This window comes from Streptomyces sp. NPDC046909, assembly GCF_040644695.1.
GTDB lineage: Bacteria > Actinomycetota > Actinomycetes > Streptomycetales > Streptomycetaceae > Streptomyces.
This window is the reverse complement of the sequence record NZ_JBEYXC010000007.1, coordinates 285362-340531: the sequence shown is the minus strand read 5'-3', so window position 1 is coordinate 340531 and position 55170 is coordinate 285362. Positions and strand designations below refer to the sequence as shown.

The window sequence follows — 55170 nt, the reverse complement described above, 5'->3', positions numbered from 1 at the left end:
GTCAGACGGCCGTCGCTGCTGGTGCGGGTCGCGGTGAAGGTGGCCTTGTACTTGGCCCAGCCGCCCTTCGCGGTCACCTGGCGGGCGGTGGCGAGGGTGCCGTCGGCGTCCTGGAGCGAGACGGTGAGGGTGGTGCCGCTGTCGGCGCGGGCCCACACGGAGAAGTCGTACTTCTTGCCCTCGTCGACGTGGATACCGGTGTTGTATCCGGCGTTCGTCACGGACGAACCGGCGGCCAGGGAGAGGTAGTTGCGGTTGCGCGCGTTGAGCCGGCCGTCGTCGTTCACGACCTGTCCGGTGCCGTCGACCGTCCAGGAGGTCAGCGGGGTGTACGACTTGTTGTCGTCGGTGGAGTACTCGAATGACCGGTTCTGCACCAGCTCGGCGTACAGGCCTCCGTCGGCGGCCCGGTTGATGTCCTCGAAGAAGACGCCGTACATCGTGTCGTCGATCTTCGCGCCCTTGGCGGTGGGGTCGACGGTGATCGCGTAGTCGGTGGCGTCCTCGGCGTGCGCGGGTGCGGTGACGAGGCCGGCTGCCACCACGAAGGCGGTGGCGGCGAGGCCGAATCTCCAGCGGGTGCGTGACATGGATACTCCGCGGCTCGGTTGGGGAGTCGCCCGACATCCCTATGTTCGAAATATCAGACGCTGATCAGCACTTCGAACGGCAAGATAGGGAGGGGGGTTCCGGAGCGTCAACGGGTCGCGCGGGACCGAAAGTGTCGGAAGCGTCGGGCGGGAGGAACGCATGGGCGAGTTCTGGCCGGTACCGGACGTACTGACCTATCTGGCCGGGAGTTGGCGAGCGGAACGGTCGGTACGGGACCTCGCGAACGGAGAGTCCGGGAAGTTCACCGGCACGACGGCGTTCGCCCCACTGGAGGACGGCGGCCTCCTCCACCAGGAATCCGGCACCTTCACCTGGCAGGGCGTCCCCCGCCCCGCCGAACGCACCCTCCGCTTCCTCCCGGGAGGCTCACCGGGCACGGCGGACGTACGCTTCGCCGACGGCCGCCCCTTCCACGACCTGTCCCTGACCTCCGGCCACCACATCGCCGACCACCCCTGCGCGGCGGACCTCTACCGCGGCGAGTTCCTCGTCCTCGACGCGGACCACTGGCGGACGGTGTGGCGGGTGGGCGGCCCCACGAAGGACCTGGTGCTGACGACCGACTACGCGCGCGTGGGCTGACTACGAAGACTCGGGCTCACTACGCGCGCGTGGGCTGACCCGCCGCCCCGTCGAACCGCAGGTTCCAGCGGCCCCCGCGTCCCGTGACGGTGGTCGTGGACAGGGGGCGTACATCGATGTTCCAGTACGTCGACGGTGGGGCCTTCAGGGCGTACACCAGCGCGGCGCGGACGACCGAGGGTTCGGCCACGGCGACGATCCGACCGCCGTCTCCCACGGGCCGCGTGTCCAGCCAGCCGCCGACGCGCGAGATGAACGCCAGCAGCGACTCACCGCCGTGCGGGGTGCCCCGAGGGTCGGCGAGCCAGGCGTCCACCGCCTCCGGCTCCCGCGCCATCGCCTCGCCGAGCGTCAGCCCACGCCAGCGGCCCATGTCACAGTCCCGCAGGGCGAGTTGCACGAGCGGCGCGTAACCGAGGGCGTCGCCTGTCGCACGGCTGCGCGGGGTCGGCGAGCAGTACCGCAGTTCCGCGGCGGCCAGCGGCAGCAGCTCCCCCGCGGCGCGCTGCACCTCGTCCCAGCCGGCCTGATCCAGCGGCCGGTCGTCCTCGAACCGTTCCGCGAGCAGGGGTGAGCTGCGCGCGGCGGCGACGAATGTGACCCGAAGTGACATGCCGCGATGGTGAGTGGAGAAAGTACGCAGGTCAAGGGGTGTTACCTGTGGGTTACGCAGGGTTGGCGAAACCTTACTTCCAGGTCAGGACGTGCCCGACAAGTCCGCCGAAACGAGAGGGGTTAGTAGAGGGGTCAGTAGAGGTGCGCCATCCACTGGTCCGGGTTGGCGAGCGGTTCGAACCCCGCCTTCGCGTAGACGCCGTGCGCGTCGTGCGTGGCGAGCAGGATGCGGCGCAGTCCGTACGGCCGCAGGTGCTCGCGCACGGCCTCGACGAGCGCGGTCCCGATGCCCTTGCCGCGCACGGACGGATCGACGTACACATCGCACAGCCAGGCGAAGGTGGCACGGTCGGTGATGATCCGGGCGTATGCCACCTGCTCGCCGGATACCGTGTCGTACACCCCGAAGTTGAGCGACCCCGCGATGGCCCGGTCCTGCTTCTCGCGGGAGCGGCCGAGCGCCCAGTAAGCGTCGGTCGAGAGCCACTGGTGGACACGGGCGGGGTCGATGCGGTCGGGGTCGGCGGAGATCTCGTAGCCGTCGGCGAGGTTGGTCATGCGGGGATCCTGGCAGGACGGGGACGGCGGCGGCGAGCGGGTTTCCAGGGGGTGTTGTCAGTGGTGGGTGCGATGCTGCTCATGTGCGCCTCGGTCCGTGCGGACTAGAGCACCTCGTCACACGCCTGCCGCAACCGCCGTACCCCCTCCGCGATCTCCCCCTCCCCTGCCACCGCCGCGAAGCTCAACCGGACGTGCCCGGCCGGGGGTTCGGCGCTGAAGTAGGGGCGGCCCGGGGTGATCGCGACGCCCGCGCGGAGGGCCGCAGCGGTCAGCGCGGCTTCGTTCGTACCGTCGGGCAGGCGGAGCCAGAGGTGGTAGCCGCCGGACGGGACGTGAGGGAGGGCAAGTTCGGGGAGGTGCAGGCGAAGGGCGGCCGTCATGGTGTCGCGGCGGGTCTTCAGGTCCGTGGAGATCGCCCGGAGATGGCGTGGCCAGGCCGGTGAGCCGACGAGTTCGAGCGCGGCCTCCTGGAGGGGGCGGGGGACGAAGAAGGTGTCGACGACCTGGATCGCGCGGAGGCGTTCCAGTACCGGGCCGCGAGCCACCAGGGCGCAGACCCGGAAGCTCGGTGACGTCGCCTTCGTCAGGGAGCAGACGTGGACGACCACCCCGTCGGCGTCCTCGGCGGCCAGCGGGCGCGGCAGCGCACCGGCGTCCTCGTGTACGAGCCGCCGTACGAAGTCGTCCTCGACGATGAACGCGCCGGCCTCGCGCGCGATGCGCAGCACCTCGCCCCGCCGCTCGGGGGCGAGCACCGCGCCGGTCGGGTTCTGGAACAGCGGCTGGCAGATGAACACCCGGGCGCCGGTGGCCCGGAAGGCGTCGGCGAGGAGTTCGGGCTTCACCCCGTCCGCGTCCACCGGGACCGGCACGGAGCGCAGACCCGCCGCGCGGGCGATCGCCAGCATGCCGGGGTACGTCGGTGACTCGACCAGCACCGGCGCACCGGGCGGGGCGAGGGCCCGCAGGGCGATGGTCAGCGCCGACTGGCCGCCGGCGGCGATCAGCACCTCGGCCGCGGTGACGGAACCGCCGACACCGCCGATACCGCGCGCGAACCACTCGCGCAGTTCCGTCAGCCCCTCCATGGGCGGCCGGCCCCACGCGCCGGGGCGGCGGGCCGCGCGGGAGAGCGCCGCGGCCAGGGCCTGCTCGGGCTGGAGCGAGGGATGCAGATAGCCGCCGGTGAACTCGATCACCCCGGGCGGCGGGGCGGCGAGGGAGACCAGGACGCCGCTCGCGTCCACCGAGCGCGGTACGAGGTCGGCGGCGGCGTCCGCGCTCAGCGCGACCTCCTGCCAGGAGGTGTCCCCGACGGGGGCGGTCGTCGTACGCGGTCGCGCGCGGAACGCGCCCGCGCCGGGGCGGGTGACCACGAGTCCCTCCGCGGCCAGCTGGGCGAGGGCCCGGGAGACGGTCACCGGGCTCACCCGGTAGCGCTCGACGAGGGCTCGGCTCGACGGGAGCTTTCCACCGGGAGAGTAGCGGTTCAGCTCACTCCGCAGCCGTTCCGCCAGTTCATCGACGCTGCTACGCTCTTGCATGAGAGTACAGAGTAGCGCTACTACCCCGAGCACGATAGCGGTCGACACCAGGTCCCCCACCGCTGCCGGCACCCTCCTGGCCGCCCTCGGCGTCGTCGCCTTCTCCCTCACCTTCCCCGCGACCGCGTGGGGCCTGGAGGGCTTCGGGCCCTGGTCGCTGGTCGCCGTGCGCTCCGCCCTCGCGGCCCTGATCGCCGGATCCTGCATGCTGGCGCTGCGCGTACCGGTTCCCGCCCGCCGTCACTGGGCGGGGCTCGCGGTCGTGGCCGCCGGGGTCGTCGTCGGCTTCCCGCTGCTGACCACGCTCGCGCTGCGGACCTCGACCACCGCGCACGCCGCCGTCGTGGTCGGCCTGCTCCCGCTCACCACCGCCCTGCTGTCCGCCCTGCGCATGGGCACCCGCCCGTCCCGCACCTTCTGGACGGCGGCCCTCGCGGGCGCGGTCGCGGTCCTCGTCTTCACCGTGCAGCAGAGCGGTGGCGCCCTCACCTCCGCCGACCTGTACCTGTTCGCGGCGCTCCTCGTCTGCGCCGCCGGCTACACCGAGGGCGGGCGGCTGGCCGGGGTCATGCCGGGCTGGCAGGTCATCGGCTGGGCGCTGGTCCTGTGTCTGCCGCTCTCGCTGCCCGCCGCCGCGGTGGCGCTGTCGTACGAACCCGCGCACCTGACCGCGCACAGCGTGGCGGGCCTGCTGTGGGTGGCCGCCGGTTCGCAGTTCCTCGGGCTGGTCGTCTGGTACCGGGGCATGGCGGCCATCGGCATCCCCAAGGCGAGCCAGTTGCAGTTGGCCCAGCCCCTGCTCACACTGGTGTGGTCGGTGCTGCTGCTGGGTGAGCACCTGACGGTGGCCGCCCCTCTGACGGCCGCGGCGGTGCTCGTGTGCATCGCCGTCACCCAGCGGGCGTGAGGGCGTGACACAGGCCCTAAGGCTGAGGGCCGCGAACGCGCCGGTCCCAACAGGGCGTCAGCGCCGTAAACTCAAGGCCACGGACCGCTGCTCCCGCACCTCGTGAGGAGGACCGACAGATGCGTGCAACCGTGGGCGACCAGCTTGTGCAGCACGGCAGGGTGGTCGGACAGCACGACAAGATCGGCGAGATCGTCGAAGTGATGGGGCAGGAGGGCAACCCCCCGTACCGCGTCCGCTTCGAGGACGGGCACACGGGAATCTGCTCACCCGGCCCCGACACCGAGATCCGTCACCGGGACATCACGAAGTAGTTCAGCGCGGAGGCCTCGCCGGCTGCTGGTAGTGGTCGGCGACGACCCGTGCCATCGCGCCGATCGGATCCGCCGCCACCTCCTTCGCGGCGAAGAAGACATGCCCCCGCACCTCCGGGTGGTCCTTGGCGAGCGTGAGGTGCCGGGAGAGTTCGGCGGGGTCCTGCCAGGCCGCGGGCTGGGCCGGGTCCCCCGCCTTGTACAGGGCCTCCCCCAGGTACAGCTTCGTCCGGCTCCCCCGCGCCACCTCGGCCCACCAGGGCAGCAGCTTGGCGTAGTCGGCGGCGGCGAACCCGACGTTCCAGTAGAGCTGCGGCACGAGGTAGTCGATCCAGCCCTCCTGGACCCACTTGCGGGTGTCCGCGTAGTTGTCGTCGTACGACTGCACACCCGCGCGTGTGCTGGAGCCGAGCGGGTCGGTGGCCGCGTTGCGCCACACCCCGAAGGGGCTGATCCCGAACCGGGTGCCGGGCCGGATCTCCTGGATGCGGGCCGCGGTCTCCAGGACCAGCTTGTCGATGTTGTCCCGCCGCCAGTCGGCCCGGCCGGCGAAGCCGCCGCCGTACTGGTCGTAGGCCGCGTCGTCGTCGAAGGTCTGGCCGGCCACCGGGTACGGGTAGAAGTAGTCGTCGAAGTGGACCGCGTCCACCGCGTACCGCTCCACCGCGTCCAGGATCGCGTCCTGCACGAAGGCCCGGACCTCGGGCATCCCGGGGTTGTAGTAGAGCTTCCCGCCGTACGTCACCACCCACTCGGGGTGCTGCCGCGCGGGGTGGGAGGCGACGAGCTTGGCCGGGTCGGACTGGTTGGAGATCCGGTACGGGTTGAACCAGGCGTGCAGTTCCAGGCCCCGCTTGTGCGCCTCCCGCACCGCGGTGGCGAGCGGGTTCCAGCCCGGGGACTTGCCCTGGGTGCCGGTGAGGTACTGCGACCAGGGCTCGTACGGCGAGGGCCACAGGGCGTCGGCCGTGGGCCGCACCTGGAGGAAGACCGCGTTGAGGCGGTCCGCCACCGCCCTGTCGAGGTGGGCGACGAGTTCGGCCTTCTGCTCCTTGGCGGTCAGGCCGGACTTGGAGGGCCAGTCCCGGTTGGCCACGCTCGCGATCCACACGCCCCGCATCTCGCGTACCGCCCGCGGATGGCGGGGCGTCGCGGCCGACGCCGACGCGCTCCCCGACGCGGTCGTGAGCGTGGACAGCGCGGCCAGCGCGAACGCCCGACGTGACAAACGCCCCATCTGTGCACCCCGAAACACGGCGGATCCGCCCGACCGCGGACCGTTCGCGCCCAGGATGCCCGACCCCGCCGATCGATCATCGATACTTTCCAGTAACGTGCACGAACGGAGCAGGGCATCTCCACAACCAGAGGTCCTGCACAGTCCGTAGATCAGCGAAGGGGACGATGTGACCGACATCGAGCGCGTCGGAGTGGTCGGCTGCGGCCAGATGGGAGCCGGCATCGCCGAGGTGTGCGCCCGCTCCGGACTGGACGTGAAGGTCGCCGAGACCACGGGCGAGGCCCTGGAGATCGGCCGGACCCGGCTGTTCAACTCCCTGGCGAAGGCCGCCGAACGCGGCAAGATCACCGAGGAGGAGCGCGACGCGACGCTGGCGCGGCTGTCCTTCACCACCGACCTCGGGGAGTTCTCCGACCGCGATCTGGTGATCGAGGCCGTCGTGGAGAACGAGCAGGTCAAGACGGAGATCTTCCAGGTCCTCGACCAGGTCATGACCCGCCCTGACGCGATCCTCGCCTCCAACACCTCCTCCATCCCGCTGGTGAAGCTGGCGGTCGCCACCTCGCGGCCCGACCACGTCATCGGCATCCACTTCTTCAACCCGGCCCCGGTGCAGAAGCTCGTCGAGCTGATCCCGGCGCTCACCACCTCCGAGGGCACGATCAGCCGCGCCCAGGGCTTCGCCGAGAAGCTCCTCGGCAAGCACGCGATCCGCGCCCAGGACCGCTCCGGCTTCGTGGTGAACGCGCTCCTCGTGCCGTATCTGCTCTCCGCGATCCGGATGTTCGAGTCGGGCATCGCCGGCCGCGAGGACATCGACAACGGCATGGAGATGGGCTGCGCCCACCCGATGGGCCCGCTGAAGCTGTCCGACCTGATCGGCCTGGACACGATCGTCTCCATCGCGAACTCGATGTACGACGAGTACAAGGAGCCGCTGTACGCCGCTCCCCCGCTGCTCCAGCGCATGGTGGACGCGGGCCGCCTGGGCCGTAAGACCGGATCCGGCTTCTACACCTACAGCTGACACGTCTCGGCCGGTTGCACAGTGCCCGTTTCAGGGTGCTGATTACACAGTGCGACGAACACGGGCCCGGCACTCTTCGGAGCGCCGGGCCCGCCGTATTCACACACCGTGTGCGCGCCGGGCACGCATATGCCCGTCGCACACGCTCCCCACGCGTCCACCAGGCGAGTTGACTCTTCATGCGCATGCAAGGGATGTGACGACTACGGAAAGGAGCGGACTCGTGACCGCCGACCCGGAGCATCCCGTGGTCCATGGAGAACTCGCAGAGTTACGCCGCCGCCTCGATGTCGCGTACGCGCGTGTCGAGGGAGGGCTGGCTCTGCTCAGCCATCGCACGGAGGAGACGGACAAGGAACTCGACGACCTGAGCGCACGCATCGTCGCACTGGAGCACGCCCGCTGGCCGCTGCCCGCGGTCGCGGCCATCACGGCCGTGGGCGCGCTCATCGTGACGGTCTGGCAGGCCCTCGGACGCTAGGACGCGGGACGCGGTGGGGGAGTCAGGGCAAGGCGTCCTGCCCGAGCCTCAGATGGTGCAGCAGGAGTAACGCGGCCGCCATGTTGGCGGCCGGGACCTCCCCGCGGGCGACCATGTCGGGAACGAGCTTGAGGGGGACCCATTCCCGGCGGTCCGATTCGAAGTCGTCCACGGGGTGACCGACGTACTCACCCTCGTCGGCCCAGTAGATGTGGTGCCGGGCGTCGGTGAGCCCGTTGGACGGTTCCACGCTCATGAGGTGGTGCAGAGGTCCCGGTCGCCATCCGGTCTCCTCCTCGAGCTCCCTGGCGGCCGCACACGCGATGTCCTCGCCGTCCTCGACGACACCCGCGGCCAGTTCCCACCCCCAGCTGTCGGTGATGAAGCGGTGGCGCCACAGAAGAAGTACCTCATTGGCCTCGTTCACCACCGTGGCCACGGCGACGGGCCGCAGCCGTATCAAAAAGTGATCGAGGTGCCGACCGTCCGGCAGCTCGACATCCGCGAGGTTGACGCTGAACCAACGGTTTTCATACACAGTTTGTTCGTTCTGTTTCGTCCACTGCACGGTTCTGCCACCTTCCGCCGAGTAAGTGGCAATATCGCAGCAGGAGCTGTTCGGCAGCAGACGCCGAGAGAGCTCTCACAGCCGCGGCGCAGTGTGTTCATGGAGATTTACAACGGTACGCGCAGTGCTCCGTCGATCAGTTCGGCTGCCTCGGCCGTGCCCGCGCAGCCGCTGCGGACCAGGTGTTCGCGTACCGCGCGAAGTCTGTCGCGCAGGCGCTGTGACTCCATTCCTCTGGCCTGTTCGGCCATCTGCACCGCGGTGGCCACCGCCTTGTCGGCGTTGCCCTGACGCAGCTCGATCGTGCTGAGCATCGCGAGGCGGTGCACCCGGCCCCTGTCATGGGCCGGGTTGTCCACGGCGGCCGCGGCATGCTCCCGGGCCGCCACCAGTTCGCCGAGGCTGAGCAGCGCCTCCGCCACCTGGACATTGACAAGTCCCGGCTGGACATAGCCCGTTTCGTCGGGTTCGTATCCACGCCGGATGCGATCTGCGGCCTGCTCCGCACGCCGGATGCAGGACAGCGCGCTCGTCCCGTCGCCGAGGTGTGCGTACGCCTTCGCCTGCATCGCGTACAGGTCCGAGGCGAGGGCCGGGGTGATGTGCTTGCCGGCGGCCCGCAGCGCGGCCTCCGCGAAGGCGACGGCCTGCCGGTGCTCGCGCATGAACAGCGACTGGTTGACGAGGAGCGCGATGACATAGGCGCCGAGTCCCCGGTCCCCACTGGCCTTCGCGAGCCGCAGCGCCTGGTGGAAGTAGCGCTGGGCGAGCCCGTGCGCGTCGGAGTCATAGGCGCAGATCCCGGCGACGGCCACCAACCCGCCGGTGGCCCGGTGCAGTTGACGGCCCGTCTCATCGGTGTAGCTGCCGCGCAGCAGGGGTGCGGCCTCGGCGTTGAGGAACCCGACGATCCGGGTCCGGGTCGCTATGCCGCCGGCCTTCCGGTACATCTGCTCGTAGTGCGTACGGGCGGCCCGCAGCATCTCCAGATCGCCGGCGGTCACCCGATGCCGCCCGCCCCGCGAAACGTCCACGTCCTCGGGCGGGTTCTCCCACTCCCACACCGGCATGACGGCGGGGGTGCCGGTCACGGCCGGGGCGCCCAGTATGTGCGGCCGCTGCTGCTCGTCGGAGCGCCACAGGGCGGTGGCCCGCTCCACGAACCCGGAGAGCGAGGTGGTGTGCGGGGTGGCGGGCTCGCCGGGGACGCCGAGGCCGATGTCGTCGAGGCTGACCGTGCGGTGCAGCCGGGCGGCGAGCACCTCGCAGATCAGGTCGGGCACCTGGCCGCGCGGCCGCTGGCCCTTCAACCACCTTGCTACCGCGGTGTGTTCGTACCGGAGCGCGAGCCCGCGCGCACGTCCGGCCTGGTTCACGTGTGCGGCCAACCCCGCGTGCGAGATCCCCGCTTCGTCCAGGATCGCGTCGAGCAGAGTGTTGGGCTGCATGTAGGCCCCCCGGGTGGCTCGGTGCCGACCGTGCCGTCAGAGTAGTGGGTGTGTCTTCACACGGGGTGTGAACGGAGTGCCCGAATCCGTAGCGTGCGCGCACTGTCGCGGAGAGTTTCCAGCCGGTTGACTGAAATGCCTCGCAAGAGGCCGGCCGGGCCGCCGGCTCCCCCTCGTACAGTGCGGCGGCCCGTATCCGCGCCGTCCGCCGCGGCTGCCTGCCCGACACTCCGTGGTTGCGGTGGACGGCGTCGGAACGCCGGTGCACTACAGATGCGTTGTCGGCTGCGGGTGCGATGTGGCTGGTCGCGCAGTTCCCCGCGCCCCTAAGGTGCGATGGAGTTGCCGATCGTTTTGAAGCACCAGTAACGCGATGTCGTCCTTCGGGGCTCCCGCTGCGTGGCGCAGCAGACCCGCAAGAACCGCACCTAATACCGCCTGAGGAACCTCACCCGCAGCCTTCATCAGGGCTCCGGCCAAGGAGAAGAACCGGCCATGAGCGTCCCTCGCGTCCTCTGCGCCGTCCGTGTGGAGGACCAAGGTCTCGCCCGGCAGCAGGAAACCGCATTGCAGGGGCGGCAGTTCAGGGGGGAGCGGGAACGGCCCGAGCGGAGGGAGGGGGTCCGCTCGGGTGAGGGGGGCCACCTGGGTTCCGCTCAGGAGGTACGGCCAGGGGTGACCGCAGTTCAGGGCGTACACCGCGCCGTCGCAGCGGATCTCCAGGAGCAGTACGGTGACGAAGTCCTCCACGACCGGGTCCTCGTCGCGGGTCCGCTCCCGCAGGTGTCTGCCCAGCGCCCGCTCCAACCTGCGCAGTACGCATCCGAGTTCGGGCTCGTCATGGACAACTTCCCGGAAACTGCCCAGGACGGCCGCGACCGTGCCGAGGGCAGCAAGTCCGTGCCCCCGGACATCGCCCATCACCACCCGTACCCCGTGCTCCGTGGCGATGACCTCGTACAGGTCGCCGCCGACGGAGGCACCCCGGTCGGCGGAGAGCTGGGCGGCCGCGATGTTCAGCCCGTCGATGCGGGGCGGGAGGGGCCGGAGCAGGGCGCTCTGCGCGGCACCGGCGACCTGCCGGATCTGCCGCAGCTCACGCAGGAGCGCGTGCCGGACGTGGAGTATCAGCCCGGTGCCGACCGCGAAGAACACGGCACTGGTGGCGAGCCGCGCCTCGAAACTGTTCTGCTGAGCGAGCGGACAGGTCAGCTTGTACGTGACCGCCACGGCACCCCAGGCGCTGGGCAGCCCCAGCGCGAGCACCTTGCGGGGAACCCGACTCCTGATACGGATCATGCCGATGGCCCCCCAATAGGCCCAGACAGCAGAGACGGACCGACCCCGAAAGGCCGGTCCGATTCTGTCGACAGCATGACCCGGTGGGACCAGATCACAAGAAGAAGTCACTCAATTGAGTGACGTGACCGCAAGCGCCCCCAAAAGGGCATCAGCCCCGCAGAACAGCCCCGACCCGCTCACCCGCAAGCGCGACCGCCGCGTCCCGAGCCGCCGACGCCTCATCCACCGTCAGCGTCCGATCAGCCGCCCGGAACCGCAGCGCATACGCCAGCGACTTCTTCCCGTCGCCCAACTGCTCAGCGTTCTCGTACACATCGAACAGCCGGATCGCCTCAAGAAGCGCACCCGCACCGTCCCGCAGCGCCGCCTCGACCTCCGCATGCGGCACGAACGCGTCGACGACCAGGGCGACATCCTGCGTCGCCACCGGGAACGTCGAGATGCTCGGCGCGAGCGGCGTGTCGTTGCCGACGGCCTCCAGCGCGTCCAGGTCCAGCTCCATCGCGGAGGTACGGGCGGGCAGCCCGAACGCCTTCACGACGCGCGGGTGCAGCTCACCGGCGTGGCCGACGACCTTCTCCGCACCGTCGGCGACGACCACGAGCTCGGCGCACCGCCCGGGGTGCCACGGCCCGTACTGCCCGCCGCGGACGACCAGTTCGGCGCCAGCCTCACGGGCGACCGCCCGCGCCGCCTCGACCGCGTCGGCCCAGTCGGCGGGACGGCCCTTGCCCCACCAGCCGGCCTGCTCGCGGGCGCCCGCGAGCACGGCGGCCACATGACGCGGCTGCGCGGGCAACGCGGCGTTGAGCGAGGCGAGTTCCTCGTCGGTGGGACGCCGGTCGACAGGCAGGTGGTTCGCCGCGACCTGCTGCTCCGCACGCGGCTGGAACACCAGCCCCGTCTCGAAGAGAGCCAGGTCGTGCGAGCCCCGACCGTCGTTGCGCCGCAGCGCGCCGAGCAGGCCCGGCAGCAGCGACGTACGGAGCGCGGGCTCCTCGTCGTTGAGCGGGTTCGTCAGCTTGACGACGCGGCGGGCCGGGTCGTCGGCCTCCAGGAGGAGCTGGTCGAAGACCTGCTCGCCGATGAAGGGGTAGTTCGGCGCCTCGACGTAACCGGCACCGGCCAGCGCGCGGCCGACGCGGCGGTGCAGTCGCTGCCGGGCGGTCAGACCGCGGCCCGACGTGGGCCTGGGCAGCGTCGACGGCAGGTTCTCGTACCCCTCCAGGCGGATGACCTCTTCGGCGAGGTCGTTGGCCTCGGTGAGGTCGGGACGCCAGGACGGGACGGTGACGATCAGCTCGTCCTGCCCGTACACGTCGCAGCCGACCTGCTGGAGACGGCGTACGACGGTCTCGCGGCCGTACTCCACACCCGCGACCTTGTCCGGGTGGTCCGCCGGGGCGGTGATGGTGTGCGGCGCGGACGGCGTGGCGACCTCGGTGACACCGGCGTCGGCGGTGCCGCCCGCGAGGAGGACGAGGAGGTCGACGGTGCGCTGGGCGGCGGCCGCGGCGGCGGCCGGGTCGACACCGCGCTCGAAGCGCCGGGACGCCTCGGAGGAGAGCTTGTGGCGACGGGCCGTACGGGCGATCGACACCGCGTCGAAGTGCGCGGCCTCGATGACGACGTCGGTCGTGCCCTCGCCCTCCTCGTGGTCGGCGATCTCGGTGTTGGCGCCGCCCATGACACCGGCGAGGCCGATCGGGCCGCGGTCGTCGGTGATGACGAGGTCCTCGGCGTGCAGCTTCCGCTTCACTCCGTCGAGGGTGACGATCTCCTCGCCCTCGGCGGCCCGGCGGACGCCGATGGTGCCCTGGACCAGCTTGCGGTCGTAGGCGTGCAGGGGCTGACCGAGCTCCATCATCACGTAGTTGGTGATGTCGACGGCGAGCGAGATCGGGCGCATGCCGACCTTCTGGAGCCGGCGCTGGAGCCACAGCGGGGAGCGGGCCTCGGGGCTGAGGCCGCTGACCGTGCGGGCCGTGAAGCGGTCGCAGCCGAGCGGCTCGGAGACCTGGACCGGGTAGCCGTAGGCGTTGGGGCCCGGGACGTCGAGGAGCGCCGGGTCGCGCAGCGGGAGGCCGTAGGCGATGGCGGTCTCGCGGGCGACGCCGCGGATGGACAGACAGTCGCCGCGGTTGGCGGTGACGGCGATGTCCAGGACCTCGTCGACGAGTTCGAGGAGCTCGATGGCGTCCTTGCCGACCTCGGTCTCCGGGGGCAGCACGATGATGCCGTGGCTGCCGTCGTCGCCCATGCCCAGCTCGTCGCCGGAGCAGATCATGCCGTGGGACGTCTTGCCGTACGTCTTGCGCGCGGAGATCGAGAAGCCGCCCGGGAGGGTGGCGCCGGGGAGGACGACGACGACCTTGTCGCCGACGGCGAAGTTGCGGGCGCCGCAGACGATCTCCTGGGGCTCGCCGGTGCCGTTGGCCTGGCCGACGTTCACCGTGCAGAAGCGGATCGGCTTCTTGAAGCCCTCCAGCTCCTCGATGGTCAGCACCTGGCCGACGACCAGGGGGCCCTTGAGGTCGGCACCGAGGTGCTCGACGGTCTCGACCTCGAGCCCTGCCGAAATGAGCTTGGCCTGGACGTCACGGCCGGTTTCGGTCGCCGGCAGGTCGACGTACTCCCGCAGCCAAGAAAGCGGGATCCGCATCAGATCTCCATCCCGAAGGGCCGGGTGAACCGGATGTCACCCTCGACCATGTCTCGCATGTCTTCGACGTTGTGGCGGAACATCAGCATCCGCTCGATCCCGAACCCGAAGGCGAACCCGCTGTACTTCTCGGGGTCCACGCCACAGGCGGTCAGCACCTTGGGGTTGACCATGCCGCAGCCGCCGAGCTCGATCCAGCCCTCGCTGGAGCAGGTGCGGCAGGGGCGGTCGGGGTTGCCGACGGACTCGCCGCGGCAGACGTAGCACACCATGTCCATCTCGGCGGACGGCTCGGTGAAGGGGAAGAAGTTGGGCCGCAGCCGGGTCTTCATACCCTCGCCGAACAGCGACTGGACCATGTGGTCCAAGGTGCCCTTGAGGTCGGCCATGGTCAGGCCCTCGTCGACGGCGAGCAGCTCGACCTGGTGGAAGACCGGGGTGTGCGTGGCGTCCAGCTCGTCGGTGCGGTACACGCGGCCGGGGCAGATCACGTAGACCGGCAGCTCACGGTCGAGCAGCGAGCGGATCTGCACGGGCGAGGTGTGGGTGCGCAGCACGACACCGGACTCGGTGCCGCCTCCCGGGCCTTCGATGAAGAAGGTGTCGGCCTCGCCGCGGGCCGGGTGGTCCGGGCCGATGTTGAGGGCGTCGAAGTTGAACCACTCGGCCTCGACCTGGGGGCCCTCGGCGACCTCGTAGCCCATGGCCACGAAGACGTCCTCGATGCGCTCCGAGAGGGTGGTGAGCGGATGGCGGGCGCCGGACGGCACCCGGTCGTACGGCAGCGTGACGTCCACGGCCTCCTCGACCAGGACGCGCGCGTCGCGTTCTTCCTCCAGCTCGGCCTGGCGGCCCGCGAGGGCCTTGTTCACGGCGCCGCGGGCCTGCCCGACGAGCTTTCCTGCGGCGGCCTTGGCCTGCGGGGGCAGGGCGCCGATCTCGCGGTTGGCGAGGGCCAGCGGCGAGGTGCCGCCGGTGTGGGCGACCTTGGCCTCCTGGAGCGCGTCGAGGGAGTCCGCGGCGGCGAAGGCGGCGAGCGCCTCGTCCCGCATGCGCTCGATCTCTTCTGGCTTCAACGCCTCGACCTCGACAGGGTCGTACGACTTATTCGGTGCCGACATCTCTTCCCGTGCTTCCGATTGGCTGGCTGATGGTCCCCGTCACCGACTCACGCAGAGGTCAGAGGGCCGTCCCTGGGACACAAAGGTGCCAAAGGCCGAGTCTAACGGGGTGGAGGTATACGAATGCGCCCGTGGGCCGCTAGGCGAGATACGCCGGCGTCGCCACGGGCAACGTAAATCGGAACTCGGCGCCGCCGCCGGGGGCGCGGCCGACCGTGATGATCCCGCCGTGGGCTTCGACGATGCCCTTGACGATGTACAGCCCGAGGCCGGTGCCACCGCGCTTGCTGCCCCGCCAGAAGCGGGTGAAGACGCGGTTCATGGATTCCTCCGGGATGCCGGTGCCCTCGTCGCTCACCGTGACCGACGTGCCGGTGTCCTCCCCTTCCCGGGGGGACGCCGAGGGCGTGATGTCAATCGTGACCGTTCCCTCGCCGTGCCGCACGGCATTTTCGAGGAGGTTGCTGAGCACCTGGTCGATCTTGTCGGGGTCGGCCCAGAGCCGGGGCAGCGGCTGCTCGATGCGGAGCAGGAACCGGTCGGCGGTCTGACCTGCGGCGACGTACGCCTGGATGTGCCGTCCGACGGCGGCCCCGATGTCGACGGGCTGCCGCCGCACCTCCAGCCGCCCGGAGTCGATCCGTGAGATGTCGAGGAGCTCGGCGATGAGCCGGGTGACCCGGTCCGCGTCGGCGTCGACGGTCTCCAGCATCAGCCGCTTCTGGTCGTCGGTGAACCGTTCCCACTTCGCGAGCAGGGTCGCGGTGAACCCCTTGACGGAGGTGAGCGGCGAGCGCAGTTCGTGGGCGACGGTGGCGATCAGCTCGGCGTGGCTGCGCTCGGTGCGGCGCCGGGCCTCGGTGTCCCGGAGGCACACGACGACGCGCTGGACGGGCCCGGTGGGTTCGGTGCGGACGTACTGCGCGGAGACGAGGACCTCGCGGCCGCCGGGGAGGAGCAGATTCCGCTCGGGCTGGCGGCGCCGGATGGCGAGCCCGCCGTAGGGGTCGGTGAGCTGCCACCAGCGGCGGCCCTCCAGGTCCTCTAACGGCAGGGCTTTCTCGAGCCGCTGTCCGAGGGCCTCCGCGGCCGGTACGGCGGTGATGCGTTCGGCGGCGGCGTTGAAGCAGACGACCCGCCCCTGCTCATCGGCGACGACGAGTCCGTCGGGCAGCAGATCGGGGTCGATGCCGAGCCCGGCGCGCTCCTCGGGACCGGACGCGGATCCGTGCCGCACATCCCGTGCTCCCGGTGCGCTGCTCGTGCCCACACTCATCCCCGTACCCCACCTCTCACGACGGCTGAGGGGCCCCCGAGCTGGTCACCCTACTAGTTGCCGGTGACGGAGCGGCACCCTCCGGAGGCGCGCTGTGCACGGGCCGACGCGTAGAGACATACGGCGGCGGCGGTCGCGAGGTTCAGGCTCTCGGCCTTCCCGTGGATCGGGACGCGCACCACGGCGTCCGCGAGTGCGCGGGTCTCCTCCGGGAGCCCCCACGCCTCGTTGCCGAACACCCAGGCGGTCGGCCCGCCCATGGTGCCCTGGTCGAGCTCGTCGTCGAGGTCGTCGGTCCCGGCCCCGTCGGCGGCGAGGATCCGCACACCGGCGTCCTTGAGCCCCTGGACGGCCTCCTCGACGGGCACCCCGACGGCCACCGGCAGATGGAACAGGGAGCCCACGGAGGCCCGTACGGCCTTGGGGTTGTAGAGGTCCACGGACGCGTCGGTCAGGACGACGGCCTCGGCCCCGGCGGCGTCGGCGCACCGCAGGACGGTCCCGGCGTTCCCGGGGTCCCGCACGTTCGCGAGGACGGCGACGAGCTGGGGGCGGGCGGCGAGGATCTCCGCGAAGGGGGTGTCGAGGAACCGGCACACCCCGACGAGCCCCTGCGGGGTGACGGTGGTGGAGATGTCGGCGATGACGTCCTCGGAGGCGAGGTGCACCCGCGCTCCGACAGCACGGGCCTCCCCGATGATCTCGGCGTACCGCTCCGCGGCCTCGACGGTCGCGAACAGCTCCACGAGCCCGTGCCCGGCGGCCTCCCGCACGGCCTGCGGCCCCTCGGCCAGGAAGAGCCGCTCCTTGCCCCGGAAGTTCCGCCGGGCGAGCCGCCGGGCGGCGGAGACGCGTGGGGAACGGGGGGAGATCAGCTCGGGGCTGGCGGAGGGCATGGGGCTCACTTTCGGAAAGTACAACAAGCAGGACCCGCAAGCCCTGAAGCCTGCGGGTCCCTCATGTCACGTCGGCTCGAAGCCGGTGCTTACGTCAGGCCGCCTTGGGGGCGTTGACGTCCGCCGGCAGAGCCTTCTGCGCGACCTCGACCAGCGCGGCGAACGCGGTGGCGTCGTTCACGGCCAGCTCGGCCAGGATCTTGCGGTCGACCTCGATGTTCGCGGCCTTCAGACCCTGGATGAAGCGGTTGTACGTGATGCCGTTGGCGCGGGCAGCGGCGTTGATGCGCTGGATCCACAGCTGACGGAAGTCACCCTTGCGCTTCTTGCGGTCGTTGTAGTTGTAGACCAGCGAGTGGGTGACCTGCTCCTTGGCCTTGCGGTACAGGCGCGAACGCTGACCGCGGTAGCCGGAGGCCTGCTCGAGGATCGCCCGGCGCTTCTTGTGGGCGTTCACTGCCCGCTTGACGCGTGCCACTTTTTACTCCTTGTAGCGGGGCCGTGGTTGGACTCACACGGCCCGGAATCGATGGGGTCCCGGTCCAGACGTACGGCGCGAAGATCTTCTACAGATCAGGCGCCGCGTACGTCACTTGCCGAGAAGCTTCTTGATCTTCGCGGCGTCGCCCGGGGCCATCTCGGCGTTGCCGGTGAGGCGACGCGTCACGCGGGACGACTTGTGCTCGAGCAGGTGGCGCTTGCCGGCGCGCTCGCGGAGCACCTTGCCGGAGCCGGTGATCTTGAAGCGCTTGCTGGCACCGCTGTGCGACTTGTTCTTCGGCATAGCGCCGTTCTCTCCTCGTCGGTGGCGTTCCGGTGCCCGGTCGTGAAACCGGGCACGGTGGAACGTCGCTCTTGTATCGGTTACGTCCTGGGGACTCGCGTCCCCCGGGATCACGCCTCGGCGGAAGCCTCGGCCGGAGCCTCGGCGACTTCCTCGACGCTCTCGGCGTCCGCAGCGTCCGCGGCGTTCTGCGACTTGCCGGGGTTCGCCTTCGCTTCGGCCTTGCGGGCCTCCTGCGCCTGACGTGCCTCGGCCATCGCCTCGGTCTTCTTCTTGTGCGGACCGAGAACCATGATCATGTTTCGGCCGTCCTGCTTCGGGTTCGATTCCACGAAACCGAGGTCCTGGACGTCCTCCGCGAGACGCTGCAGCAGTCGGTAGCCGAGTTCCGGCCTGGACTGCTCGCGACCACGGAACATGATCGTGATCTTGACCTTGTCGCCCTGCTTGAGGAACCGGACGACGTGACCCTTCTTGGTGTCATAGTCGTGCGGGTCGATCTTCGGCCGGAGCTTCATCTCCTTGATGACCGTGTGCGCCTGGTTCTTGCGCGCCTCACGGGCCTTCATGGCCGACTCGTACTTGAACTTCCCGTAGTCCATGAGCTTGCACACGGGCGGACGGGCGTTCGCCGCGACCTCGACCAGGTCCAGGTCGTACTCCTGCGCAAGCTCCAGTGCCTTGGCCAGCGGGACAATGCCCACCTGCTCGCCACTGGGACCGACAAGTCGCACCTCGGGAACGCGAATCCGGTCGTTGATGCGGGGCTCGGCGCTGATGGATCCTCCTCGGTTAGCACCACACAGCCGTCTGGCGGACGGCCGCGTTTGTCTCTTTTCGACTAGACCTAACCGCGCCGAAGCACAAAAAATGCCCCGGACGATCACAAGACGGGGCTCCAAAGCACTACCGGAGCACCGCCGCGATGACCGCGGGGCGCACATTCGGGCGACTCCATCGTCCGTACGGAACGATGGTGGCCGCCTGACCGGGGTGACCCGCCGTCCCGGAGGACGGTCAGGTGGGAGATCGGAGCCTCCACTTGTGGGCCGGACACAGGAGTGTTCAGCCGGTCGTCACACAAGGTTAGCAGCTGCCCGGGGGTGGTGCGAACCGGCCTGCACAGGGTCCTAGGCTGTGGGGCATGAGTGACACCCCTCCTGAGTCCCCCGCCGACTTCGACGAGATGACCCGCGACATCGCCGAGGTCCCCGCCGTCGAGGTGATCGTGACGGTCGCCGTGAACCTGATGAGCGCCGCCGCGGTGAAGCTCGGTCTGACCGAGGAGGGCGACAAGTACAAGGACCTGGACGAGGCCCGCAAGCTGATCCACGCCCTGGCCGGCCTCCTCGACGGCAGCGCCACCGAGATCAGCTCCTTCCACGCGGCCCCGCTCCGCGACGGCCTCAAGTCCCTCCAGCTGGCCTTCCGCGAGGCGTCGATCGTCCCGGACGAGCCGGGCCAGGGACCGGGCGAGAAGTACACGGGCCCGATCTACGGCTAGTTCATTCCTTTACGTACAAGGGCTTGCCCGGAGGCGTGGCCCCGGCCGGCAGCAGTGCCAGGTCGAGGCCGCGCACCAGGCGGGCCCTCAGTGTCTCGTCGGCGGCGAGACGCGCGGCGACGGACCGCGCGGCCTCGGCGGGCGCGGCGGTCCCGTCGAGTACGAGGGCCAGGGTGCCGTCGGCCTGTCCGGGCCCCAGATGGGCGCGGAGCACGGCGCTCTCGGCGGCTACCGCGGTGCGTACGGCCTCCCGTACCGCCGGGTCCGCCAGCGGGTCCGTCGTCGTACGGCCCTCGGCGAGGGCGAGCAGCGACGGGCCCGTCAGCTCGAACGGCACCGGTCCGGCCAGGTCCAGCACGACCGTGTCCGCCTTCTCGTGCGCGGCGGCCTGGAGCGCCTGGTGCAGGGGTACGGCGACGGGGCGGGCCTGCGGGTCCCAGAGGGCGAGCGAGTCGGTGGAGGTGAAGGCGGGCAGGGCGGTGCGGGGGCCGGCCTTCAGGGTGGGGACGGCCATGTCGCTGGTCTTCTCGCGGCGCAGTCCGTTCTCGTCCTCCTCGACCTCACCGAGCACGGCCACGACCGGGACGAGCAGCCGGGCGCCCTTCAGGGCCTCCAGTACGGGGCCCACGGCGGTACGGTCCTCGGCCCAGACGGCGAGCGCGGAGCTCAGCCGGGGGTCGGCGGAGCCGTCGTCGTCGGAGAAACCGGGGTCGGGAATGTTCTTGTTCGCCACGGTCACCGACCCTATAGGGGGGAAGCTGCTGGGCTTGTGCGGCCCCGGAAACCCCGGCGTGACACTCTTCACGGGAATCTCAGATTTCCCTGACACACATCTAACGTCCGTCTAACGGCCCGCACAGTCGGCGGCCGGACCATCGCGGGCATGGAGTCCTCCAGAGCCCGTCGCAGCCGCTGTGTCCGTCCGCCCCGGCGGCGCGCACTGATGTACACCGCCCTCGCCTCCGTCGCGATCGTCGGCGGTACGGCGGCGGGGACGGTGTATGTGAAGGCCCAGGCGCACACCGGTACCGCTGCCGCCTCCGTATCGTCGTCCTCCTCGCCGACCGCGGTGGCGGCGACCGAGGAGGCGTCTGTGGAGCCCGTGGCGGAGCCGACGGTGGACTACGACGAACTGCTGGCCGACGCGATGGAGTCGGTGACCGTGCCGGACGACGCGTCGGTGTCGGTGGCCGTGCTCGATCTGGACTCCGGGGACAGCGCGACGTACGGGGACTCCGCGTTCGACACCGCGAGCATCGTGAAGGTGGACATCCTGGCGGCGCTGCTGCTCCAGGCGCAGGACGAGGACCGGCATCTCACGGCGTCGGAGAAGTCGTACGCCACGACGATGATCGAGAACAGCGACAACGCGTCCGCGTCGGCGTTGTGGCGGATCATCGGGAAGGCGGAGGGGCTCGACGCGGCGAACTCGCGGCTGGGGCTGACCTCCACCGAGGGCGGTGACGGGATGCTGTGGGGGCTGACACAGACCACGGCCGCGGATCAACTCACCTTGCTTCAGCAGGTGTTCGGGGACGACTCGGAGTTGAGCGAGGCGTCGCGGACGTATCTTCAGAGGCTGATGGGGCAGATAGCCGTCGATCAGCACTGGGGAGTCTCGGCAGCGGCGGACGGATCCGCGTGGGCCTTGAAGAACGGGTGGCTGCCTCGCAGTACGACCAACCTGTGGGACATCAACAGCATCGGGCGGGTCACGGCGTCGGACGGTAAGGACTATCTCGTCGTCGCGCTGTCCAACGGCAACGCGACGAAGGAGAAGGGGGTTTCGCTCGTGGAGTCGGCCGCGAAGGCGGCGGTGTCGGTGTTCGCGGGCTGAGACCCGCAGGAGTCCCTCAGGCTCAGGGGTTGCTCAGGAGGAGGTTTCTCTTCTGCCTCTCCACAGGACGACCGCCGCCACCAGCAGGACTCCGCCTGTGCTGCCCGCCAGAGGGGCCGCCCAGCTCGATGTGTCGTCGTCCTTCTTCGGTGCGTCCGGGCCCGAGCCGAAGTACTTGTCGGCGGAGGAGGCCGATCTGAGGCCTTCCGGCTTCAGCTTGGCGGCTGCCTTGATGGCGGCGGCGGGGTCCACGAAGCCGTAGCCGCGGGAGTCGTCGCGGCCGCCCACGGGGGCGTCGCGGGCCGTGTCCTCCAGGAGCTTCTTGATCTGGGCCGGGGTGAGGTCGGGGTGGGCCGACTTGACGAGGGCCACCGCGCCGGAGACGAAGGCGGCCGCCGCGCTGGTGCCCCAGCCCTCGTAGTACTTGTGGTCGGGGTCGGCGATGACGACCTTGTAGCCGGGGGCGGCGACGGTGGCGTACCAGCGGCGGGTGGAGAAGGAGGCGCGGGTGCCGTACTTGTCGACGGCGGTCGCGGCGATGACGCCGGGGTAGGCGGCCGGGTAGGAGATGTGGTCGCCCTTCTCGCCGCCGTTGCCGGCCGAGGCGACGACGACGGCGCCCTTCTTCAGGGCGTACTGGACGGCCTCGTCCTCGGCGGGTTCGGGGTGGGCGGACTTGGAGTCGTCGCCCAGGGAGAGGTTGATGACGTCGGCGCCGTGGTCGGCGGCCCAGCGGATGCCTTCGGCGAGGGCGTTGCCGCGGGTGTTGCGGGCCTTGCCGCGGGCGGAGTCGCCGTCCTCCAGGATCACGCGGACGGGGAGGATCTTGGCCTCGGGGGCGATGCCCATGACGCCGTCGGCGTTGGCGTAACCGTGTCCGTGGCCCGCGATGATGCCGGCCATCGCGGTGCCGTGCCGGGCCCAGGAGCGGTCACCGCGGCTGGCTCCGAAGCCGACCATGTCCTTGCCTTCGAGGACGTTGCCGACGAGGTCGGGGTGGTCGTCCTCGACGCCGGTGTCCAGGACGGCGACGGTGACGCCCTTGCCCTTGGTGGTCTGCCAGGCCTCCTGGGTGTGCATGGCGTCGAGGGCCCACTGCTGGGCACGGATGCCGTCGGCGTGCGCGGCGGTGGGCGGGACGAGGGCGAGGGAGGCGGCGAGGAGGGCGCTGACGAGGCCTGCCCGGCGGGTCATGGCGGTCCGGCCTGCTCGGCGGGGCATGGAGGCCCGGGAGATCCGGCCGGTCACGGGAGTCCGGGAGATTCGGCGGATCACGGAAGTCCGGTCGGCTCGGTAGGTCTGGGAAGTCATCACGACGGCTTCTCCGTGGCCGAGCTGACGGTCTGGCGGAAGCCTCGTTCCACGCGGTCGGCGAGGCCCTGGGCCTCGTTGCCGAGTCCGGCCTGTGCGATGTCGCCGGTGGCGCCGGACGCCATGGCCTGCGCGGCGGGCTGCGGCTCGTCGACGGCACGGCCGTCGGCCCAGCCGGAGACGGCGTAGACGACGACGGGGGCTTCGGTGAGGACGGAGAGAGCCCAGGACGCGCGCTGCTTCGGGCCGAAGTCCGCGGCGGCGGTGTCCTTGGCGGCGTACGGCAAGGGCATGAGGTCGGCGCGGCTGCCGAGGCCTTCCTTGTCGAACCGGGTGTCGAGGGCGGTCATGCCGGCGGCGTCGGCCTTCGTGAAGAGAAGCCCGACGGTGGTGACATAGCTCTGGGTGGCGTCCGTGTACGTCGCCCGGAGCAGGCGCTGGCAGCCGACCGGGGCGAGCGCCTTGCGCAGCAGCGGGTCGAAGGCGTCCGCGCAGCCGCTGTCCGGGGCGACGGCGATCCTCGTCCAGGTACGGTCGGCGCCGCCGGGTCCGGCGCCCTGTCCCTGCACGGTCGGCGGGAAGAGCTGGTCCACGGGCACGCTGTGCCACATCCCGGAGGCCGCCGCGAACGTGTCCCGGGCACCGGCCGCCGCCGAGTCCCCCACGAGCCAACTCCCGGTCACCGCACCGCCGATGAGCCCCAGCCCGAGCACAAGACAGACGGCCACGGCAGCGGTCCGCATCCCGCCCCGCCCACCCAACGGCCGGGGCCGCGCCTGCTCGTCGTACCCCTCGGGCTGCCCGAACGACACGACGGGCCGCCCGGATCCATGGGTCTCGCCGGGTGTCAGGGGGGCGCTCCAGGAGAGGGAGGGGTCGGGGTGGCGGGGGGACGGGGTGGCGGGGGCGGGCCTGGCCGTGTCACCCGGCCGGGCCGAGCGGTCGAAGGGGTCGGTGGGCGTGCCGACCGGCCTGGTGTCCGGCCGCGCGGGCGCACCCCGCCGGCCCTCCGGAGAGGGCGCCGGTGCGGTGGTCGGGCGGGGTGGTGTGCCGGGGGGTGCCGGTCGGGCCGGGGTGGTCGGTTCGGGGCGGATCGGGCGCAGGCTGAAGGTGGTCTCCGCGGCCGTCTCGGGGCGTTCGGGGGTGCGGCGCGGGGGCGTGGACGGGCGGGGCGGTACGGCCGTGCCCTGCGTGTCCTGGCGTGCCTCGGCACCGGAGTTCGGGGCCGCGTCCGGGAAGCGGGCGGAGGCCCTCGGCGGGGGCGGGGGCACGGAGGCGCCGGAGGTCGGGGGGCGCAGGTTGGGGAAGCGGGGGGTCGTGGCCGTGGGGCGCTCGGGTTCCGGGCCGCTGCGGCCGGGTGAGGCGGAGCGTCCGGACGTCGTCGCGCGTGCCCCGGAGGGGGTGTCCTGGCGCGTCGCAGCAGGGAGACCGTCCGTCGGCGTCACTCGCGGGGTCGGTGCGTCTCCCGAGGGGCGCGGCGGAACGGAGACGGCACCCCTCGCCGTCGTACGGACAGCGGAATCGGAGTCGGCGCCCGCGACTGGCACGTGTCCGTTCGAGGCGGCGTCGCCGGTCCGAGCGGGGGTGGGCTTGTCCGAGGCGGGTTCCGGGGGCGTTGCCGGCTTCTCCGGTGTACCCGGGGTCGGGGCGGGCCCGTCGGTTCCCGCCCTCGGGGGCTCCGTGGGGCGTGGGGGGATGGAGGCGTGCCGCGCTTCCGTGCTCATGCGCCCCCCGTTTCCCTTTGTGCCCGGGTCCGTCGTCGTGCCCGCACGACGACGTCGGCATCCCCTGGTCGGGGCCCCTGCCGTCCTCACGTGCGTGCGCGTCACTCTACGGGTTGTCCCCGGTCGGACGGGAACCAGTCCACGAGCCCGGGGCTTTAGCCCGGAACGTCCCCCTACCCTGCGGTAATCCTGTCTGGCAGGCTTCGTTCATGACTGCGCGCGCCGCCGACCGGGCCCGTTACGACCGGGCCACCGCCCACCTCGACGCCCCACTCGCGATCGTGGATCTGGACGCCTTCGACGCCAACGCGGACGATCTCGTCCGCCGGGCCGGGGGCAAACCGATCCGGGTCGCCAGCAAGTCCGTGCGCTGCCGGACCCTGCTGGAGCGGGTGCTGGCGAAGGAGGGGTTCGCGGGGATCATGTCCTTCACCCTCGCCGAGTCCCTGTGGCTGGCCCGCTCCGGCTTCGACGACGTCCTGCTCGCCTACCCGTCCGCGGACACCGCCGGTTTCGCCGAGCTGACCTCCGACCCGAAGCTCGCCGCCGCCGTCTCCGTGATGGTCGACGATGTCGCGCAGCTCGACCTGATCGAGCGGGCCCGTGACGGCGGCAGTGAAGTGGTGCGCGTGTGCCTGGAGTTGGACACCTCGCTCAAGCTCCTCGGCGGCCGGTTCCGCGTCGGCGCCCGCCGTTCCCCGCTGCACTCCCCCGCCCAGGTCGCCGACCTCGCGCGCGCGGTCGCTCGGCGGCCCGGGTTCAAGGTCGTCGGGATCATGGCGTACGAGGGTCATATCGCCGGTGTGGGCGACTCCGTCGCCGGGCGTCCGTTCCGGTCGCGTGCCGTCCGGCTGATGCAGGCGACGGCCCGTAAGGAGCTCGCCGAGCGGCGGGCGGAAGTGGTGCGTGCGGTGCGGGCCGTCGTGCCCGACCTGGAGTTCGTCAACGGTGGTGGCACCGGCAGTGTGCAGACGACCGCCGCGGAGGACGCCGTCACCGAGATCGGGGCCGGGTCGGGACTGTACGTGCCGCGGCTGTTCGACAACTACACGTCTTTCAGCGGGCGTCCGGCCGCGCTCTTCGCCCAGCCGGTCGTACGGCGTCCCGGTGTCGGTGTCGTCACCGTGCTCGGCGGCGGCTATCCCGCCTCCGGTGCCCCCGGTCCCGACCGGCTCCCCGTGCCCTACCTTCCCGAGGGGCTGAAGTACGACCCCCAGGAGGGGCCCGGCGAGGTGCAGACTCCGCTGCTCGGCTCCCCCGCCGACGATCTCCTCCTCGGCGACAAGGTGTGGTTCCGGCACGCCAAGGCCGGTGAGCTGTGCGAGCGGTTCGACGTGCTGCATCTGATCGAGGGGGACGCCGTGACGGCGACCGTCCCGACGTATCGCGGCGAGGGTCGGACGTTCCTGTAGGCGCTCCCGTAGGCGTTCTTGTGGACCTGTGGGTCAGTGCGTCGGGCCGACGCTGCTGCCCACCCCACCGCCGGAGTCGGCCGTGCCGCCGGTGGACCGGATGCCCTTGGTGATCCGGTCCATGTCGGCGAGCGGCGGCCCGTCCTCGCCCGCGTCGAAGACGTACCGGACGATGACCGGGGACTCGGTGCCGACGCTGGACTGGAAGGCGAGGGACTGGACGTAACCGCCGGGTCCCTCGGCCGTCTTGACGCGCCAGCGGACGAAATACCCGGCGCGGCCCGCCACCGCGACCGGCCCGGACTTCACGAGCTGGTGGGACTCGATGCCGCCGAAGGGCCGCTTTCCGACGAGGTCGCGGTCGTAGGCGGCGTCGGCGGCGTCGGAGATGTCCGCCTCGGCGAGGGCCCGCGGGGAGGTCTCGGCGTTGTCGGTCACCGTGCGGGAGATGACAAGGCCGTGCCGGCACAGGCCCGGGTCGCCGGGGCAGTCGTAGGTGCCGTCGGTGCTCATGAGGACGTCGTCGTCCACGGACCCAGCCGTCGAGCAGGGGCACGGTGATGCCGTTGAGCTGGTCCTCCACGACGGACGAGTCCCCGACCGGCGGGGTGGGTTCGGGCGTCTCGCTCGTCGGGGCGAAGGTCGGGGTGATGGACTCGGCGGGGGCGGTGGCCGTGGCCGTGTCGGCGTCCGCGCTCCCATCCTCGCGCAGCACCAGCGCGCCCGTCACGATCGCGGCGACCAGGACGGCCCCGGCGGTGGTGAGGGCGATCACCTTCGGGCGCCCCGCGGGCTCCGGCGCCGAGGGCACCGGCGGGCCCGCGGGTGCGGGCTCGCGCCGGTGCTCGGTCCAGGCGGTGCCGTCCCACCAGCGCTCCAGATGCGGGTGCTTGGGGTCGCGGTACCAGCCGGGCGGGGGCGTCATGCTCATCCCGGCACTCTAGGCCGGAGGGCTACAGCGGCGTCACGTAAGCCCCGGAGATTCCGCCGTCCACCAGGAAGTCGCTGGCGTTGACGAACGAGGAGTCGTCGCTGGCCAGGAAGGCGACGGCGGCGGCGATCTCCTCGGCCTCGGCGAACCGGCCGAGCGGGATGTGGACGAGGCGGCGGGCGGCGCGCTCGGGGTCCTTGGCGAACAGCTCCTGGAGCAGGGGGGTGTTGACCGGGCCCGGGCAGAGGGCGTTCACGCGGATGCCCTCCCGCGCGAACTGCACGCCCAGTTCACGGGACATGGCGAGGACACCGCCCTTGGACGCCGTGTACGAGATCTGACTCGTCGCCGCGCCCATCCGTGCCACGAAGGACGCCGTGTTGATGATCGAGCCCTTGCCCTGGCGCCGCATGTAGGGGATCGCGGCCTTGCAGCACAGGTAGACGGAGGTGAGGTTGACCTCCTGGACGCGCTTCCAGGCCTCAAGTCCCGTGTCCAGGATGGAGTCGTCGTCCGGCGGGGAGATGCCCGCGTTGTTGAAGGCGATGTCGACGCTGCCGTAGGTGTCGTACGCCGTCTTGAACAGCGCCTCGACCTGCTCGGCGTCGGTGACGTCGACCTTCACGAAGATCCCGCCGACCTCCTCGGCGGCCGCCTTGCCGCGCTGCTCGTCGACGTCGCCGCAGACGATGTGCGCGCCCTCGGAGGCGAGCCGGCGGGCGGTGGCGAGGCCGATGCCGCTGCCGGCGCCGGTGATGACGGCCGTACGGCCGACGAGGCGACGGCAGACGATCTCTTCGGTGGATGGGGTCGATGCGGTCACTGTGCGGGGCCCTCCGTGCTGGTGGCGACGTTGCTGATGAAGACGTTCTTGGTCTCGGTGAAGGCGGCCAGGGCGTCCGGGCCGAGCTCGCGGCCGACTCCGGACTGCTTGTAGCCGCCGAAGGGGGTCCAATAGCGGACGCTGGAGTGGGAGTTGACGGACAGGTTCCCGGCCCGGACGCCCTGGGAGACGCGGAGCGCGCGGCCCACGTCCCTAGTCCAGATGGAGCCGGAGAGGCCGTACGGGGTGTCGTTGGCGAGGCGGATGGCGTCCTCCTCGTCGGTGAAGGGCAGGAGTACGGCGACCGGACCGAAGATCTCCTCCCGGGCCGCCTCGGAGTCGTGCCGCTCCCCGGTGAGGACGGTCGGCGGGAACCAGAAGCCGGGCCCCTCGGGCGCGCTGCCGCGCAGGGCGGGGGCGTCGTCCGGCACGAACGACCGTACGCGGTCCAGTTGCTGACGGGAGATCAGCGGTCCCATCTGGGTCTTCTCGTCGGCCGGGTCGCCCACGACCACGGCGGCCAGCGCGTCGGCGAGCAGCTCGCGGACCTCGTCGTACACCGACTCCTGGACCAGGATGCGGGTGCGTGCGCAGCAGTCCTGGCCGGCGTTGTCGAGGAAGGAGAACGGGTCGACGGCCGTCTTGAGATCGGCGTCGGCGAAGACGATGTTGGGGCTCTTGCCGCCGAGTTCGAGGGTGACCGGCTTGACCTGGTCGGCGCAGAGGGCCATGACGCGCTTGCCGGTCCGGGTGGAGCCGGTGAAGACGACCTTGGCGATGCCGGGCTGCCGCACGAGGGACTCGCCCGCGATGTGACCGAGTCCCGGCACCACCTGGAAGAGGTTCTCCGGGAGCCCTGCCTCCAGGGCGAGTTCGGCGAGCCGGAGTGCGGTCAGGGGGGTCGTCTCGGCGGGCTTGAGGACGACGGCGTTGCCCGCGGCGAGGGCGGGGGCCGTGCCCCAGGCCGCGATCGGCATGGGGAAGTTCCAGGGGGCGATGACGCCGATGACGCCGAGCGGTTCGAGGAAGGTGACGTCGAGGCCGCCGGGTACCGGGATCTGACGGCCGGTCAAACGCTCCACTCCCCCGGCCGCGTAGTCGAGGAGGTCGCGGACGTTGCCCGCCTCCCAGCGGGCGTTGCCGATGGTGTGGCCGGCCTCGCGGACCTCCAACTGGGCGAGTTCCTCCAGGTGTTCGTCCACGACGACGGCGAACCGGCGCAGCAGCCGGGCCCGGTCGGCGGGTGCGACGGCGGCCCATTTGCGCTGGGCGAGGCCGGCCCGGTGGACGGCGGCGTTCACGTCCTGCTCGACAGCGCCCGGGACGGTGGCGATCACCTCCTCCGTCGCGGGGTTGAGGATGTCCAGTTCGTACAGTTGCGACAAGAGATGCCTCACATGCGTTCGAAGGAGCGGCGCAGCTCCCAGTCGGTCACCGCGGCGTCGAAGGCGTCCAGTTCGACCCGTGCCATGTTGCGGTAGTGGGCGACGACCTCGTCACCGAAGGCGGCCTTGGCGATGGGGCTGTTCTCCCAGAGCTCGGCGGCCTCGCGGAGGGTGGTCGGGACGTGCTCGTACTCGCCGGTGTAGGCGTTGCCCAGGCAGGCCTCGGGCAGCTCCAGCTTCTGCTCGATGCCATAGAGCCCGGCCGCGACCAGTCCGGCGACGGCGAGGTGCGGGTTGACGTCACCGCCGGGGAGCCGGTTCTCGAACCGCATCGAGCGGCCGTGGCCGACCACGCGGAGGGCGCAGGTGCGGTTGTCGTGCCCCCAGGCGACGGCGGTCGGCGCGAAGGAGCCGGGCTGGAAGCGCTTGTACGAGTTGATGTTGGGCGCGTAGAGGAGCGAGAAGTCCCTCAGGGCGGCCAGCTGCCCGGCGAGGAAGTGCCGCATGACCTCGGACATGCCGCCGTTACCGGCCATGGCGTTGTTGCCGGCCGCGTCGGCGAGCGAGAGGTGGATGTGGCAGGAGTTGCCCTCGCGCTCGTTGTACTTGGCCATGAAGGTCAGCGAGACGCCCTCCTGGGCGGCGATCTCCTTGGCGCCGGTCTTGTAGATGGCGTGCTGGTCGCAGGTGACGAGCGCCTCGTCGTACTTGAAGGCGATCTCGTGCTGGCCGGGGTTGCACTCGCCCTTGGCGGACTCGACGGTGAGCCCGGCGGCCGCCATGTCGTTGCGGATACGGCGGAGCAGCGGCTCGATACGGCCGGTCCCGAGCACCGAGTAGTCGATGTTGTACTGGTTGGCCGGGGTGAGCCCTCTGTAGTGGGCGTCCCAGGCCTGTTCGTAGGTGTCCTTGAAGACGATGAACTCCAGCTCGGTGCCGACCTGGGCGGTGTAGCCGAGCTCGGCGAGACGCTCCAGCTGGCGGCGGAGGATCTGGCGGGGCGCGGCGACGACCGGGGAGCCGTCGTTCCAGGCGAGGTCGGCGATGAGCAGGGCGGTGCCGGCGTTCCAGGGCACGCGGCGGAGGGTGGAGAGGTCGGGGTGCATGGCGAAGTCGCCGTACCCCCGGTCCCACGACGACATGGCGTACCCCTCGACGGTGTTCATCTCGGCGTCGACGGCGAGGAGGTAGTTGCAGCCCTCGGTGCCGTGGTGGAGTACCTCGTCGAGGAAGAAACGGGCGGCGAACCGCTTGCCCTGGAGCCGCCCTTGCATGTCGGGGAAGGCCAGGACGACAGTGTCGATCTCACCGCTCGCGACGAGGGCGTGCAGCTCCTCGACGCTGAGCGGGGGTGTGCGGTCTGCCACGGGAGAGCTCCTTCGGCATCTGCGCATTTCGTCTGCGCATGTCGATTGCGCGTTTTACGGCCGGGCCGGAAGCCATAAGGTATTGCGGAGAACCATTGCTTGGGAAGGGGGTACGGCGGGATGTCGCTGGATCCGGAGGGCGATCTGGAGGACCGGTTGACGCCGGTACTGCGGGCGGTGCGGGCGGGCAACGGCTTCGAGGAGGCGCTGGAGCAGATCCTCCAGGTCGTACGGCTGGGCCTGGTGCCGGGGGGCGAGCGGCTGCCGGCCGAGCGGGAGCTGGCGGAGCGGCTCGGGATCAGCCGGGTGACGCTGCGCGAGGTCCTGAAGGTGCTCCAGGACCAGGGGCTCGTGGAGTCGCGGCGCGGGCGGTACGGGGGCACGTTCGTGCTGCCGCGCGCGGACGCGGGCGGTGAGGACGAGCTGCGGCGGCGGATCGCCGAGGTCGACATCGAGGACGTACTGCGGTTCCGCGAGGTCCTCGAGGTGGGGGCGGCGGGGCTGTGCGCGGCGCACGGGCTGACGGACGAGCAGGCGGAGCGGCTGCGGGAGGCACTGGCCCGTACGCAGGACGCTCCGCTGGCGGACTACCGGCGCCTGGACACCATGCTCCACCTGACGCTGGCCGAACTGTGCGGCTCGCCCACGCTCACGGCCCAGTACGCGGCGGTACGGGCGTCGGTGAACGACCTGCTGGACTGCATCCCGCTGCTGGTGCGCAACCTCGAACACTCCCAGCGCCAGCACAGCGCACTGGTGGAGGCGGTCCTCGACGGGGACGCGGACGGGGCGCGGGAGATGATGCGGGAGCACTGCGCGGGGACGGCGGCACTGCTCAGGGGGTTCCTGGCGTAGGGGGATGCCTGCCGGATTCCCGGCAGGCCTTGATTTCGATGCCTCGCCTCGACAAAGGTATGGAAACAATCCTTTGCCGGACCGGGAGGGCGCATGGCGGGCAGGCCGCTGATCGGCATCAGTACGTATCTGGAGGCCGGGGCGCGCTGGGGCGCGTGGGAGCTGGAGGCGGCGCTGCTGCCCGCCGGGTATCCGCGGCTCGTGCAGCGGGCGGGCGGACTGGCCGCGATGCTGCCGCCGGACGGCCCCGAGCTCGCCGCCGCGACCGTGGCCCGCCTCGACGGCCTGGTCATCGCGGGCGGCCCGGACGTCGAGCCGGTCCACTACGGCGCCGAGCCCGGCCCCCGCACCGGTCCCCCGGCCCGGGAGCGCGACGCCTGGGAACTCGCCCTCATCGACGCCGCCCTCGCCGCGGGCATCCCCCTGCTCGGGATCTGCCGGGGCATGCAACTGCTGAACGTCGCCCTCGGCGGCACCCTCGTCCAGCACATCGACGGCCACGCGGAGGTCGTCGGCGTCTTCGGCCGGCACACGGTGAAGCCCGTGCCGGGGACGTTGTACGCCGGGGTCGTACCGGACGAGTCCTCCGTACCGACCTACCACCATCAGGCCGTGGACCGTCTCGGCGCCGGCCTGGCGATCTCGGCGTACGCGGCGGACGGGACGGTGGAGGCGGTGGAACTGCCTACGGCGGACTGGGTGTTGGGGGTGCAGTGGCATCCCGAGATGGGCGAGGATCTGCGGGTGGTGCGGGCGTTGGTGGAGGCGGCGGGGGCGGAGAGCTGAGGACCGGCGGCCGGGGCGTCACCCTGTGCGGCTTCTGAGCCAGGCCAACGCCGCCTCTCCCTGGGCGCGTTGGAAGGCGCGGACCGTGGGGATGCCCGGGGGCGGCGGCTGGAGCGACTGGCTGACGAAGTAGCCGGCGAGGCCCGCCAGGGCGGCGGTGACGGCGTCCGGGTCGGCTGCGCGGCCCAGGGGGTGCCCGGTGAAGAGCTCCTCGGGGTCCGGGCCGCCCTGGGCGGTGACGCACGGGAGCATGAGCAGCAGGTCGAGCCAGGGGGCGCCACGGGTGACGTGCGGCCAGTCGACGAAGACGACGCGGTCGTCGTCGGTGAGCAGCATGTTGTCGGCGCGGAGGTCGCCGTGGGCGAGGGTGTCGCCGGAGACGGCCTCCGGCCAGGGGGCGGCGAGTTCGGCGAGGCGGGGGAGGTGGGCGGCGGTCCGGTCGTCGAGGCGGGCGACGAGGCCGGGGTGCTCCAGGAGACGCTGCCAGCCGTCGAAGTCGCCGGTGAGGGAGTCCTCGGCGCGGGGGGCGTCCGCGACGGGGGACGGGGTGAGGGCGTGGGCCAGGTCCGTCACGGCACTGAGGACGCGGGTCAACTCCTCTTGCCGCCACGGGATGCGGGGCTGGCGTCCGGGCACGTCCTCGAAGACCAGGACCGCCCAGGTGCCGTCGTCGTAGGTACCGAGGAGGCGGGGGGCCGGGACGGTGGGTGGGAGAGCGGCGGCGTAACGGGCCTCGCGGCGGTGGAATTTGGGACTGGTGGGGTTGGTGTGTGCGCTGACCGCCTTGACGAAGGCGCGGTGGTCGTGGGTGGTGCGGACGCGGGCGGCGGTGCCCGGGGAGAAGCCGCCGGGTTGGGTGGTGGCGGTGGCGACGGGGGCGCCGAGGATGTCGGCGACGGCGGTGTGGACGTGGGATGGGAGGGCTTCCCAGGGGGTGCGGGTGCCTGTGGCGGGTGGGGCGGTGGGTGGCGGCATGTAGGGCATGGTGCGGGTCGGCTGTGGTCGGGCGCCAAGGGTTTTCGCCCCCGCCGCCCCTACCCCCGCGTCAGCGACAGCAGTTCCCTCGCCGGGCCCACCGGGCGGTGGCCCGTCGGCCAGACCGCTCGCAGGTCGCGGGCCAGGGACACCCCGTCCACCGGTACGCGCACCAGCCGGCGCATCGCCAGCTCCTCCCCCACGGCCAGTTCGCTCAGTACCGCCGGGCCCGCGCCGCTCACCGCCGCCGCCTTCACCGCCGTGGTGGAGGAGAGCTCGATGAGCGGGCGGGCCAGACCGCCCAGCGCCGCGTCCAGGACCTGCCGGGTCCCCGAGCCCTTCTCGCGCAGGATCAGCGGCGTCGCCGCCAACTCCTCGGCCGCCAGCGGGCGTCGGCGCCGGGCCCACGCATGGGCCGGAGCCGTCACGACGATCAGGTGGTCGTGGGCGATGACCACCGAGTCCAGACCGGTCGGCACCGTCAGGCCCTCCACGAAGCCCAGGTCCGCCTCGTCCGACAGCAGTCGCTCCGCCACCGCAGCGGAGTTGCCCGCGAGCAACGACACCGCCGTGTCCGGTCGCCCGGCGCGCAGTGCCAGCAGCCAGCCCGGCAGCAGATACTCCGCGATCGTCATGCTCGCCGCCACCCGCAGCCGGGAGTCCCGTCGGTCGCGCAACGCCTGTGCCCCCGCGTCGAACGCCTCCGCCGCCTCCACGATCCGCCGCGCCCAGTCCGTCACCAACGCGCCCGCGTCCGTCAGACGGGAACCCCTGGGCGAGCGGTCCACCAGTGCCACGCCCAGTTGGCGCTCCATGGAGCGGATTCGGCTGCTGGCCGCCGGCTGGGTGATGCCGATCTCCCGCGCCGCCGCACCGAGGCTGCCCAGCCGCGCCACCGCCAGCAGCAGCTCCAGCGCGCCCAGGTCGGGAACGCGATGCGCCAGCGTGCCCCCGAAAGCCGGGGTCGGAGCCGGGGTCGGAGCCGGGTGAGAATCTGCCTGCCTACCGCTCATAAACCCAGCTTATGCCCTCATAGAAGCGTCGTCCCTGGTGGGAGCCCCGCGACCGCGCGATCGTCTAGGCATGGTCACCGCAGCCCAACCCCTTCTCCCTCGTGCCACCGCACGATCCCCGCGCGCCACAGCCGTCCGTCACCTCGGGCCGAACTGGTACGCCACCGTCATGGGCACCGCGATCGTCGCCACCGCCGGAGCCGGACTGCCGGTCTCCGTCCCCGGTCTGCGCCCTGTCCTCACCGGCGTCTGGGCACTCTCCCTCGCGCTCCTCGTCACCCTGCTCTGCGCCCGCGCCCTGCACTGGGCCCACCATCGCGACCAGGCCCGCGCCCATCTCCTCGACCCGGCGATGGCGCCCTTCTACGGCTGCCTCTCCATGGCCCTGCTGGCCGTCGGCGGCGGTGCGCTCACCCTCGGCGCCGACTGGATCGGCACGCGGACCGCGGTCGCTCTCGACGCCGTGCTGTTCGGCGCCGGGACGGCCATCGGACTCGCGGCCGCCGTCGCCGTCCCGTACCTCATGGCCGTACGCCATCGGATCGAGCCGTCGCAGGCCACCCCCGTGTGGCTGCTGCCGCTCGTCGCGCCCATGGTGTCCGCCGCGCTCGGGCCGCTGCTGGTGCCGCATCTGCCGGCCGGGCAGGCGCGGGAGACGCTGCTGCTCGCGTGTGTGGCGCTGTTCGGGGTGTCCCTGCTCGCGACCCTGCTCATGCTGCCGCTCGTCTTCGGACGGCTGATCACCGGCGGTCCGCTCCCCCTCGTCCTCACCCCGACCCTGTTCCTGGTGCTGGGGCCGCTCGGGCAGTCCACCACCGCCGTCAACAATTTCGCGGACGTCGCGCCCGGTGTCGTACCCACTCCGTACAGCGGCGGCTTCGGGGTCCTCGCGGTCCTCTACGGCGTTCCCGTAATGGGGTTCGCGCTGCTGTGGCTCGCGCTCGCCGTCGCGCATGTCGTGCGGGCGCGGCGGGAGGGCATGGGGTTCGCGATGACGTGGTGGGCGTTCACCTTCCCCGTCGGGACGTGTGTCACGGGGGCGGAGGGCCTGGCCCGCCACACCGGACTGACGGCCTTCCAGGGACTCGCCGTCGTGCTGTACGTCGTTCTCGTCGCCGCCTGGACCACCGTCGCCCTGCACACCGTGCGCGGACTGCTCAGCGGTGCGCTGCTCGCAGGGCCTCGGCCAGTCGCCGCGGCGCTTCGGTGAGGGACGGGCCGTACCAGGTGAGGTGTCTGCCGCTGACCAGGGCGCAGGGCAGGCCGGGGAACGCCTCCGGGCCGTCGTCCGCGGTGAAGCGGTAGGGCTCGTCCGGCAGGATCACCACGTCGGGCGCCGCCGCGCGCAACTCCTCGACCGGGATGCGCGGGTAGCGCTCGGCGTGGGCCGCGTACACGTGGTCCACGCCCAGGCGGGCGAGGACGTCTCCCGCGAAGGTGTCCCGGCCCAGCACCATCCAGGGGCGGCGCCAGATCGGTACGACCGCCGTGGTGCGGTACGACGGTTCCGGGAGCGCCGACCACACCGACTCCGCCTCCTCCAGCCAGCGGGGCGCGGCCCGGGCGCCGCAGGCCGCGAGGACCCGGGCCAATTCCGTGAACGCCTGCGGGACGGTCCGCACCTCCGTCACCAGGACCTCCACGCCCGCCTCGCGGAGAGCGGCCAGGTCCGGCTCGCGGTTCTCCTCCTCGTTGGCGATCACCAGGTCGGGGGCGAGGGCGAGGACGCGCTCGGTCCTGGGGTTCTTGGTGCCGCCCACGCGCGCGACGCCGAGGTCCGCCGGGTGGGTGCACCAGTCCGTGGCGCCGACCAAGGCGCCGGGGAGAGTGCGGGCCACCGCCTCCGTGAGCGACGGGACGAGGGACACCACCCTCACGGCGTCGGCCTCACCTGCGCGGCCGGTCCTGGACCGCCTCGATGTGTTCGGCGACCGCGACCACGACCACCCGGGTGTCGGACACCGTCGCCCGCCACCGGTGCCGTACCCCGCCGGTGAGGTAGAGGGTGTCGCCGCGGCCGAGCCGGTACGCCCGGCCCTCCGCCTCGATCTCCACCGCGCCGTCAGCCACGTACATCAACTGGTCGTTGCGGTACTGGAATTCACGGCCCGCGTCATGGTCGCCGGTGAACTCCTGGGCGTGCATCTGATGGTGACCGCGCACCAGGGAACGCGCCCGGGGCCGGCACTCCGACTCGGGGTCGTCGGCGCGGACGACGTCGACGCTGCACGCCGGGTCGGCGGCGGCGAGGAGTTCCACGGCGGTGGTGCGCAGGGCGTCGGCGACCTTCTCCAGGGAGCTCTGGCTGGGGCGGGCCCGTTCGTTCTCGATCTGGCTCAGGAAGGGGACGGACAGGCCGCTGCGTTCGGCCACGACGGCGAGGGTGAGCTCCAGCGCGCGGCGTCGCCGCCTGACGGCCGCGCCCACCCGCAGGGGCTGTTCTTTGTGGTCGCCCATCGCTCCGGCTCCCTCCTTCGCTCGTCGGTCCGTTCACACTTTCTGAAGGTGTCTCCGGAGAACTCCCTGAAGAACTCTCTGAAGAGTTGTCTGCACCCTACGCATGTTCGGCAAACCGTTTCATGCGCCCGTCACATTGCCGTAAACCCCGGGCGGGCCTTCTCGCCAACTCCGGCCAGTAGATCAGCTCCCGGCTCCGGCCGTCCGGGGTTTCCGCCGTCAGGACGAACCCGCTGACCACGACCGCCCCCTGAGGCTCAGGGGGCGGCATAGCTCTATGTGGTTGTCCGGATCCTTTTCATGGATCGCGCACGGATGGCGGCTACCCCGCTGTCATCCGTTCCGCCACGTCCGGATGTCCCTTCAGCCACGCGGCAACGGCCTCCTCCTCGTGGCCCTGGCCCCGCTGGTTGATCTCGGCCTCCAGCGAGCCGAGCTCGTCCTCGCTCATCCTGAAGTTCTTGATCCACTTCGTGAGCTGCGGATACTGCCCGGGGAACTTCTCGTTGGCGATGGTCCGGATCGTGTTGCCCTCGCCGAAGAGCTTCTTGCCGTCCTTCAGCTTGGTGAGGTCGTACTGGCTGTACGCCCAGTGCGGCGACCAGAGCACGACGGCCACGGGCTGCTTCTTGGCGTACGCGCGCTTCAGCTCGGCGAGCATCGCGGGCGTGGAGCCGTCGACGACGTCGTACTCCTTGTCGAGGCCGTAGCCCGGCAGGACCTTCTTCTTGAGGAGGTTCATCTCGCCGGTGCCGGGTTCGATGCCGATGATCCTGCCGTCGAAGAGGTCGGCCTTGCCCTTGAGGTCCTCGTAGGACTTGACGCCCTTGACGTAGGACGGGACGGCGACCTCCAGGGACGTGGGCTCGTACCAGGTGCCGAGGTCGGCGAGTCTGTCCTTGTTCTTGTCCCAATAATTCGCCTGCGCGTACGGCAGCCAGGCGTCGAAGTTGAGGTCCAGGTCTCCGGAGGCGAGGCCGGTGTAGACCGGACCGACGTCCATCTGCTTGAGGTTCAGCTGGTAGCCGCGGCGCTCCAGGACGTGCTTCCACAGGTACGTGACCGCGATGTCCTCGTCCCAGGGGAACCAGGCCACGTCGACGGGGTTCTCGGCCTCGGCGGGGGTGGCGGAGTCGGCGACCGGGGCCAGCTTGTCGACCACGCCCGGGTTGGCCTTCAGCCAGGTGCGTACGGCGTCCTGCTGCTTGCCCTTGCCCGCCTTGTTGATCTCGGCTTCCAGGCCGGTGAGCTGCTTCTCGCTCATCTTGAAGTTCTTCAGCCACCGGGCGACGACCGGGTCGTCGTCGGCGAAGCCCTTGCGGGACACCGTGTGCACGCCGTCACCCTTGCCCCAGGCGCCCTTCGGGTCCTTGAGCTTCTTCAGGTCGTAGTCGCTGTACGCCCAGTGCGGCGACCACAGGGTGACGACGATCGGTTCCTTCTTGCTGTACGCCCGCTTCAGCTCGGCCAGCATCGCGGGCGTGGAGCTGTCGACGACCTTGTACTCCTGGTCGAGGCCGTATTCCTTGAGGACCTTGCTCTTCAGCAGGCCCATCATCCCGGCGCTGGACTCGATGCCGGTGATCTTCCCGCCGAAGTCGGCCGCCCTGCCCTTGAGGTCGTCCAGCGAATCGACGTCCTTCATGTACGACGGGACGCTCAGCTCCAGCGAGGTCGGGCCGTACCAGGAGCCCAGGTCGTCCAGCTGGTCGCCGTACTTCTTCCAGTACTCGGCGTGGGTGGTCGGCAGCCAGGCGTCGGTCTGGAAGTCGACGTTTCCGGAGGCGAGGGAGGTGTAGAGCGGGCCGGCGTCGAGCTGCTTGGCCTCGACCTCGTAGCCCCGCTGCTCCAGGATCTCCTTCCAGAGGAAGGTGGAGGCGACGCCCTCGTCCCAGGGGATGTAGCCGATGCTGACCTTCTTGCCCTGGCCGACGTTCTCACCCGCCGGGGTGGTGCTGTCGCTGCCGCCGCCGAACATGCCCATGCCGCCCGCGACCAGGGCGAGGACGACCACGCCGATGACCGCGACCTGCGGACGGGGCCGGTACGACCAGATCTTCAGGCCGCCGCGGGCGGCGCGGGCCCTGGCGGCGGCGCGGCGGCCCAGCGGGGAGACCTGGACGCCCAGGGCGCTCGTCATGCGGTCGAGGTAGATCGCGAGGATGACGATGGCGACGCCCGCCTCGGAGCCGAGGCCGACGTCGAGCTGGCCGATGGCCTCGTTGACGCGGCCGCCGAGGCCGCCGGTGCCGACCATGCCGGCGATCGCGGCCATGGACAGGCCGAGCATGATGACCTGGTTGACGCCCGCCATGACGGTGGGCAGGGCGAGCGGGAGCTGGACGCGCAGGAGGGTGTCCCTGGGAGTCGTGCCGAACGCCTCGGCCGCCTCGACCAGTTCCTTGTCGACCTGGCGGATGCCCAGCTCGGTCATGCGCACACCGGGGGCGAGCGCGAAGATCAGGGTGGCGACGATGCCCGCGGAGGCGCCGGTGCCGAAGAAGAGGATCGCCGGAATGAGGTAGATCATCGCGGGCAGCGTCTGCATGAAGTCCAGCACGGGGCGGACCAGTCCGCTGACGCGGTCGGAGCGGGCCGCCCAGATGCCGACCGGCACCGAGATCACGAGGGCGATGATCGTGGCGACCAGGACGAGCGAGAGGGTCACCATCGCGTCGTCCCACAGTTCGAGGGAGTCGATGAAGGCGAAGCCCGCGAAGGTGAGGACTCCGGCCGTCGTGCCGCGCAGCCAGAACGCGATGACGGCGAAGATGCCCGCCAGGAGCAGGGGTTCGGGCGCCTGGAGGACGGCGTCGATGCCGTCGTAGGTGCCGGTGAAGACGGTCTTGAGGAAGTCGAAGAACCAGGCCATGTGGCCGAGCAGCCAGTCGACGGTGTCGTTGACCCAGTCGCCGAGCGGGATCCTAGGCATGCGCGGCCTCCCGGTCCTGCTCGCCGAGGAAGCCGATCAGGCGCTGCGCGGGGACCACTCCGACGAGTTTGCGTTTGTCGTCGAGGACGGCGACGGGGTGGGTCAGACGGGCGCTGACGGCACAGAGTTCGGCGAACGTGGTGTCGGGGCTCACGGTCTCGCAGCCGCTCACGCATCCGCAGTCGGCCTCGTCGCCGCGTACGTCCGTGTCCATGACGGCGGACGCGGTGAGCACGCGGGAGCGGTCGACGTCCCGGGTGAAGGAGGCGACGTAGTCGTCGACGGGCCGCACGAGGATGTCCTCGGCGGTGCCGGTCTGCACGATGCGTCCGTCGCGCATGACGGCGATCTGGTCGCCGAGCCGCATGGCCTCGTTGAGGTCGTGGGTGATGAAGACGATGGTCTTCTTCAGGGTCTGCTGGAGCTCCAGGAGCTGGTCCTGCATGTCCCGGCGGATCAGCGGGTCGAGCGCGCTGAAGGACTCGTCCATCAGGAGCAGGTCGGCGTCGGTGGCGAGGGCGCGGGCCAGGCCGACGCGCTGCTGCATACCGCCGGACAGCTCGTCGGGCCAGGACTTCTCCCAGCCCTTGAGACCGCACAGCTCCAGCGCCTCGACGGCCCGCTTGAGCCGCTCGGCCTTGGCGACGCCCTGGACCTCCAGGCCGTACGCCGCGTTCTCCAGGACGCTGCGGTGCGGGAAGAGCGCGAAGTGCTGGAAGACCATGCTGATCTTCTTCGCCCGCACCGCGCGGAGTTCGCGGTCGCCGAGGGCGGTCAGGTCCTGGCCGTCGAAGCGGACGTGTCCGGCGGTCGGTACGAGGAGGCCGTTGAGCATGCGCAGCAGCGTGGACTTGCCGGATCCGGACAGGCCCATGACGACGAAGATCTGGCCCGGCTCCACGGTGAAGGAGGCGTCGACCACCGCGGCGGTCGTGCCGTCGGCGCGCAGCTCCTCCCGGTCGGCTCCGTTACGCAGTCTCTCGACTGCCTCACTCGGTCGTCTGCCGAACACCTTGTAGAGATGTTCGGCCTCTAGCCTGGATGACACGCGTACCTCTTGCGTCGGGGGCGGGGTCAGTGGCGGCGCCTGCCCCCGGCCGACCTGGGCAAACTTTTAAGTGGTTCAGTTCACAACCAGTCCGTAGGATCACCCTCGACGCTTCACATCGATGGGGGACGACTGTGGAACGACCTGACGACCGGCTCGCCTCTTCGCTGCGCTTTCCCACCGAGCTGGTGGCGTGGGTGGCCACGCCGTGGGCGCTGTCCGGGTACTCGTGGGTGCTCGCCGTGCTGTCGGTGGTGGTGCTGATCGGGCTGCCGACCGTGTTCACCACACCGGGCGACAAGCCGCACGGGGTGGTCGCGGTGCCGGGGGTGGTCACGATCCTGCTGGTGCTGCTCCAGATCGTCGCCGCGGTGGTCTCGGCGTGGTGGGCCTGGCCGGTGTGGGCGGCGGTGCCCGTGTCCCTGCTGGCCGCCGCCACTCTCGTCACCGAACAGCCGCGCTGGCGCTGGCTGCTGAGCGGTGCCCGCACCGCATGAGTGCCGTTGCCCGTACGCCATGACAGGTGGCTGTCGGTGCCGTACGGCATGATGCGAGGCGTGACCGGACGACTCATGCTCCTCGACACCGCCTCCCTCTACTTCCGCGCCTACTTCGGCGTCCCGGAGTCCGTGAAGGCCCCGGACGGCACGCCGGTGAACGCCGTGCGCGGGCTGCTGGAATTCATCGACCGCCTGGTCAGGGACCACCGCCCCGATGAGCTGGTGGCCTGCATGGACGCCGACTGGCGTCCCCAGTGGCGGGTCGACCTCATCCCCTCCTACAAGGCACACCGGGTCGCCGAGGAGCACGAGGCCGGGCCGGACGAGGAGGAGGTGCCGGACACCCTGTCGCCGCAGGTGCCGGTCATCGAGGAGGTCCTCGACGCGCTCGGCATCGCGCGCGTGGGCGTCGCGGGCTACGAGGCGGACGACGTGATCGGCACGTTCACCGCGCGGGCGAAGGGCCCGGTCGACATCGTCACGGGCGACCGCGACCTGTACCAGCTGGTCGACGACGAGCGCGGGGTGCGGGTGCTGTACCCGCTCAAGGGCGTCGGCACGCTCCAGCTCACTGACGAGGCGTGGCTGCGCGAGAAGTACGGCGTCGACGGCCGGGGTTATGTGGATCTGGCGCTGCTGCGCGGCGACCCGAGCGACGGTCTGCCGGGGGTGCCCGGCATCGGCGAGAAGACGGCCGCCAAGCTGCTGACGGAGTTCGGCGATCTCGCCGGGATCATGGCGGCGGTCGACGACCTGAAGTCGAAGCTCACGCCCTCGCAGCGCAAGCGCCTCGACGAGTCCCGCCCGTATGTCGCGGTGGCGCCGAAGGTGGTCCGGGTCGCCGACGACGTGCCGCTGCCGGACGTGGACCCGACGCTGCCGCGCGGCCCGCGTGACGCGGCGGCGGTGGAGCGGCTGGGCGCGCGCTGGGGCCTGGGCGGCTCGCTGCAACGGCTGCTGACGACCCTCGCGCCGTAAATCATCTTCTCCGCTGGGCGAATGACCTTCTCATCTGAGGGCAATGGCACTCTCCTATTTGGCTTAATCTTGCCCTCGGACAAGGGGTGTTAAGTAGGGGGGAGATGCTAACTTAGGTAAGCCTAAGCGAAGACGCAGGGAGGCCGCCATGGCAGAACGACCGGGACGCAAGCCGCGGAAGCCGCATTCCGCACAGGTCGTCCGTACCGAGCGGCTGACCCCGCACATGCAGCGCGTGGTCCTCGGCGGTGAGGGGCTCGCCGACTTCTCGGCGGACACCTGCACCGATCACTATGTGAAGCTGCTCTTCCCTTCCGGGGGCGCGACCTATCCCGAGCCCTTCGACATGGAGCGGATCCGCGAGGAGTTCCCGCGCGAGCAGTGGCCGGTGACCCGGACCTACACCGTGCGCCACTGGGACGCCGAACACCGTGAGCTCACCCTGGACTTCGTGGTCCACGGCGACGAGGGCCTCGCCGGTCCCTGGGCGGCGCGGGTGCAGCCGGGCGAGACCGTCCGGTTCATGGGCCCCGGCGGCGCCTACTCCCCCGACCCGACCGCCGACTGGCATCTGCTCGTCGGCGACGAGAGCGCGCTGCCGGCGATCGCCCGCTCCCTGGAGGCGCTGCCAGCCGGGGCCAAGGCGTACGCCTTCGTCGAGGTCTCCGACCCCGACGAGGAGCAGAAGGTCGACTCCGATGTGGAGGTCGTCTGGCTGCACCGCGGGGACCGGCCGGTCGGCGAGGCGCTGACCGAGGCCGTGCGGGCCCTGGAGTTCCCCGAGGGCCGGGTGCACGCCTTCGTCCACGGCGAGGCGCACTTCGTGAAGGAGCTGCGGCAACTGCTGCGCGTCGAGCGCGAGATCTCGCGCGAGGACCTGTCGATCTCCGGTTACTGGCGGCTCGGCCACAACGAGGACGGCTGGCAGGCGTCGAAGCGGGAGTGGAACGCGCGGATCGAGGCGGAGCAGGAGGGTTCGCCCGCCTAGGCAGTTGAGCTGGTCCGGAGGAGGGAGGGCGTCGAGGCGCCCTCCCTCACCGCTGCGCCGACCCCGCCGCTACACCGACCGCTGGTACGACCGGAACGTCCGGATCGACAGCCACACCGCCGCCACTGCCAGCGCCAGCAGCGCACCGCCCCGCAGGAGCACGCCGCCCCAGTCGGGGTCGCCCGACATCGCCGAACGGCCCGCCACCATCGCCCAGTTGAGCGGGTTGAAGTCGGCTATGTGCCGCATCCAGGAGGGCATCTGCGAGGGTGCCATGAAGGCGCTGGACAGGAAGGTGAGCGGCAGCAGCAGGAACGTGTTGATCCCGATGATCGACTCCCGCTCCCGCACCAGCATCCCCAGCGCGTTGGACAGCGCCCCGAAGACGGTGCCGAGCAGCACCGAGGCGAGCACCAGGACCGCGATCCCGGCGACGCCGCCCGGGTAGTCCGCCCCGCCGAGGAGGCCGAGGAGCACGATGATCACCGACTGGGCGGCGGTGACCAGGCCGTTGTTGACGACGTTCCCGTTCATCAGCGCGGCCCGGCTGACCGGGGTGGTCAGGAAGCGGTCGAGGGTGCCGCGCTGGATCTCGTCGAGGGTGGTCATCCCCGCCCACATGTTGGAGCTCAGCGCGCTCATCACCACCACGCCGGGGACGAGGTAGTCGAGGTACGAAGTGGTGCCGAAGCCGCCGAGTTCCACCACCTCGCGGAACAGACTGCCGAAGAGGAACAGCCAGATCACCGGCTGGATCAGGGTGATGATCGCGTACGCGGGCTGCCGTACGAACACCATGAGTTGGCGCTGTGTCATGTACCAGGTCTGGGTGACGGCCGTGCTCATCGGGCACCTCCCGCGAGGGTGAGATCGGCGGTCGCGTCGGACGCCTCGGCGGACTCGGCTTCCGAGTAGCGGCGGCCGGTGTAGCGCAGGTACACGTCGTCGAGCGAGGGGCGGGCCACGGTCGCGGCGGCCACACCGACTCCGGCGCGCTCCAGGGCGCCCAGCAGCGCGGGCATCGCCGCCGCCCCGTCGTCGGCGCGGACGCTGACGCGGTGGCCGTCGGCCAGTACCTCGTGCACGCCCGGGAGTCCGCCGAGGGCGCCCTTGAGCAGCGTACGGCCGGCTTCGCCGAGGGAGGCGCGGAGTTCCATGTGGACGGCGTCGCCACGGAGTTCGCCCTTGAGGGAGTCCGGGGTGCCCTCGACGACGACCCGGCCGCGGTCGACGATGGCGACGCGCTCGGCGAGCCGGTCGGCCTCTTCGAGGTAGTGGGTGGTGAGGAGGATGGTGAGCCCCTCCTCTCCGGCGAGCCGCCCGATCTCGTCCCACATCGCGCCGCGGGCCTCGGGGTCGAGGCCGGTGGTGGGCTCGTCGAGGAAGAGCACCTCGGGGCGGTGCACGAGACCGAGGGCGACGTCGAGGCGGCGTCGCATCCCGCCGGAGTAGCCCTTGACCTGACGGTCCGCCGCGTCGGCGAGGGTGAAGCGGTCGAGGAGCTCGGCCACCCGTGCGTCGAGGGCGGGGCCCTTCAAGCCGTAGAGCCTGCCCTGGAGTCGGAGGTTCTCGCGGCCGGTGGCGCCGGGGTCGGCGCCGGAGTTCTGGGCGACCACGCCGATCGCGCGGCGCACCCGGTCCGGATGCCGCAGCGCGTCGTGCCCGGCGACGGTGGCGGTGCCGGAGTCGGGGCGGGCGAGGGTGGTGAGGATCTTGACGGTGGTGGACTTGCCGGCGCCGTTGGGGCCGAGGAGCCCGAAGACGGTGCCGGGTTCGACGGTGATGTCCATGCCGTTGAGGGCGGTGACATCACCGGGGTAGGTCTTGATCAGTTGACGCGCCTCGACCGCGGGCGCACGGGTGTTCATGACAGGTGCTCTCCTGTGTGAGCGGATGACGGCTGATCCGCCTGAGGGGCACCGGGCTATCCTGGGTGTGCCGCACCTCGATCGCCTGGATGTGCCTCAGGGCGGATTCAGTTCGGGGTTCGAGACCCCGGCAGGGCTGCTGCAACAGCTCGGCCGGGGTATTTCTCATTGCATGAGTTGCGTGAGGTCCTCGGGCACTTCCCCCGTCTCGTGAAGGTGCCGCCACGCGTCCACGCCCGGCAGCGAGCCGTTTCTGATCTCGTCGAGAAAGCCGCGGACCCACTCGGCCTCGGCCTCCACCATGTGGAGCTGGTACTCGTTCTCCACGAGGAAGAGCCGGGGCAGCGTCTCGTACAGCTTCTCCAGTGCGCCCCGGCCGCTCGCGACCTGGACGTCCAGCGCCTTGAGCCGCTCCTCCAGCAGCCGCTCCACCTGGGTGGGGTGCAGTACGCCGAGCAGCGAGAGCGCGGTCTCGAAGATCGGGTACTCCTTGGCCGGGAAGGCGACCAGGTCCGACATCCACTCGGTGGTCTCCTGGCGGCCGGCCGCGGTGATGCCGTAGACCGTGCGCTCGGGCCGGTTGCCCTGCCGCTCCACGTCCGTGACCTCGACGAAGCCGTACTTCTCCAGGTTCTGCACGACGGTGTAGAGCGAGCCGTAATTGATCTTCGTACTGGAGTCCTTGCCCTGTCGGCGCAGGGTCTGGGCGATCTCGTAGGGATGCATCGGTTTCTGCCAGAGCACCGCGAGCACGGCGAGTGCCAAGGGGTTGCGCAGCTTGCGACGCTTCACGGTTTCACCTCGCATCCGAATATCCGTAGCCGAACATATCGCGATCTACGGCGACCCGTCAATAGACACGATGTATCGCGTTTTGACGGGCCGCGCAAGAAGGTGAGGACTTGGGCCCACCTTCGACACGGTCACGTCACGCGGGCGAAACAGCCTCTCCCTAATTTCTGTCGCCCGACAGGAATTACGCGTACGCCCTTACGCCGCCGAAGGCAGGTGCCTCCGTGACGACCACCACCCCGTCCGACGTCCGCCCCGATCCGCCGCACTCCCCCGACGACCGCTCCCTCACCGAGTTCGGCTACCGCCAGGAGCTACACCGCAGCCTGGGCCGGTACGCCTCCTTCGCCGCCGGGTTCTCCTTCATCTCCGTCCTGACCACCGTCTTCCAGTTCTTCGCCTTCGGGTACGCGTTCGGCGGCCCCGTCTTCTTCTGGGCCTGGCCGGCGGTACTGGTCGGGCAGTTGCTGGTGGCGGCCTGCTTCGCGGAGCTGGCGGCGCGCTATCCGATCTCGGGCGCGATCTACCAGTGGTCCTCGCGGCTGTCGAACCTGACCTTCGGCTGGTTCGCGGGCTGGATCATGGTGATCGGGCAGATCGTGGTGGTCGCGGCGGCGGCACTGGCGCTCCAGATGGTGCTGCCGGCGATCTGGTCGGGCTTCCAGCTGATCGGCACCGACGCGGCCCCGACCTCGGCGGACGGCGCGGCCAACGCGGCGCTGCTCGGCGTGTTCCTGCTGGTGCTGACGACACTCGTCAACGTGCTCGACAACCGGGTGATGTCCGTGATCAACCGGGTCGGGGTGACGGCCGAGATCATCGGCGCGGTCCTGATCATCGTCCTGCTGCTGACTCACTCCGAGCGGACCCCGGGCATCACCTTCCACACCGAGGGCGCCGCCCAGGACGGCCTGTTCGGGGCGCTGCTGGTGGGGTCGTTCACGGCGGCGTACGTGATGATCGGCTTCGACAGCGCGGGCGAGATGAGCGAGGAGACGCACCATCCCCGGCGGACCGCGCCCCGCACGATCCTCACGGCGCTGGGCGCGGCGGGTCTGCTGGGCGGGCTGATCGTGCTCGGCGGGCTGCTGGCGGCGCCCAGCCTCACGGACGGGCACCTGGCGGTCGACGGGCTGAGCTACGTCCTCACGAGCAGCCTGGGCGACGGCGTCGGCAAGGTGCTCCTGGCGGACGTGGTCGTGGCGATCGCGGTGGCGACCCTCGCGATCCAGACGGCGGCCTGCCGGATGCTGTTCTCCATGGCCCGTGACGGCCAGCTCCCCTTCGCCGGACGGCTCGCCCGCGTCCACCCGCGCACCGGCATGCCGAACGCGCCCGCCCTGGTGGTCGGCGTGCTCGCCGCGGCCCTGCTGCTGCTCAACTTCGCCTCCCCCGAGGCGTTCCTGGCCATCGGCACGACCTGCATCGTGATGCTGTACCTCGCGTACGCGATGGTCACCGGTCCGCTGCTGGTCCGCCGGCTGCGCGGCGAGTTCAGCTCCGAGGGCACGGACGAGACCGGCGGCAAGCTCTTCTCCCTGGGCCGCTGGGGCGTCCCGGTCAACGCGCTCGCCCTGCTCTACGGCCTGTTCATGACGGTCAACCTGGCCTGGCCACGGGCGGCGGTCTACGACCCGGCGGGCGGGCACTGGTGGTTCCAGTGGTTCACGGTGCTGTTCCTCGCCGTCACGCTCGCCGCGGGCATCGCGTTCCGCGCGTACCGCAAGCGGGATGCGGCACCCGCCGTCGTACCGGAGGCGGCGGGGTAGGCCGGGCGGGCGGGCGGTTCAGTCCCCGAGGGGCCAGTCGGGCCGGAAGCGGGCCACGAACTCGGGGAAGTCCGCGCGCAGATACCGGGGGTCGCGGGGCTTCAGCCGGATCTGCTGCCGGCTGTCGACCCACCAGACCTCGAAGTCCATGACGGTGCCCTCCGCCGGCCAGTCCTCACCCCACTCGGGCAGCAGCAGGACGTCGACTAAGCCGCCCACGGGCAGGCCGACATCCACGAAGATCCCGATCGTGCCGGGGCGGGGCACCTGCACGACCGCGCCCTCGATCACCTGCCCCAGGTGCAGCCCGTCGCGTATCCGAGCCCACTCGGCGTCCGTCACCATGCGGGCATCATCGCAGCGGGGCAGGGGACGCCGGGTGGTGGTTCGGGTATCGGGTGATGCGGTCGCCGCGCCCCCGGACCGCCGTACCCTTGATCCCGATGAGACGCCGTGCCAATCCCCCGCCCTCCCCCCTGCCACAGCGCGACGGGGTGGATCCGGTGCGGGTGCGGCTGCCCGGCGAGGGCGACTGGGCCACCGTGCGGGAGCATCTCGTGGAGCGGCTCCGCGGGGCCGGGGCCGGGGTCGTCGAGGGGATGTTCGCGGCGGGCCGGGTTCTCGGCGTGGACGGCGAGCCGGTGGCGGCCGATGCCGCGTATGTGCCCGGCATGTATGTGTGGTTCCACCGGGAGCTGCCGTACGAGGTGCCCGTGCCGTTCCCGCTGGAGGTGGTGCACCGGGACGAGCACCTCGTCATCGTGGACAAGCCGCACTTCCTGGCAACCATGCCGCGCGGCAGCCATGTCACCGAGACCGCGGTCGCGCGGCTGCGGCGGGAACTCGGCGTACCGCAGCTCGGCGTCGCGCACCGGCTCGACCGGCTGACCGCCGGGCTGCTGATGTTCACGGTGCGGCCCGAGGAGCGGGGCGCCTATCAGACGCTGTTCCGGGACCGGCGGGTACGCAAGGAGTACGAGGCGGTCGCGCCGTACGACGCCTCGCTCGCCCTGCCCCGGACCGTGCGGAGCCGGATCGTCAAGGAGCGCGGGGTGCTGGCGGCGTACGAGGTCGAGGGCGAGCCCAACGCCGTCAGTCACGTCGAACTCATCGACCGGAAGGCCGGGTTGGGGTGGTATCGGCTCACGCCCACCACCGGCCAGACGCATCAGCTGCGCGTCCACATGAACACGCTCGGCGTCCCGATCCTCGGCGATCCGCTGTATCCGGAGGTCGCCCCGCCCGTGCCGGCCGGTGACTTCCGGCGACCGCTCCAACTGCTGGCGCGGTCACTGGAGTTCACCGATCCGGTCACGGGCGTCGAGCACCGGTTCCGGAGCACCCGGGTGCTGGAGGCCTGGGCCGCCTATGACGACTGGGCCGGTCAGTAGCCGCGCCACCACCGCAGGAAGCGGCGCCAGGCGCCCATCGGGCGGACCGGTTCCGGTGTCGGCGCCGGAGCCGGTGGGGGTACGGCGGCGGGCTGCGGCTGGGGTTCCGCCGCGGCGGGGGCCGGCTGCTGCGGCGCCTCCGTACTGACCTGCCAGTCGGGCCGCTGCTGCGGGATCGGGGCATGGCCCGGCTTCTGCATGATGTCCTGCTGCGGCTTGGGCGCGAACCGGACCGGGAGTTCCACCAGGTGGCGGGAGGAGATGGAATGCCGCCACTCCAACTCGTCCTCGTCGCAGTCCAGCTGGACGTCGGGCAGCCGCATGAGCAGCGCGTCGACACCGGTGTCGGCGATGCCACGGGCGATGTCCTGGCCGGGGCATTCGTGCGGGCCGCCGCCGAAGGCGAGGTGGGAGCGGTTGCCCTGCATGTTGGCGTCGAGGTCGGGCCGTACCCGGGGGTCGACGTTGCCCGGCGCGATGCCGAAGAGCAGGCCGTCGCCCTTGCGGATGCGCTGGCCGCCCAACTCGGTGTCCTGCTTGGCGTAGTAGGCGAAGACGGTGCTGAACGGCGGCTCGTCCCACAGGGACTGCTCGACCGCCTGCGGCACGGTCATCTGGCCGCCGTTGAGCTGGGCGCGGAAGCCCGGGTTGGTCAGGACGGCGCGCAGGACGTTGCCGATGAGGTTGACCGTGGCCTCGTAGGCCGCCATGAGGACGAGCCAGATGTGGGTGGTGACCTCGTCGTCGGTGAGCTTCGCCGGGTGCAGGACGAGGTGACTGGCGAAGTCGTCCGCGGGTTCCTTCCGGCGGCGCTGGGCGAGCCCCTGGAGGACGCCCATGACGTACGCCTGGCTGGCGTTGGCGGTCTCGGTGCCCTTGAGGAGGTCGCGGGTGGCCTGGACGAGCCGGTCGTTGTACTCCTCGGGCATGCCGAAGATCTCGCACATGATGGCCATCGGCAGGTGCTCGGCGAACTGGCTGATCAGTTCGGCCTCGCCCTGTTCGCAGAACTCGTTGACCAGGCGCTGGGTGTAGCGGTTGATGTGGCGGCGGATGGAGCGGTAGTCGATGGTCGACATGGCGCCGGTGACCGCGCCGCGCAGCCGCAGGTGTTCGTCTCCCTCGGCGTAGGAGCAGATGGGCGCCCAGGCGATGTGCGGCATCATCGGGTGGTCGGGCTTGACCATGCCCTCGATCTGCGGGGTCCAGATCCGGCTGTCCCGGCAGAAGTGCGAGGGCGTACCGACCAGGTGGAGGTTCTCGGCGTGGCCGAGGACGATCCACATCGGCACGTCGTCGTGGAGCAGCACGGGCGCCACCGGCCCGTGTTCCTCGCGGAGTTGTTCGTAGAGGCCTTCGAGGTCCTCCGCCTCGGGGCCGTACAGCCGGTGCAGCCCGCCGGGGCCGCGGCCGTGGGCGGGGCAGCCCGGGGGTGGGCCGGTCATCGCGTCGGCACCGGTCAGGGAGTGGGATTCAGGCGTCACTGTGGTCGCTCCGAAGTGGATGCGGTTGCAGGGGAGTCGAGGTCGGGTGGGCTCGCGGGGATCAGGTGAGCTGGCCCGTCAGCGCGAGCGAGTGCAGGAAGCGCATCAGGGTCATCAGGGTGTCGCGGCTGGAGGCCCGGCGGCGCGCGTCACATTCCACGATGGGGATCTCCTCGGACAGGTCGAGCGCGCCGCGCAGGTCCGCGATGGGATAACGGGGCCCGTCCGGGAAGGAGTTGATGGCGACGATGAAGGGCACGCCGCGCTCCTCCAGTCGTCCTATGACGTCGAAGCTGACTTCGAGACGGCGGGTGTCGACCAGCACCACCGCGCCGAGCGCGCCCTCGAACAGGCCGTTCCACAGGAACCAGAAGCGTTGCTGGCCCGGGGTGCCGAACAGGTACAGGACGAGCTGGTCGGTGATGCTGATGCGGCCGAAGTCCATGGCCACCGTGGTGGCGGTCTTGGTCTCGGAGCCGTAGTTGTCGTCGACCCCGATGCCGGCCTGCGTCATGGTCTCCTCGGTGGTCAGCGGCCTGATCTCGCTGACCGAACCGACCATGGTCGTCTTGCCGACTCCGAAGCCGCCCACGATCACGATCTTCACCGCGGCCTGGGCCGTGTGCGGCAGTTGATCCTCTCTGCGTGGTCCGGGGATGGTGTCAGAGCCTTTGAAGTCCATGCATCACCGCTTCGAGAAGGGAACGGTCGGGGAGCGCCTGGCGGACGATCGAGGCGCGCGCCTGCACCAGTTCGGCCGTCAGCATCTCGGCGAGCAGGACGGTCATCACACTGAACGGCAGGCTCAGATAGGCCGAGAGCTCGGCGACCGAGATCGGGGCCGCGCTGAGCCGCAGGATCGCCGTCTGCTCGGGCGTCGCGGAGGGCGGCGGGTCGGCGCGCGCCACGATTAACGCGACCAGGTCGAGGTCGGCCCGCTCGCCCTCCGGTCCGGCGACCACGTAGAGGCGTTCCGGGGGGCGTTTGCCGGTGCCCTCGCCCGCGGGTTTCGGGGGCGGTTCTTCCTTGATGGGAAAACGCCGCCGGCGTTGCGGAGGAGTCATACGGTCTGCCCGTTCCGCCGGGGCGGACTGGTGAGATGGGCGCCGATTCTGACGACGAGGTCGCGCATGCGGTTGCTCATCAGGCCGGGCTCGGCCACCACGTCGGACAGGACCGCGAGATAGGCGTTGGCTCCTGCGGCCATCAGATAGAAGTAGCCGCCGTTGATCTCGATGATGACCATCTTCATCCGGCCGTCGCTGTCCGGGATCTCGTGGGCGACGGCATGGGCGAGGCTCTGGAGCCCCGCGCAGGCCGCGGCGACACGGTCGGCGGCGTCCGGGTCGCCGCCGTAGCGCGCGATGCGCAGGCCGTCGGCGGAGAGCACCACGATCATCTCGATGCCCGGTACCCCGTCGGCGAGATCCTTGAGCATCCAGTCGAAGTTGGCGCGCTGCTGGATCACGTGTGGTCCCTCTCGTCGTCGGCCTCGATGCGGGCCGGCTCGGTGGTCTGCTGGGTGGGGGGTGCGGCCGGGTCGGGGGCGCCCTTGAGGCCGTTCCAGAAGGCCTCGACCCACAGTCCGGGCTCGGGTTCCTTCTTCTCGGGCTCGGGAGCGGGGGCGGGCGTCGACCAGATGGTCGGCCTGCCCTCCCGCTCGGCCCTCTCGATGGCGGCCTGTTCGGCGTACCGCTGGGCGAGCGAGGTCTTGACCCGGCTGCGGCGCTGCGGCAGCCCGCCCGCGGTCCACTCGGTGACCTCGGGGACGTCGTCCTCCATGGAGACACCGGCGGGGATGCGCGGGCTGGTGGGGCGGCGCTTCTTGGGTGCGCGCTTGGGACCTTCGAGCGCACCTTCGGTCTTGGGCACGGCGGCGGCGCCGATGCCGTGCGCGAGTCCGGGGGCGGGCTCGCTGGTCATCATCTCGCGCGGCACGATGAGGACGGCGCGGACACCGCCGTACGCCGAGGAGCGCAGCGAGACCTGCATGTTGTACTGCGTGCACAGGCGGCCGACGACGGCCAGGCCCAGGCGTGGGGAGTCGCCGAGGTCCTGGAGGTCGACGCCGGCCTTGGCCCGCTCCAGCATGCCCTCGGCCTTGTTGCGGGCCTCCTCGCTGAAGCTGACGCCGGCGTCCTCGATCTCGACGGCGACGCCGGTCTGCACCTCGGTCGCGGTGACGTGGACCTTGGTCTGCGGCGGCGAGTAGCGGGTGGCGTTGTCCAGGAGTTCCGCGACCGCGTGGATGACCGGTTCGACGGAGATGCCGCGGATGTTGACCTGGGCGATGGAGTCCAGCTTGATGCGGCGGTACTCCAGGATGCGGGACATGCCGCCGCGCAGGACGCTGTACAGCGGGACGGGGTCGGGCCACTGGCGGCCGGGGCGGCCGCCGCCGAGCACGGAGATGGAGTCGGCGAGTCGGCCGATCAGGGCGGTGCCGTGGTCGATGCGCAGCAGGTCGTCGAAGACCTCGGGGTTGCGCCCGTGGTCCTCCTCCATCTCTCGGAGTTCCTTGTTCTGCTGGTGGACGATGGCCTGGACGCGGCGGGCGATGGAGACGAAGGAGCGCGAGGCGGAGTCGCGGAGGGCTTCCTCGCGGTCGATGATCTCCAGGACCGTCCTGATCAGGATGATCTGGGACTCGGGGAGTTCGCGGTAGGACGGGTCGATGTCGCCGAGTTGGCGAATCACCTCACCGGGCGAATTTCCGGATCGCAACCGGTAGATCGCGGCGGGGGTGATCTCCTTCGCGAGGCGGAGCATCTCCTGCTCGTGGGAGGCGACCCGGCGCTTCAGATACGCAGTGTCACGGGCGTGTTCGGCCCGCAGGCCGCGCAGGGCCCGGCCGCGGCGCACCACTTCGGAAGCCGTCGCGAGCACCAGGAGCGTGGCGACGGAGCCGCACCAGGCGACGGCCGTGCGGGCCGGTTCCTGGACCACGGCGGCTGCGGCTCCGGTGGCCGCGGCCATCACTATCGCGGGGAGCAACAGCACGCGCGCGTAGGGAAGTTCACGGCGTACGGGTGGGGATTGAACACTCACCATGTAAGGCCCTCGGAAACAAATCGGCTTGGATGCGCATACATAGGGAACAAGCGCACGAATACATCTCAACTCGGTGCGCTGCGGGCGAGCTTAGTCCGACCGGATCATCGCCGTGTCATATTCCGCAAGCGCCTGAAATGGGGCGCGGACAAGGAGTACTCTCTGCTCCATTTGCACGCTGCGACAACGCTCGCACACGGTGCGTCACGGTGTACAGGCATACGAAGAACACTCACCGTGACGAGTGAATGCCGGGTTCCCGGCCGGATCCCGGCCGACCCCCGGCCGGCTCCCCGCTAGATCCCGGCGATGCGCAGAGCCGCGTCCGCGGTGGCTTCCGCAAACACCGACACCGGGCGCTCGGGGTCGGAGCGGTGGACGAGGATGACGCCCTCGATCAGCCCGAACACCAGGTCCGTACGGAGATCGAGCTCGCTCTTGGCGAGGGCGCCGCCGGCGCCGGTGGCGGCGAGCAACTGCCGGTAGGCGTCCTTGAGTTCGGCGCGCACCGCGCGGAAGCCGGCGAACCGCTCGGCGCGCACCTCGGGCAGCAGATAGAGGCCGCCGAGGTTGTGCGGGCCGCCGCACAGCAGCTCCACGTCGGCGCGGCACAGCTCCCACAGCCGGTCCTCGGCCGGGACCGTGTCGTCGGCGAGGAGTTCACGGGCGTAGCCGAGGGACGGGGTGACCGTGGACTCCAGGAGCTGCGCGAGGAGTTCTTCCTTGCCGGAGACGTAGTGGTACATGGAGGCCTGGCGCATGCCCGCGCGTTCGGCGACGGCGCGGGTGGTGGTGGCCGCGTAGCCGCGGGTGGTGAACAACTCGGCGGCGGCCGCGAGCAGTTCGTCGCGCGGTTCGAGCCCGCTGTCCGGCCGCTGCGCGGCGCGCGGGCGGCCGACCCGCCGTCCACCTGTCGTTCCCATACGCCGATCCTCGCACAGGGGGTCGTCCGGTGATCTTCGAGAGCGCCCGGGCTGCGCGGGTGAGGGCTCGGTAACCGGCCCGCAACACCCGGGCAACCCCCATGAACCACCCCGCTCCTAATTTCTGTCGCACGACAGAAATACCACCGGAGCCGGAGGTCCCGCGATGGCGACAGAGACCACGTACGGAGCCCGCGATCACGCCCGGGCCCAGGAGGGGGCGCGCGCCGAGGCCATGCCCGTCGTCCCGGCGGCCGACTGGCCGGAGCCACCGTGCGCGGCGGGCCATCTGGTGTGGGCGGAGACGGTGGCCGGCGGCAACTACACGCACCGCGTGCTGGCCCGCGGCACCGAGCTGCGTCTGACCGATCTGCGCGGCGACGCCTGCGCCCACCTGCTGCTGTACGCGGCCGACCGGCCCTGGGAGCGGCTGAACGCGGCCGACACGGTCAAGGTCCAGTGGAACGCCTACCTCGGCGAGGGCGTGCTGCTCCTGTCCGACCAGGGCCGCGTCCTCGCCTCGGTCACGGCGGACACCTCGGGCCGCCATGACGCCCTGTGCGGCACCTCCACCCTCGTACGGAACACCGAGCGGTACGGCGACGGCACCCCGCAGTCCCCCTCCCCCGCCGGGCGGGAGCTGTTCAAGCTGGCGGCCGCGAAGAACGGCCTCGAACCGCGCGATCTGCCGCCGTCGCTCTCCTTCTTCCAGGGCGTACGGATCACCGAGGACGGCACCGTCGACTTCACCGGTTCGGCGGGACCGGGCGGGAGCGTGACGCTGCGGACCGAGCAGGACGTCACCGTGCTCATCGCGAATGTCCCGCACCCCGCCGACCCGCGCCTCGACTACGTCAGCACCCCGCTGGAGGTGCTCGCCTGGCGGGCCGCCCCGACCGGGCCGGGCGATCCGCTGTGGGACGCCACTCCGGAAGGCCGCCGCGCCTTCCTCAACACCGCCGAATTCCTTGCCGCGAGGGGGCTCGCATGACGTCCGTGGATCCTTCGAAGACCGTGAAGGCCGTCGTACCCGCCCGCGCCGCCTGGTCGTCCGTCATCAGGACCGGCGAGACGCTCACCATCACCGACCTGCACGGCAACCAGGCCGTCGACTTCCTCGTGTACG

General features: G+C 71.0%; 55 protein-coding genes and 1 pseudogene (2 of these 56 only partly in view). 18 read left to right on the top strand and 38 right to left on the bottom strand.

Annotated elements, in window-relative coordinates; all coding sequences use genetic code 11:
* On the bottom strand, window positions 1-590 hold the 5' portion of the coding sequence (locus ABZ928_RS25130) for an alpha-L-arabinofuranosidase C-terminal domain-containing protein (RefSeq protein WP_361523033.1). It extends 1885 nt beyond the left edge of the window; the window shows 590 of its 2475 coding nt (coding positions 1-590); its start codon is at window positions 588-590; its stop codon lies beyond the left edge, outside the window.
* 160 nt (window positions 591-750) lie between these two features.
* On the opposite strand from ABZ928_RS25130, the gene ABZ928_RS25125 reads away from it, so the two are divergent.
* Entirely contained in the window at window positions 751-1194 is a 444-nt protein-coding gene (locus ABZ928_RS25125; protein ID WP_361523030.1) for a DUF6314 family protein, read from the top strand.
* 19 nt (window positions 1195-1213) lie between these two features.
* On the opposite strand, the gene ABZ928_RS25120 is transcribed toward ABZ928_RS25125, so the two are convergent.
* The 3 genes from ABZ928_RS25120 to ABZ928_RS25110 all read right to left on the bottom strand — a co-directional run bounded on the left by ABZ928_RS25120 (window position 1214) and on the right by ABZ928_RS25110 (window position 3914).
* Complete coding sequence (locus ABZ928_RS25120) at window positions 1214-1807, bottom strand: histidine phosphatase family protein (RefSeq protein ID WP_361523028.1); 594 nt, start codon at window positions 1805-1807, stop codon at window positions 1214-1216.
* A gap of 134 nt (window positions 1808-1941) precedes the next feature.
* Window positions 1942-2367 carry a GNAT family N-acetyltransferase gene (locus tag ABZ928_RS25115; protein ID WP_361523025.1) on the bottom strand — a complete coding sequence of 142 codons (426 nt, stop codon included), beginning with the start codon at window positions 2365-2367 and terminating at the stop codon, window positions 1942-1944.
* 104 nt (window positions 2368-2471) lie between these two features.
* On the bottom strand, window positions 2472-3914 hold the full coding sequence (locus ABZ928_RS25110; protein ID WP_361523023.1) for a PLP-dependent aminotransferase family protein: 1443 nt from the start codon (window positions 3912-3914) through the stop codon (window positions 2472-2474).
* Between ABZ928_RS25110 and ABZ928_RS25105 the strand changes: the two genes are divergently transcribed.
* Entirely contained in the window at window positions 3913-4821 is a 909-nt protein-coding gene (locus tag ABZ928_RS25105; protein ID WP_361523020.1) for a DMT family transporter, read from the top strand. The two genes, ABZ928_RS25110 and ABZ928_RS25105, sit on opposite strands and share 2 nt — an antisense overlap.
* Before the next feature lie 119 nt (window positions 4822-4940).
* On the top strand, window positions 4941-5135 hold the full coding sequence (locus ABZ928_RS25100; RefSeq protein WP_361523018.1) for a DUF1918 domain-containing protein: 195 nt from the start codon (window positions 4941-4943) through the stop codon (window positions 5133-5135).
* 1 nt (window position 5136) lies between these two features.
* Here ABZ928_RS25100 and ABZ928_RS25095 read toward each other — a convergent pair whose 3' ends face one another.
* The gene (locus tag ABZ928_RS25095; RefSeq protein ID WP_361523016.1) at window positions 5137-6372 is read right to left on the bottom strand and encodes a family 10 glycosylhydrolase; all 1236 of its coding nucleotides are present in this window, start codon (window positions 6370-6372) and stop codon (window positions 5137-5139) included.
* Between the two features lie 169 nt (window positions 6373-6541).
* On the opposite strand from ABZ928_RS25095, the gene ABZ928_RS25090 reads away from it, so the two are divergent.
* Together ABZ928_RS25090 and ABZ928_RS25085 are read left to right on the top strand one after the other, a co-directional pair.
* Window positions 6542-7402: a 3-hydroxybutyryl-CoA dehydrogenase gene (locus ABZ928_RS25090; protein ID WP_361523013.1), complete on the top strand. Its 861-nt coding sequence runs from the start codon at window positions 6542-6544 to the stop codon at window positions 7400-7402.
* A gap of 223 nt (window positions 7403-7625) precedes the next feature.
* Window positions 7626-7883: a hypothetical protein gene (locus tag ABZ928_RS25085; protein WP_361523010.1), complete on the top strand. Its 258-nt coding sequence runs from the start codon at window positions 7626-7628 to the stop codon at window positions 7881-7883.
* Between the two features lie 22 nt (window positions 7884-7905).
* Here the strand turns inward: ABZ928_RS25085 and ABZ928_RS25080 are convergent, their stop codons facing one another.
* The 10 genes from ABZ928_RS25080 to infC all read right to left on the bottom strand — a co-directional run bounded on the left by ABZ928_RS25080 (window position 7906) and on the right by infC (window position 18719).
* A complete protein-coding gene (locus ABZ928_RS25080) occupies window positions 7906-8451 on the bottom strand; it encodes an NUDIX hydrolase (RefSeq protein WP_361523008.1) in 546 nt (181 codons plus the stop codon).
* A 107-nt stretch (window positions 8452-8558) separates the two neighbouring features.
* On the bottom strand, window positions 8559-9899 hold the full coding sequence (locus ABZ928_RS25075) for a transcriptional regulator (protein WP_361523005.1): 1341 nt from the start codon (window positions 9897-9899) through the stop codon (window positions 8559-8561).
* 267 nt (window positions 9900-10166) lie between these two features.
* The gene (locus tag ABZ928_RS25070) at window positions 10167-11198 is read right to left on the bottom strand and encodes a PP2C family protein-serine/threonine phosphatase (protein WP_361523002.1); all 1032 of its coding nucleotides are present in this window, start codon (window positions 11196-11198) and stop codon (window positions 10167-10169) included.
* Between the two features lie 151 nt (window positions 11199-11349).
* Window positions 11350-13863 carry a phenylalanine--tRNA ligase subunit beta gene (gene pheT, locus ABZ928_RS25065; protein WP_361522999.1) on the bottom strand — a complete coding sequence of 838 codons (2514 nt, stop codon included), beginning with the start codon at window positions 13861-13863 and terminating at the stop codon, window positions 11350-11352.
* Window positions 13863-14984 (bottom strand): phenylalanine--tRNA ligase subunit alpha, encoded by a 1122-nt coding sequence (pheS, locus tag ABZ928_RS25060; protein ID WP_361522996.1) that lies wholly within the window; start codon window positions 14982-14984, stop codon window positions 13863-13865. The genes pheT and pheS overlap by 1 nt, the downstream gene beginning before the upstream one ends.
* A 139-nt stretch (window positions 14985-15123) precedes the next feature.
* Window positions 15124-16260: an ATP-binding protein gene (locus ABZ928_RS25055; protein WP_361522993.1), complete on the bottom strand. Its 1137-nt coding sequence runs from the start codon at window positions 16258-16260 to the stop codon at window positions 15124-15126.
* Window positions 16261-16313: 53 nt separating this feature from the next.
* Window positions 16314-17156 carry an RNA methyltransferase gene (locus tag ABZ928_RS25050; RefSeq protein WP_361522990.1) on the bottom strand — a complete coding sequence of 281 codons (843 nt, stop codon included), beginning with the start codon at window positions 17154-17156 and terminating at the stop codon, window positions 16314-16316.
* A 94-nt stretch (window positions 17157-17250) separates the two neighbouring features.
* Window positions 17251-17634 (bottom strand): 50S ribosomal protein L20, encoded by a 384-nt coding sequence (rplT, locus tag ABZ928_RS25045; protein ID WP_033531708.1) that lies wholly within the window; start codon window positions 17632-17634, stop codon window positions 17251-17253.
* Between the two features lie 111 nt (window positions 17635-17745).
* The gene (gene rpmI / locus ABZ928_RS25040) at window positions 17746-17940 is read right to left on the bottom strand and encodes a 50S ribosomal protein L35 (RefSeq protein WP_003977225.1); all 195 of its coding nucleotides are present in this window, start codon (window positions 17938-17940) and stop codon (window positions 17746-17748) included.
* Between the two features lie 110 nt (window positions 17941-18050).
* On the bottom strand, window positions 18051-18719 hold the full coding sequence (infC, locus tag ABZ928_RS25035) for a translation initiation factor IF-3 (RefSeq protein WP_361523425.1): 669 nt from the start codon (window positions 18717-18719) through the stop codon (window positions 18051-18053).
* Between the two features lie 365 nt (window positions 18720-19084).
* Between infC and ABZ928_RS25030 the strand changes: the two genes are divergently transcribed.
* A complete protein-coding gene (locus ABZ928_RS25030; protein WP_361522987.1) occupies window positions 19085-19444 on the top strand; it encodes a DUF1844 domain-containing protein in 360 nt (119 codons plus the stop codon).
* 1 nt (window position 19445) lies between these two features.
* Here the strand turns inward: ABZ928_RS25030 and ABZ928_RS25025 are convergent, their stop codons facing one another.
* Window positions 19446-20177, bottom strand: coding sequence for an SseB family protein (locus ABZ928_RS25025; RefSeq protein ID WP_361522985.1), 732 nt, complete (start codon window positions 20175-20177; stop codon window positions 19446-19448).
* Between the two features lie 150 nt (window positions 20178-20327).
* On the opposite strand from ABZ928_RS25025, the gene ABZ928_RS25020 reads away from it, so the two are divergent.
* A complete protein-coding gene (locus ABZ928_RS25020; protein WP_361522983.1) occupies window positions 20328-21281 on the top strand; it encodes a serine hydrolase in 954 nt (317 codons plus the stop codon).
* Between the two features lie 33 nt (window positions 21282-21314).
* On the opposite strand, the gene mycP is transcribed toward ABZ928_RS25020, so the two are convergent.
* Window positions 21315-22475 (bottom strand): type VII secretion-associated serine protease mycosin, encoded by a 1161-nt coding sequence (mycP, locus tag ABZ928_RS25015; RefSeq protein WP_361523422.1) that lies wholly within the window; start codon window positions 22473-22475, stop codon window positions 21315-21317.
* 116 nt (window positions 22476-22591) lie between these two features.
* Window positions 22592-24037, bottom strand: a complete 1446-nt coding sequence (locus tag ABZ928_RS25010; RefSeq protein WP_361522980.1) for a hypothetical protein — start codon at window positions 24035-24037, stop codon at window positions 22592-22594.
* Between the two features lie 488 nt (window positions 24038-24525).
* Here ABZ928_RS25010 and ABZ928_RS25005 point away from each other — a divergent pair, with 488 nt between their 5' ends.
* Entirely contained in the window at window positions 24526-25728 is a 1203-nt protein-coding gene (locus ABZ928_RS25005; protein WP_361522978.1) for an amino acid deaminase/aldolase, read from the top strand.
* A 33-nt stretch (window positions 25729-25761) separates the two neighbouring features.
* Here ABZ928_RS25005 and ABZ928_RS25000 read toward each other — a convergent pair.
* The 4 genes and pseudogenes from ABZ928_RS25000 to ABZ928_RS24985 form a co-directional block, all read right to left on the bottom strand.
* A pseudogene (locus ABZ928_RS25000) lies at window positions 25762-26653 on the bottom strand (DUF2510 domain-containing protein).
* Window positions 26654-26681: 28 nt separating this feature from the next.
* The gene (locus ABZ928_RS24995) at window positions 26682-27482 is read right to left on the bottom strand and encodes a 3-oxoacyl-ACP reductase (protein ID WP_361522976.1); all 801 of its coding nucleotides are present in this window, start codon (window positions 27480-27482) and stop codon (window positions 26682-26684) included.
* The gene (locus ABZ928_RS24990) at window positions 27479-28867 is read right to left on the bottom strand and encodes an aldehyde dehydrogenase family protein (protein WP_361522974.1); all 1389 of its coding nucleotides are present in this window, start codon (window positions 28865-28867) and stop codon (window positions 27479-27481) included. The genes ABZ928_RS24995 and ABZ928_RS24990 overlap by 4 nt, the downstream gene beginning before the upstream one ends.
* 8 nt (window positions 28868-28875) lie before the next feature.
* Window positions 28876-30234, bottom strand: coding sequence for a glutamine synthetase family protein (locus tag ABZ928_RS24985; RefSeq protein WP_361522972.1), 1359 nt, complete (start codon window positions 30232-30234; stop codon window positions 28876-28878).
* 120 nt (window positions 30235-30354) lie between these two features.
* Here ABZ928_RS24985 and ABZ928_RS24980 point away from each other — a divergent pair, with 120 nt between their 5' ends.
* The gene (locus ABZ928_RS24980; protein ID WP_361522969.1) at window positions 30355-31089 is read left to right on the top strand and encodes an FCD domain-containing protein; all 735 of its coding nucleotides are present in this window, start codon (window positions 30355-30357) and stop codon (window positions 31087-31089) included.
* Between the two features lie 93 nt (window positions 31090-31182).
* Window positions 31183-31875 carry a gamma-glutamyl-gamma-aminobutyrate hydrolase family protein gene (locus ABZ928_RS24975; RefSeq protein WP_361522966.1) on the top strand — a complete coding sequence of 231 codons (693 nt, stop codon included), beginning with the start codon at window positions 31183-31185 and terminating at the stop codon, window positions 31873-31875.
* A gap of 18 nt (window positions 31876-31893) precedes the next feature.
* Here the strand turns inward: ABZ928_RS24975 and ABZ928_RS24970 are convergent, their stop codons facing one another.
* Window positions 31894-32850, bottom strand: coding sequence for an aminoglycoside phosphotransferase family protein (locus tag ABZ928_RS24970; protein ID WP_361522963.1), 957 nt, complete (start codon window positions 32848-32850; stop codon window positions 31894-31896).
* 59 nt (window positions 32851-32909) lie between these two features.
* Window positions 32910-33863, bottom strand: coding sequence for a LysR family transcriptional regulator (locus tag ABZ928_RS24965; RefSeq protein WP_361522961.1), 954 nt, complete (start codon window positions 33861-33863; stop codon window positions 32910-32912).
* A gap of 70 nt (window positions 33864-33933) precedes the next feature.
* On the opposite strand from ABZ928_RS24965, the gene ABZ928_RS24960 reads away from it, so the two are divergent.
* Window positions 33934-35073, top strand: a complete 1140-nt coding sequence (locus ABZ928_RS24960; protein ID WP_361522959.1) for a TDT family transporter — start codon at window positions 33934-33936, stop codon at window positions 35071-35073.
* On the opposite strand, the gene ABZ928_RS24955 is transcribed toward ABZ928_RS24960, so the two are convergent.
* From ABZ928_RS24955 to ABZ928_RS24940, 4 genes are all read right to left on the bottom strand, one after another.
* A complete protein-coding gene (locus tag ABZ928_RS24955; protein WP_361522956.1) occupies window positions 35021-35740 on the bottom strand; it encodes a helical backbone metal receptor in 720 nt (239 codons plus the stop codon). The two genes, ABZ928_RS24960 and ABZ928_RS24955, sit on opposite strands and share 53 nt — an antisense overlap.
* Window positions 35741-35750: 10 nt before the next feature.
* Complete coding sequence (locus tag ABZ928_RS24950) at window positions 35751-36320, bottom strand: XRE family transcriptional regulator (protein ID WP_361522954.1); 570 nt, start codon at window positions 36318-36320, stop codon at window positions 35751-35753.
* Window positions 36321-36642: 322 nt separating this feature from the next.
* A complete protein-coding gene (locus tag ABZ928_RS24945) occupies window positions 36643-39252 on the bottom strand; it encodes an ABC transporter permease/substrate binding protein (RefSeq protein WP_361522952.1) in 2610 nt (869 codons plus the stop codon).
* Entirely contained in the window at window positions 39245-40300 is a 1056-nt protein-coding gene (locus ABZ928_RS24940; RefSeq protein WP_361522949.1) for a glycine betaine/L-proline ABC transporter ATP-binding protein, read from the bottom strand. The genes ABZ928_RS24945 and ABZ928_RS24940 overlap by 8 nt, the downstream gene beginning before the upstream one ends.
* A gap of 134 nt (window positions 40301-40434) precedes the next feature.
* On the opposite strand from ABZ928_RS24940, the gene ABZ928_RS24935 reads away from it, so the two are divergent.
* The 3 genes from ABZ928_RS24935 (at window position 40435) to ABZ928_RS24925 (ending at window position 42766) form a co-directional block, all read left to right on the top strand.
* The gene (locus ABZ928_RS24935; RefSeq protein ID WP_361522947.1) at window positions 40435-40797 is read left to right on the top strand and encodes a hypothetical protein; all 363 of its coding nucleotides are present in this window, start codon (window positions 40435-40437) and stop codon (window positions 40795-40797) included.
* A 51-nt stretch (window positions 40798-40848) separates the two neighbouring features.
* On the top strand, window positions 40849-41778 hold the full coding sequence (locus tag ABZ928_RS24930) for a 5'-3' exonuclease (RefSeq protein ID WP_361523420.1): 930 nt from the start codon (window positions 40849-40851) through the stop codon (window positions 41776-41778).
* 148 nt (window positions 41779-41926) lie between these two features.
* The gene (locus ABZ928_RS24925; protein ID WP_361522944.1) at window positions 41927-42766 is read left to right on the top strand and encodes a siderophore-interacting protein; all 840 of its coding nucleotides are present in this window, start codon (window positions 41927-41929) and stop codon (window positions 42764-42766) included.
* 69 nt (window positions 42767-42835) lie between these two features.
* Here ABZ928_RS24925 and ABZ928_RS24920 read toward each other — a convergent pair whose 3' ends face one another.
* The 3 genes from ABZ928_RS24920 to ABZ928_RS24910 form a co-directional block, all read right to left on the bottom strand.
* On the bottom strand, window positions 42836-43612 hold the full coding sequence (locus ABZ928_RS24920) for an ABC transporter permease (RefSeq protein ID WP_361522942.1): 777 nt from the start codon (window positions 43610-43612) through the stop codon (window positions 42836-42838).
* Window positions 43609-44634, bottom strand: coding sequence for an ATP-binding cassette domain-containing protein (locus ABZ928_RS24915; protein WP_361522939.1), 1026 nt, complete (start codon window positions 44632-44634; stop codon window positions 43609-43611). The genes ABZ928_RS24920 and ABZ928_RS24915 overlap by 4 nt, the downstream gene beginning before the upstream one ends.
* 165 nt (window positions 44635-44799) lie before the next feature.
* Window positions 44800-45426, bottom strand: coding sequence for a PadR family transcriptional regulator (locus tag ABZ928_RS24910; protein ID WP_361522936.1), 627 nt, complete (start codon window positions 45424-45426; stop codon window positions 44800-44802).
* A gap of 224 nt (window positions 45427-45650) precedes the next feature.
* On the opposite strand from ABZ928_RS24910, the gene ABZ928_RS24905 reads away from it, so the two are divergent.
* Window positions 45651-47195, top strand: coding sequence for an amino acid permease (locus tag ABZ928_RS24905; protein WP_361522933.1), 1545 nt, complete (start codon window positions 45651-45653; stop codon window positions 47193-47195).
* 18 nt (window positions 47196-47213) lie between these two features.
* On the opposite strand, the gene ABZ928_RS24900 is transcribed toward ABZ928_RS24905, so the two are convergent.
* Window positions 47214-47540 carry a hypothetical protein gene (locus tag ABZ928_RS24900; RefSeq protein WP_361522930.1) on the bottom strand — a complete coding sequence of 109 codons (327 nt, stop codon included), beginning with the start codon at window positions 47538-47540 and terminating at the stop codon, window positions 47214-47216.
* Window positions 47541-47638: 98 nt separating this feature from the next.
* Between ABZ928_RS24900 and ABZ928_RS24895 the strand changes: the two genes are divergently transcribed.
* Complete coding sequence (locus tag ABZ928_RS24895; protein WP_361522927.1) at window positions 47639-48586, top strand: RluA family pseudouridine synthase; 948 nt, start codon at window positions 47639-47641, stop codon at window positions 48584-48586.
* On the opposite strand, the gene ABZ928_RS24890 is transcribed toward ABZ928_RS24895, so the two are convergent.
* The 6 genes from ABZ928_RS24890 to ABZ928_RS24865 all read right to left on the bottom strand — a co-directional run bounded on the left by ABZ928_RS24890 (window position 48580) and on the right by ABZ928_RS24865 (window position 54044).
* The gene (locus tag ABZ928_RS24890; protein WP_361522924.1) at window positions 48580-50070 is read right to left on the bottom strand and encodes a cytochrome P450; all 1491 of its coding nucleotides are present in this window, start codon (window positions 50068-50070) and stop codon (window positions 48580-48582) included. The genes ABZ928_RS24895 and ABZ928_RS24890 overlap by 7 nt on opposite strands.
* A 61-nt stretch (window positions 50071-50131) precedes the next feature.
* Window positions 50132-50752: an ATP/GTP-binding protein gene (locus ABZ928_RS24885; RefSeq protein WP_361522921.1), complete on the bottom strand. Its 621-nt coding sequence runs from the start codon at window positions 50750-50752 to the stop codon at window positions 50132-50134.
* A complete protein-coding gene (locus tag ABZ928_RS24880; protein WP_361522919.1) occupies window positions 50733-51134 on the bottom strand; it encodes a DUF742 domain-containing protein in 402 nt (133 codons plus the stop codon). Before ABZ928_RS24880 ends, ABZ928_RS24885 begins: the two co-directional genes overlap by 20 nt.
* On the bottom strand, window positions 51131-51538 hold the full coding sequence (locus tag ABZ928_RS24875; RefSeq protein ID WP_046261836.1) for a roadblock/LC7 domain-containing protein: 408 nt from the start codon (window positions 51536-51538) through the stop codon (window positions 51131-51133). Before ABZ928_RS24875 ends, ABZ928_RS24880 begins: the two co-directional genes overlap by 4 nt.
* Entirely contained in the window at window positions 51535-53121 is a 1587-nt protein-coding gene (locus ABZ928_RS24870; protein WP_361522916.1) for an ATP-binding protein, read from the bottom strand. The genes ABZ928_RS24875 and ABZ928_RS24870 overlap by 4 nt, the downstream gene beginning before the upstream one ends.
* A gap of 296 nt (window positions 53122-53417) precedes the next feature.
* Window positions 53418-54044, bottom strand: a complete 627-nt coding sequence (locus ABZ928_RS24865; protein ID WP_361522913.1) for a helix-turn-helix domain-containing protein — start codon at window positions 54042-54044, stop codon at window positions 53418-53420.
* Between the two features lie 166 nt (window positions 54045-54210).
* Between ABZ928_RS24865 and ABZ928_RS24860 the strand changes: the two genes are divergently transcribed.
* Both ABZ928_RS24860 and ABZ928_RS24855 read left to right on the top strand, forming a co-directional pair.
* Entirely contained in the window at window positions 54211-55035 is an 825-nt protein-coding gene (locus ABZ928_RS24860) for an urea amidolyase associated protein UAAP1 (protein WP_361522910.1), read from the top strand.
* Window positions 55032-55170, top strand: the start of a protein-coding gene (locus tag ABZ928_RS24855; RefSeq protein WP_361522907.1) for an urea amidolyase associated protein UAAP2. It continues 485 nt past the right edge of the window; only the first 139 of its 624 coding nucleotides appear in the window; its start codon is at window positions 55032-55034; the stop codon falls past the right edge of the window. Before ABZ928_RS24860 ends, ABZ928_RS24855 begins: the two co-directional genes overlap by 4 nt.

What these genes read in the sequence shown, in the direction of transcription:
- ABZ928_RS25030 (WP_361522987.1), top strand. Translation starts at nt 19,085, where the DNA reads ATGAGTGACACCCCTCCTGAGTCCCCCGCCGACTTCGACGAGATGACC.
- ABZ928_RS24915 (WP_361522939.1), bottom strand. Translation starts at nt 44,634, where the DNA reads ATGAACACCCGTGCGCCCGCGGTCGAGGCGCGTCAACTGATCAAGACC.
- ABZ928_RS25110 (WP_361523023.1), bottom strand. Translation starts at nt 3,914, where the DNA reads ATGCAAGAGCGTAGCAGCGTCGATGAACTGGCGGAACGGCTGCGGAGT.
- ABZ928_RS25005 (WP_361522978.1), top strand. Translation starts at nt 24,526, where the DNA reads ATGACTGCGCGCGCCGCCGACCGGGCCCGTTACGACCGGGCCACCGCC.
- ABZ928_RS25055 (WP_361522993.1), bottom strand. Translation starts at nt 16,260, where the DNA reads ATGAGTGTGGGCACGAGCAGCGCACCGGGAGCACGGGATGTGCGGCAC.
- ABZ928_RS24920 (WP_361522942.1), bottom strand. Translation starts at nt 43,612, where the DNA reads ATGAGCACGGCCGTCACCCAGACCTGGTACATGACACAGCGCCAACTC.
- ABZ928_RS25120 (WP_361523028.1), bottom strand. Translation starts at nt 1,807, where the DNA reads ATGTCACTTCGGGTCACATTCGTCGCCGCCGCGCGCAGCTCACCCCTG.
- ABZ928_RS24860 (WP_361522910.1), top strand. Translation starts at nt 54,211, where the DNA reads ATGGCGACAGAGACCACGTACGGAGCCCGCGATCACGCCCGGGCCCAG.
- ABZ928_RS24885 (WP_361522921.1), bottom strand. Translation starts at nt 50,752, where the DNA reads ATGGACTTCAAAGGCTCTGACACCATCCCCGGACCACGCAGAGAGGAT.
- ABZ928_RS24960 (WP_361522959.1), top strand. Translation starts at nt 33,934, where the DNA reads ATGGTCACCGCAGCCCAACCCCTTCTCCCTCGTGCCACCGCACGATCC.
- ABZ928_RS25105 (WP_361523020.1), top strand. Translation starts at nt 3,913, where the DNA reads ATGAGAGTACAGAGTAGCGCTACTACCCCGAGCACGATAGCGGTCGAC.
- ABZ928_RS24880 (WP_361522919.1), bottom strand. Translation starts at nt 51,134, where the DNA reads ATGACTCCTCCGCAACGCCGGCGGCGTTTTCCCATCAAGGAAGAACCG.
- pheT (WP_361522999.1), bottom strand. Translation starts at nt 13,863, where the DNA reads ATGCGGATCCCGCTTTCTTGGCTGCGGGAGTACGTCGACCTGCCGGCG.
- ABZ928_RS25100 (WP_361523018.1), top strand. Translation starts at nt 4,941, where the DNA reads ATGCGTGCAACCGTGGGCGACCAGCTTGTGCAGCACGGCAGGGTGGTC.
- ABZ928_RS25095 (WP_361523016.1), bottom strand. Translation starts at nt 6,372, where the DNA reads ATGGGGCGTTTGTCACGTCGGGCGTTCGCGCTGGCCGCGCTGTCCACG.
- ABZ928_RS24965 (WP_361522961.1), bottom strand. Translation starts at nt 33,863, where the DNA reads ATGAGCGGTAGGCAGGCAGATTCTCACCCGGCTCCGACCCCGGCTCCG.
- ABZ928_RS24975 (WP_361522966.1), top strand. Translation starts at nt 31,183, where the DNA reads ATGGCGGGCAGGCCGCTGATCGGCATCAGTACGTATCTGGAGGCCGGG.
- ABZ928_RS25115 (WP_361523025.1), bottom strand. Translation starts at nt 2,367, where the DNA reads ATGACCAACCTCGCCGACGGCTACGAGATCTCCGCCGACCCCGACCGC.
- ABZ928_RS24980 (WP_361522969.1), top strand. Translation starts at nt 30,355, where the DNA reads ATGTCGCTGGATCCGGAGGGCGATCTGGAGGACCGGTTGACGCCGGTA.
- ABZ928_RS24865 (WP_361522913.1), bottom strand. Translation starts at nt 54,044, where the DNA reads ATGGGAACGACAGGTGGACGGCGGGTCGGCCGCCCGCGCGCCGCGCAG.
- ABZ928_RS25020 (WP_361522983.1), top strand. Translation starts at nt 20,328, where the DNA reads ATGGAGTCCTCCAGAGCCCGTCGCAGCCGCTGTGTCCGTCCGCCCCGG.
- ABZ928_RS25050 (WP_361522990.1), bottom strand. Translation starts at nt 17,156, where the DNA reads ATGCCCTCCGCCAGCCCCGAGCTGATCTCCCCCCGTTCCCCACGCGTC.
- ABZ928_RS24925 (WP_361522944.1), top strand. Translation starts at nt 41,927, where the DNA reads ATGGCAGAACGACCGGGACGCAAGCCGCGGAAGCCGCATTCCGCACAG.
- ABZ928_RS25070 (WP_361523002.1), bottom strand. Translation starts at nt 11,198, where the DNA reads ATGATCCGTATCAGGAGTCGGGTTCCCCGCAAGGTGCTCGCGCTGGGG.
- ABZ928_RS25075 (WP_361523005.1), bottom strand. Translation starts at nt 9,899, where the DNA reads ATGCAGCCCAACACTCTGCTCGACGCGATCCTGGACGAAGCGGGGATC.
- ABZ928_RS24970 (WP_361522963.1), bottom strand. Translation starts at nt 32,850, where the DNA reads ATGCCGCCACCCACCGCCCCACCCGCCACAGGCACCCGCACCCCCTGG.
- pheS (WP_361522996.1), bottom strand. Translation starts at nt 14,984, where the DNA reads ATGTCGGCACCGAATAAGTCGTACGACCCTGTCGAGGTCGAGGCGTTG.
- ABZ928_RS24930 (WP_361523420.1), top strand. Translation starts at nt 40,849, where the DNA reads ATGCGAGGCGTGACCGGACGACTCATGCTCCTCGACACCGCCTCCCTC.
- ABZ928_RS24950 (WP_361522954.1), bottom strand. Translation starts at nt 36,320, where the DNA reads ATGGGCGACCACAAAGAACAGCCCCTGCGGGTGGGCGCGGCCGTCAGG.
- mycP (WP_361523422.1), bottom strand. Translation starts at nt 22,475, where the DNA reads ATGACCCGCCGGGCAGGCCTCGTCAGCGCCCTCCTCGCCGCCTCCCTC.
- ABZ928_RS24945 (WP_361522952.1), bottom strand. Translation starts at nt 39,252, where the DNA reads ATGCCTAGGATCCCGCTCGGCGACTGGGTCAACGACACCGTCGACTGG.
- ABZ928_RS24900 (WP_361522930.1), bottom strand. Translation starts at nt 47,540, where the DNA reads ATGGTGACGGACGCCGAGTGGGCTCGGATACGCGACGGGCTGCACCTG.
- ABZ928_RS24870 (WP_361522916.1), bottom strand. Translation starts at nt 53,121, where the DNA reads ATGGTGAGTGTTCAATCCCCACCCGTACGCCGTGAACTTCCCTACGCG.
- rpmI (WP_003977225.1), bottom strand. Translation starts at nt 17,940, where the DNA reads ATGCCGAAGAACAAGTCGCACAGCGGTGCCAGCAAGCGCTTCAAGATC.
- ABZ928_RS24895 (WP_361522927.1), top strand. Translation starts at nt 47,639, where the DNA reads ATGAGACGCCGTGCCAATCCCCCGCCCTCCCCCCTGCCACAGCGCGAC.
- ABZ928_RS25125 (WP_361523030.1), top strand. Translation starts at nt 751, where the DNA reads ATGGGCGAGTTCTGGCCGGTACCGGACGTACTGACCTATCTGGCCGGG.